Origin of the sequence: Alkalimonas cellulosilytica, from assembly GCF_036325985.1 — a bacterium.
Classification (GTDB): domain Bacteria; phylum Pseudomonadota; class Gammaproteobacteria; order Enterobacterales; family Alteromonadaceae; genus Alkalimonas; species Alkalimonas cellulosilytica.
The window spans coordinates 173,015-230,685 of record NZ_JAUHLI010000003.1 but is presented as its reverse complement, the minus strand read 5'-3'; the positions used below and the strand labels follow the sequence as shown (position 1 = coordinate 230,685).

Here is a 57,671-nt window from a genome sequence, read left to right as displayed (position 1 = left end):
CATCGTAACCCTCCAGCGGCAGTGGCCAAACCCGCTCCTGCACTAAGTCACCAGCTTCGCGCATCGTTTGCTCAATGTCACTGTGCTGGGTAAAGATAGCGGAATACGCATTGCCGAGTGCACCGACTTTAGCGCCGGTCAGGGTAGCGATATCAGCAATGGCTCGGGCATTTAAGTGCTCGCGGGCATACCAGATCCCATCGGCCAGGATCAGGCGACCTTCCGCATCGGTGTTACCTACTTCAATGGTGCTACCATCACCGGCAGTGACTACATCCCCCGGCAAGGTGGCATCGCCAGAGATCATATTGATTGAGAGCGGTACCACGCCAACTACATGCACCGGCGCTTTTTGTCCGGCCAATGCCTTGATGGCACCCACCACAGCGGCGCCACCGGCTTTGTCGGTATGCATCCGTAAAATAGAAGCGGCCTGAGTTTTTAAGTTGTAACCACCGGTATCAAAGCTGTTGCCTTTTCCCACCAAAGCAATCGGTTGCTCATCCTGATTGCCGCGCCAGCGCGCTACCAGCAGGTGGGCTTTCATATGGCTGCCTTGGCTTACACTGTACAAAGAACCCATACCCAGTGCTTTTACTTGCTCCGGGCCCAAAATAGTTACTTCCACCCCCAGCGGCTCCAGCACCTGCTGCGCGTATCGGGCAAAGGCCTCCGGGTAACCATCGCTGCCAGGTAAGTTGGTCAGCTCACGGGCGGTAAAGACTCCCTGGGCCAGAGCCTGCTTTTGCTCAAATTGAACACGCGCATCGGTAGCCAGTGCGACCTGCCAGCTGTAGCGCTGGGCCGGGCGCGCATCGGGCTGGCTTTTGTAGCGATCGAAGCGGTAGTTACGCAGCTCAACGCCATGGGCAAGGGCGGCGCTGATGCGGTGATTGTCGGTGGCATTGGCAATCAGCTGGCTGTGCACATGCACGGTCTCTGCTTTGGTGCCATTGACCCAGCCGCTCAAGCTGGCGCCCATTTCTTCGGCTTTGGCCCGGGTCAGCTCTGCCGGGTTACCGACACCTAACAGCAGCACGCGGCCATAATTCAGACCGACAGGTGCAACAATCTCCAGCTGTGAGCCGGCTTTGCCGGTAAAAGCAGCCACACTGATGGCGCGATTGATGTGATTACGACTGGCACGATCCCAACCAGATAACCGCAGTTCGCCGCTGTCTTCCGGTACCAATACCACCAGCAAGTCAGCTTGCTGCATCGACTCGGTGACATTAAATTGGGTATGGATGTAAGGGGTTGGCGTAGCTGCCGATACGGCAGGGCTAAGCAAGGTGCTGCCAGCTAAAATAGCGCCAATACTAAGCGCAAGCAGAGTTTTCATAAGGATCCTCGTTGTTGTTGTGAAGCTATGTTCTTGTTTTCTGAAACCTATTATCGGGACTTTTCAGGGCATTGCAAGCGCAGTGGCTGATCACTGAAAATCCAGTCTACGCCACGGTTGACCTCACGGTTCAGAATGTCGGGGTGATTCACCTGGCCGGTGCCGGTTTGTTTTCCAGCCGCTTTTAACTGTTGCAGAATAGCGGGCGAGAGTAAGGCAAAAGAACCGGCCACAGCGCCGTGCCCGAGTGTCAGATTTTGCTGCACGATGTGCTGGGTGTTGGTCAGAGCGACATCAACCAGCGCACTGGGTGGTAAAAACCGAAAGCCTTCCAGATGATCCGGCTCCAGGCTCATTAAATGGAAATCTTTATCCGGTTCAAGCTCTCGCAGCAAAGGTTTCAGTTGGCCAGGCAGTTGCGGTCGTTGTCGCCAAGAATCTTTAATCTCGATCATCAGATGCAACTGCTTACCATAGCGCTCAATCACCTCGTGCAGATGGGGAATGGCGGGCAGGGCGCGGCGCAAATCGGCAAAACGGGTCTCGGCAATCACCAGATCCGGTCGGTTGAATAAACGACCACAGGCCGGATCATGATGCACCACCGGCTCACCGTCCCGGGTCAACCGGATATCCAGCTCGATGCCCCAGACACCATGCAACAGACACCGCTCAAAGGCTGGCAGGGTGTTTTCGAGAATAGTATCCGGCTGATGCGGGTCAACACTGTGGTAGGCCCCCCGATGAGCAACCAGCTTGACCCCGCTGGGATCCACTCCGGGCCGACAATGCGGGCTTAGACGCCACAATTGGTTGGCCAGGCTGTTCAGGTAATCTGTCCAATCGACCACTCGATTCTTCCTATCTTGAACCAGCTTCTTGCTTTTACTGTAAAATCATAGCAGTTAGATGATCACTGCACTACTATTAAGGCTTTCAGATGAAAAGGATGGGGAGGAATTCGATGTTGGCTGTCTCTGCTTGGCATAAGCCGCTGTTGCACGTTATCTGGACTTGTTTTCTGGCCGTGCTGTTGAGCACGCTGGTGCAAACCCAATTCAATTTGCTGGCTTTGCAGCAATTGGGAGTAACGATCCCGTTTAGTGAGCGACTGGCGACCAGCCTGCACGATGTGCGCCACTTTGCCCCTGTTTATGCCGCCATCTTTAGTTGCAGTTATCTGGTATCGCAAGGTATCGCACTCTGGCTAAGTCGCTGGGTTGCTGGCCGCTGGCAGCCAGCTTTGTTTGCCTTGGCAGCGGCCAGCGGCCTGTGGTGTACCTTGATGCTGGTGAATGCGCTGGCACCGATGCCAACCTTGATTGCTGCCAGCCGCAGCCTGATGGGATTGCTGAGCTTGTTGTTGATTGCGGCTCTGGCCGGTGCTATTTTTGCCAGAGCGTTACAACCTTTGCCGTCAGCCAGGCCCCAAAGGGCCCTTGATGCCAGTGCGCTTGTTGTGTTGCTGCCGCTGCTCTTGTCTGCTGGTCTGGTCAGCCCGCCAGCGATGGCTACAAAAAGTGAGTATCGGGTGGAAACTCTGGTCAAGGGGCTGGAGCATCCCTGGTCAGTGGCCTTTTTATCCGGTGGTGCCATGCTGGTGACTGAGCGCCCCGGACGGCTGCGTTTAATTCATATTGATGGAAGGCTGGAGCCAGAACCCATTGCCGGGCTTCCTGCGGTGTTTGCCTCCGGCCAGGCGGGTTTGTTTGATGTGCTACCAGCTCCTGATTTTGCGCAAAGTCAGCGGATATTTCTCAGCTATGCCTGTGGTCGGATGCGGGCGAACCATACCTGTCTGGCAAGTGCCCGCCTGGATTTAAGCCAGCTTGAGTTAACTGACGTGACCGAAATCTTTCGTACTTATCCGGCTAAAACCGGCAATGCCCATTACGGTGGCCGGCTGGCATTTCTTGATGATGGCAGCCTGGCTCTAAGTCTCGGCGATGGTTTTGATTACCGCGAAGAAGCACAGCGGCTGAGCAGTCATCTTGGCAGCATTGTGCGGCTGTGGCCGGATGGCTCAGTGCCCGAGGATAACCCTTTTGTCGGTCAGCCTGGTGCTTTAGCAGAAATCTACAGTTATGGTCATCGCAATGTGCAGGGGCTGGTGTATGATAGCGCCACTAAGCAGCTGCTTAGCCATGAACACGGTCCTAAAGGCGGCGATGAACTCAATCGCATTGAGCCGGGCGTAAATTTTGGCTGGCCAGTGGTGACTCAGGGCATTGATTACACCGGTGCCCGTATCACACCTTTTACGGCTTATCAGGGGATGCAGCCTCCGCTGCTCGACTGGACTCCTTCCATCGCGCCTTCCGGCCTTACTCTGTATCAGGGCGATTTATTTCCCGGCTGGCAAGGCGATCTGCTGGTGGGCGCTCTGGCAGGGCGTCAGCTGCAGCGCGTGCGTTTGACCGGACAGGGTGCAGAAATTGTTGAGGTGCTGTTGGCTGAGCTGGCCGAACGGATCCGGGATGTTCGCACCGGTCCGGACGGTGCCTTGTATGTGTTAACCGATGATGGGCGCGGGCGTTTGCTCAGAGTAACGCCGGCGCTTGATGGAGCAGGAGCAAAAGTGCATTGAAGCCGATAAGCAATGAGGTCAGTCCGATTGGCTGGCGGGAGTGGGTAGGGCTGCCAGAGCTGCAGATCCCCCGTATTAAGTGCAAAGTAGACACCGGTGCACGCAGCTCTGCTTTGCATGCCTTTTCGGTTGAGCCATTTCAAAAAGAAGGCGAGGAATGGGTGCGTTTTGGCATGCACCCATTGCAGCACGATACCGAGCAGGTGATTTGGTGTGAAGCCAGAGTGCATGATAAACGTGCCGTGACAGACTCGGGCGGGCATACCACCGAGCGCTATTTTATCAAAACCGATGTGCTGGTGGGGCAAGAGCGTTTCGCCATTGAAGTGTCGCTAACCAGTCGCGATACTATGTTATTCCGGATGCTGCTGGGCCGTGAAGCCTTGCGGCATCGTTTTGTGGTGGTGCCGGAAGCTTCTTATTTGCAGCCGCCGTGTGCTGACCAAGCCAGCCAATGAGCCGTTATCTGATTAAGGTTAAGTCTGTATGAAAATCGCTATTTTATCGCGCAATCCCAAACTGTATTCCACCAAACGGCTGGTTGAAGCTGCGCAGCAACGAGGCCATGAGGTGCGGGTGATTGATGCGCTGCGCTGCTACATGAATATCACCTCGCACAATCCGGAAATCCATTACAAAGGCGAAGTGCTGACCGGTTTTGATGCGGTGATCCCGCGCATTGGTGCTTCCATTACCTTCTATGGCACGGCAGTGTTGCGACAGTTTGAGATGATGAATGTGTATCCGCTGAATGAGTCGGTTGCCATCAGCCGGTCGCGCGATAAACTGCGCAGTCTGCAGCTGTTGTCGCGTCGCGGTATCGGCTTGCCGGTCACCAGTTTTGCCCACTCACCGGATGATATCGAAGATCTGCTCAGCATTGTCGGTGGGGCGCCGGCGGTGATCAAGTTGCTGGAGGGCACCCAGGGCATTGGTGTGGTGCTGGCGGAAACCAACCAGGCGGCAGAAAGCGTGATCCAGGCGTTTATGGGCTTGAAACAGCACATTTTAGTGCAGGAATTCATCAAAGAAGCCAAAGGCTCTGACATCCGGGCCTTTGTCATTGGTGGCAAGGTGGTTGCGGCCATGAAGCGCCAGGCCAAAGAAGGCGAATTCCGTTCCAATTTGCATCGCGGTGGCACCGCTCAGTTGTGCCGCATCACACCGGAAGAGCGTGCAACCGCCATTCGGGCAGCCAAGGTGATGGGGCTGAATGTATGTGGGGTGGATTTGCTGCGTTCCAATCATGGCCCTGTCGTGATGGAGGTCAATTCATCGCCTGGATTGGAAGGCATTGAAGGTGCTTCAGGCAAAGACATCGCTGGTGCTATTGTTGAGTTTATTGAAAAGAACGCCAAACCGAACCGGACCAAAACCAAGGGGCGTGGCTGAATGAGTGAGCACGTGCGCAGCAAAAATCGCAGTATCTGCATTGGTGGGGTGGAGGTGAAGCCCGGAGAGCGCAAAACCATCGATGTGCGTGGCAGTAAGCTGTACACCCATACGCCGGTGACCATGCCGGTGCAGGTGTTGTGCGGCCGGCAGCACGGGCCGGTGCTTTTTATCAGCGCGGCTATTCACGGTGATGAAATCAATGGTGTTGAGATCATCCGCCGTCTGCTGAAAGTACCGGCGTTAAAACGGTTAAAAGGCACCTTGCTGGCGGTGCCGGTGGTCAACTTGCATGGTTTTATTAACCAAAGCCGTTACTTACCAGACCGGCGCGATTTAAACCGCAGTTTTCCCGGCTCCAACAAAGGCTCAATGGCTGGCCGGTTAGCCAGGCTTTTTATGACCGAAGTGGTTAGTCAGGCTACCCATGGCATTGATCTGCATACGGGGGCTCTGCATCGCTTTAATTTGCCGCAAATCAGAGCCGACTTGGACGATCCGGAAGCGTTGCGACTGGCCAAAGCTTTTGGCACGCCGGTGATCCTGAACTCCGAGCTGCGGGAAGGCTCGTTGCGTGAAGCGGCTGGACAAAACAAGATCCCTACCTTGCTGTATGAAGCCGGTGAAGCGCTGCGTTTTGATGAGGTGTCGATTCGCGGTGGCGTCGAAGGCATATTGCGGGTGATGCGGGCACTGAATATGTTGCCGCCATCCAGGCGCTTGCAGCCCAAAGAGCCGGTGATGGCTCGTTCCAGTGCCTGGGTGCGGGCACCGCAAAGTGGCATTTTCCGCGCTTTTGTCCGCGAAGGCGAGCGGGTGCTCAAAGATCAGACCGTGCTTGGGGTGGTGTCGGATCCCTTTGGTGAGTCGGAGCAGGAAATACGTTCGCCATACAGCGGCATTATTATTGGCTTGTTGAAGCTGCCTTTGGTGAATGAAGGGGATGCGGTGTATCACATCGCCCAGTTTTACCGCACCGATATCGCAGCCGACAGGGTAGAGAGCTACCAGGAAAGCCTGGAAGCGCATGATTACCCTTACAGTGATCACGCGCTGACTATTTGATCCGGGCCGGATGGCACCATGTAACCTTTCGTTAGTGCAGTCAGTAAGGGGGCTATGATGAAAAAAACCGACCAGCAATGGCAGCGACAGCTCAGTCCGGAGCAATACCGGGTAACCCGGCTCAAAGGCACCGAGCGACCATTTAGCGGCGAGCTGCTGTACCATGAAGCCAATGGCAGTTACCACTGTATTTGCTGTGGTGCTGCTTTATTTGACTCCAGGACCAAGTTTGATGCCGGCTGCGGTTGGCCATCCTTTTACCAATCATTGGACGGCAAGGTACGCTATCAGGCCGATCACAGCCATGGCATGGTGCGTACGGAGATCCTCTGCGCCAACTGCGATGCACACCTGGGCCATGTGTTTGATGATGGGCCAGCACCGACCGGTCAACGTTATTGCGTCAACTCAGTTGCGCTGCAGTTTACGGAAAAAAAGCTGTAACTGTTGTGGTAACCTTTCAGTTTCTATTACAATAGGCCGCCGCCCGCGAGGGTGGCCTCTGTATCTGAACCTATTCCATTCAGCAGACTGACGTTAAAAGGCCGAATTATGACCCTATCACACGAAGAACAGTACCAGAAGAGCTGGCAGGAGCGCCAGGAATTTGCCGAGAACATGCTGCCACTGATTGGCCGCCTGTACCGCAACAAAGGCGTCGAAGTTGTGGTCTATGGCAAACCTCTGGTGAACGCAACCACCATTGAGCTGATTAAAGCCCATAAAATGGTGGAGCGGTACGAAGGACAAAAACTCCGTTTGCGGGAAAGCTTTCCAATTTTAGAAGCCATCAGTCAGCTGGATCTGGCACCAGGCCGGATTGATGTCGGGAAGCTGGCCTACGGCTATCAACACAAAAACTCGTCCAACGGTGCCAGCCTGCAGGATTACCTGAAGCGTGAATTGGCTGAATTGCTCGATAACCCGGACAGCGTAAAGCCGACCGATGTGGTGCTGTACGGTTTTGGCCGTATTGGTCGTTTGCTGGCCCGCCTGATGCTTGAGCGTAGTGGCCCTAGCAGCAAGTTGCGTCTGCGTGCCATTGTGGTACGGGGTGGTAAAGAAGGCGATTTGGAGAAACGTGCCAGCCTGCTGCGCCGCGACTCCATCCATGGTCTTTTCAATGGCAGCATTACGGTGGATCATGAAAACCAGGGCATCAAAGCCAATGGTACTTTCATCAAAGTTATTTACGCCAACTCGCCAAGCGATGTCGATTACACCCAGTATGGCATCAACAATGCGCTGGTAGTGGACAACACCGGTGTCTGGAAAGACGACAAAGCGCTGGCCATTCACTTTGAGTCCAAGGGAACGGCCCGGGTGCTGTTAACGGCTCCGGCCAAAGGCGAAGTGCCGAACGTGGTTTATGGCGTGAATCAGGACATGATCCTGCCGGAGCACAACATTGTCTCTGCCGCCAGCTGTACCACCAATGCCATTACGCCGGTGTTAAAAGCCCTGAATGATGAGTTCGGTATCCGCAATGGTCATGTCGAAACCGTGCATTCGTACACCAACGATCAGAACCTGATTGATAACTTCCACAAGGCAGAACGCCGTGGCCGGGCTGCGCCACTGAACATGGTGATTACCTCTACCGGTGCGGCCAGTGCAGTCGCCAAAGCCTTGCCGGAGCTAAAAGGCAAACTGACCGGTAATGCGATCCGGGTACCAACGCCGAATGTGTCGATGGCAATTTTGTCGCTGAACCTGGACAAAGCTACCAGCAAAGATGAACTGAACGAGTTTTTACAGCACACCGCCTTGTTCTCGGAACTGCAGGATCAAATTGATTACACCAGCTCCACCGAAATCGTGTCGTCCGATCTGGTGGGTTCGCGCTACGCCGGTGTGGTCGACTCCCAGGCTACCATCGTCGATGGCGATCGCTGTGTATTGTACGTTTGGTACGACAATGAGTTCGGTTATAGCGTTCAGGTCATTCGAGTGATGTACGAAATGGCGGGTATCAAATACCCAACACTGCCGCAAAGCCGTTAATCCTGCCCTAGGCAATGAAAACCGGTAAAGCATTGCTTCACCGGTTTTTTTTCGTTCTGATGTCAGAGCTCAGCTTAGCTGCTAGCAACTTATATTCCGATTTCAAGCTTCATCGCTTGCAAAAAATGAGCAGATTCTTTTTTTTGTAATTTGACTGTCATATCAGCTGGTTAGTCTGGACGGTTGCAATTGTATCTAAAACAGGGTTGAACCTTTGCCAACTTTGCCTTATCTATTAAGTGCGGACTGAATGAAAGCATTCAGTGTTGTCATCAAAAACGATTGAGGAAGACTGCCGTATGAAAAGACAAAAACGTGATCGTCTTGAACGTGCACACGCACAAGGTTACCGGGCCGGAGTTACTGGCCGTTCGAAAGAAATCTGTCCTTATCAAAATCTCGATGTACGCTCCCAGTGGTTAGGAGGCTGGCGCGAAGCCATGGAAGACCGTGGCACGGGTCTCTTTAACAAGAATATGTAAATTAGACCGAATAACGATGAACAAGCCCCGCAATGCGGGGCTTGTGGCATTTTGGCAAGCGGTTTTTTTAGAAACTGGTGGTATCGGTGAATAAACCCACTTTCAAATCTTTTGCGGTGTAGATTTCGCGGCCATCGACACTGACAGAACCGTCACCGATGCCCATATACAGCTTACGTTTGATCACCCGCTTCATGTTAATACGGTAGGTGACCTTTTTGGCGGTTGGCATGATCTGGCCGGTAAATTTCACTTCACCTACCCCCAGTGCGCGCCCTTTACCCGGACCACCGGAAGCCCCCAGGAAGAAACCCACCAGTTGCCACATGGCATCCAGACCCAGACAGCCAGGCATCACCGGATCGCCCTGGAAGTGGCAGGCAAAGAACCACAGATCGGGTGTGATATCCAGCTCAGCGATGATTTCGCCCTTGCCAAACTCGCCGCCCTCATCAGAAATATGTACAATACGATCCATCATCAGCATCTGATCGACAGGGAGCTGGCTGTTGCCCGGACCAAATAATTCACCGCGGCCACAGGCCACCAATTCTTCTTTTGTAAAGCTATTCTTCATCATGTATGTTGATTCCACTAAACGAGGTCTGAATTTTCCTGCTGGGGAGCTTAGCGAACACTTGTACGCTAAGCAAGTCCGATTAGTGCAAAATTGCCAGCAGACCGTCTCTATCATAAGCAGACAGCCAGCATTCTGTCGGCATTGGGGGCCGCATGAGCGAACAGGATAAACAAGCACTAAGCAACGCCGAAAAACAGCGGCGTTACCGCGAACGGCAAAAGCAAGCCGGTAAAAAAGAACTGCGGGGCTATCTGACCCCTGAGGCGATGCAATGTTATCAGGATATCCAGCAAAAGACCGACTGGAACGACAGCACCATTATCAGCAATGCGCTGCGTTTGATGTATGCGGCACATAAGTGTGGTCAGGTCGGTTTGCTGAATGCCTGGTTGAAGGAACATGAGCGTTAAGCCTGCCATTGTGACGGTGGCTGCCGTATAATGTGGTTATCTTGTTAGCCTGTGAGTTGTTATGATTTTATTTGTACGTGATCTGACGGTCATTGATTTCTCTTACCTCTGTGCCGAGCGCGGTTTACTGGGTGAAAGCCTGATTGTCGACGTTGAGCTGCATGGTGATCTGGATCAGACTTCCATGGTGTTTGATTTTGGCTTGGTAAAAAAAGTGATCAAAAAAGCCATTGATAGCAGCATTGATCATGCGCTGGCAGTCCCTGCTGCTTATCAGGGGTGCACACTGAGTGAGCTGGGTGAGCAACAGCGGGTGCATTTTACCAGTGCCAGAGGCACTATTCAGGTGGCCGGCCCGGCTCAGGCCTTTGCACTGCTGCAGGCAGAGCAGGTCAACCTGCAGTCAGTAGAGCAATTTATTTTGCAGCAACTGGCCGGCAAATTACCTGATAATGTGCAGGAGGTGCGCCTCACTTTGCGACCGGAAGCCAGTCAGGGCTTCTATTACCAGTACAGTCACGGCCTGAAGAAACACGATGGCAACTGTCAGCGCATTGCCCATGGCCATCGTTCGACCATTCAAATTTATCAGGATGGCATGTTATCGCCGCGACTGAATAAGTTTTGGGCTGATCGCTGGCAGGATATTTATCTGATCACCGAGCAGGACTTGTGCCAGCCAGCGGATTTGCAGCAGCTGCAACCGCTGCCAGGTGATCTGTGTTCACGCTACCAGGCCGGGCAGGGTGCCTTTGAAATCTGTTTGCCTGCCAGTCATTGCGAAGTGGTGCCATGCGATACCACGGTAGAGTGTTTGGCCGATTACATTGCCGGTGTGTTAAAAGCACTGGATACAGCGCATCAATACAAGGTGGTGGCTTATGAAGGGGTGGGTAAAGGCGCTATTGCTGTCCGCTAGCCTGGCCGGGTACACAACCACTGTGGCTGCTGGGCTGAGCATGGATAGCATTGCGGTGCAGGGGGAGCTTACCCAGGGCAGTTTAATCCGGGTGACTGTGCCAGCAGGGACAAAAGCCTGGTTTAACGAGCGAGAGTTGGCGGTGAGCCCGGATGGTCAACTGGTATTCGGTATTGGCCGGGATGCCCCCCTGCAGCATCAGCTGCGGTTGGAGCTTGAGGGGCAGCAATTGACCGTGCCGCTTACCTTTCAGGCCCGTGAGTACGATATCCAGCGTATCGAAGGCGTTGAGCAGCGCTTTGTCAGCCCGCCAGCTGAGGTGCAGGCGCGGATCCGCCGTGACAGCCAGCTGGTGCGGGCTGCCCGTGCTACCGAAACCGATTTGCCCTATGCCTTTCAGCAACCGGTATGGCCTGCTTATGGCCGTATTACCGGCGTTTATGGCTCACAGCGTATTTTCAATGGTCAGCCGCGTAATCCGCATCTGGGGCTTGATATTGCAGGTCCGGTCGGCAGCCCGGTGTATGCGCCAATGACCGGCGTAGTGACCTTGGCAGAAGATCTGTACTACTCGGGCCTGACCTTGATCATCGATCATGGCTATGGCGTCAGCACCACCTTGATGCATCTGGATGCGTTTCATGTGGCTGTTGGTGATAAAGTTAACCAGGGGCAATTGGTGGCCGCTATGGGCGCAACCGGTCGGGTAACCGGTCCGCACCTGGACTGGCGCATTAACTGGTATCAGGAGCGGCTGGATCCGGCGCTGCTTATGCCTGAAGCAGCCCCTCCTTTGAAAAAGTAGTAAATCTTAACTGTCCGTCCGAGCCTGGCTGGCCCACCAGGCGCTCCAGGCGCTTTCATCCACAATGCTGAGCTGAGCCACCGTCGCTGGCGGTGCTGTCAGCTCCAAAGTTCGTTCCAGCAAGCGATCTCTGCGGAACAGATGCAAGGACAGAGCCTTTTGTTTGGGTAGGCGGAGCAGCAGCTCAGTGACACTGTTGCTGCTTAACCGAAACCCTGCAATGGCCAATAGTTCATCGCCCACCATTAAACCCGCCTGATGAGCCGGCCCCTGATGGTACACCGCAGTCAGTTTAATGCCTTGTTCGGAACTCTGATACTGAGCGCCCAGCCAGGCGTTGCCATTATTTTCTGCAGGGCCGTTCAGGTCGTCCGGTTTTAGCGGAGCACGCCAGTTGAGCGCTAAGCCAAGGGCTGTCAGATAGTCTTCCAATGGGATCGGCTTTGGCTGTTGCACCCAGTGGGTCAGTTGGCTGGCGAGCTCAGGCAGCTGCCAGCTTTTAAGAACGCGGGCAATGGCGCCATCCGGTGTGCCTGTGTTCAGATAGTCTTGCCACAGCTGTTGCATCAGTTGCGGTAAACTCCGGCCATGGGCGGTTAACGCTGCATCGAGGCAAAGCGCGACCAGAGCGCCTTTGGCGTAATAACTGGCGATGGCATTGACCGCATTTTCATCCTGTTTGTAAAACTTGGTCCAGGCATCAAAGCTGCTGTCTTCGAGGGATTGCACGCCATTGCTTGGGTTACGTGTGACCCTGGTGATGGTTTTCTCCAGTGCCAGCAGGTAATCGGCAGCGTTTTGCAGGCCACTGCTGTACAAGGCCAAATCATCCAGGTAAGAGGTGAATCCTTCGTAGATCCATAGCTGCCGGCTGTATTGCTCCTGCGCCAGCTGGTACGGGTGAAACTCGGCTGGTTTTAAGCGCTTGACCCACCAGGTATGCAGGTATTCGTGACTGCACAGACTAAGCAGGGTCTGGTAACCCTCGTTGATTTGCTGTTGCCCGGCGGCTGGTAAATCAAAACGACTGCACAGCAGCAAGGTGGAGTCGTTGTGCTCTAAACCGCCAAAACCAGAGTCGGTGACCCAGGTTAAAAACCAGTAGCTGCTGAGATCGGCAGGCAAACTGCCAAAGATGGCTTTTTGCTGTTGGCAGATGGTCGCCAGATCCTCGGTAAAGCGCTGCTGATCACAAAGATTACGGCCGCTGACTACCAGGTAGTGCGGCACCGCATCAATCTGAAACTCGGTCAACTCAAAACGACCAGCCAGTAAGGGGCTGTCAATTAAATGCTGGTAGTCGCTGGCAAGGTAAGTGCCAAAGCCAAGAAAGGGCGTGTCAGCAGCAGCTGGCAGGGCAGTGGCCAACCGCCAGTCGGCGGCATCCTGGTCGGATGGAGCCAGGATCTCCAATTGATGCGGCATCGCCTCCATACCAGCAACCGCCAGACACAGGCAGGCCGGATTGAGGATGGCGATTTCATCATCCAGATAAGCCGCCCGTACCGAGCGATCAAAAGCATAGAGCTGATAACAGATGCGAACGGGCTGACCTCGATGCTTTACCTGCCAGCTTTGTTTATCGGTTTTCAGCACGGCTAAAGCCCCGTCTCGGTCGCTGGCGGTCAGCCAAATCAGGTTACGGGCAAAATCACGGATCATGTAGCTGCCTGGGATCCAGGCTGGTAAGCTGAGTTGCAGTGGCGCCTGATCGAGAGGGCGAACCGACAGTTCAACTTCAATCAGGTGCGCAGCGATATCGGCGCAACGAAGCTGGTATTGAATTGAAGCCTTCATATATACTGAATTCTCCTGCAGAGCAATTCTGCTGATTGTAACATGACAAGGAATCCTCATGGCGGAAGAAACTATTTTTAGCAAAATTGTGCGTGGTGAAATCCCGGCCGATATCCTGTATCAGGATGAGTTGGTGACTGCTTTTCGTGACATTCACCCCAGAGCACCCAGCCATATACTGATCATTCCAAATCACCTGATCCCAACAGTTAATGATGTCGAGCCAGAAGACGAGCAGGCATTGGGGCGGCTCTTTACCGTAGCGCGTAAACTCGCCGCTGCCGAGGGCATTGCCGAAGACGGTTACCGGCTGATTATGAACTGCAACCGGCACGGTGGGCAGGAGGTGTATCATATTCATCTGCATCTGGTAGGTGGCCAGCCCCTTGGCCCAATGCTAAGCTCAATGCGTTAACAAGTGACTGAGACGGGCAGCCCATTGCATTTGATGCATCTTCACGTACAATGCGCGCCCGCAGTCCCCAACCGAGCAGCCTTTCATGAGCACAGAGAACCAAGACGCACTGATTGCCAAACGCATGCAACATGCCATTACCCGGGTCACCAAAACCGTGTTTCCGGGCCGGACCAACCACCACAATACCTTGTTTGGTGGCGAGGCGCTGGCCTGGATGGATGAAGCGGCTTTTATTGCAGCCACCCGCTTTTGCCGCAAGCCATTGGTAACGGTGTCATCGGATCGGGTCGACTTTAAAGAGGCTATTCCGGCTGGCACCCTGATTGAGCTGGTGGCCAAGGTTGATCACGTTGGCCGTACCAGTATCCGGGTGCATGTGGATATTTTTTTGGAACACATGTATCAGGACGATCAGCACAAAGCGATTTCAGGCAGTTTTACCTTTGTTGCCCTTGGGCCGGATCGCAAGCCGGTGCCGGTATTGTCTGGCCTTACTGAGTAAGGCCTTTGCTTGACATTGTTAACCAGTGGATTACTCTGGTAAGAGCAGTTAACGAACGTCAGGTCCCATCATGAAAACAGCCCAACAATGGTTTGCCGAGTACGCCGAGAGTCATCAGAACACAACCAACAAAGCCATTCATTGGCTGGCTGTACCGGTCATTTACGCCACTGTATTTGGTTTGCTCTGGTCTGTTCCAATGCCATTTGCTGGCTTAGCTGCCAGCGAAATCAACTGGGCGATGCTGATTGCGGTGCCGGTGTTGGTGTTTTACTTCAGCTTGTCTTTTGCCCTGGGGGCAGGCATGACGCTGTTTACTGCCTTGGTGTTTAGCCTATTGCGCTGGCATGAACTGGCGCTTGCCTGGCCGCTCTGGCTTAGTAGTCTGGTGCTCTTTGTGCTGATGTGGCTGCTGCAGTTTATCGGCCATCGTATTGAAGGCAAAAAACCTTCTTTTTTTCAGGACATCTTCTTCCTGCTGATAGGCCCAGCCTGGCTGCTTAGCTTTATTCTGCAACGTCTTGGCATCCGTTATCAGCGCCGTTGCGACTAATGCAAGGCGAATCAGGTTTAACTGAGCTACAACAAGGCGCCAGTGGGGTATAATTTCAGCTCTGACAAGCAGTTTTGGTGGCGTTTTGTTACACAATCTAGACGATAAAAAACATCTGCAGTTCTGGCTACTTCACACCCTGGGCTGGATCGGTTTTGCCGTAGTGCATTACCTTGGCTCGCTCGTGATAGAAGTGCGAAATGCCTACCTCTGGGTGGTGATGCTCGATACCTTTGTCGGCTGGCTGCTGACCATACCATTGCGTTATGTCTACCAACGAGCCTGGTACTGGCATCCATTGAAGATGATCCTGACGGTGTTGCTGTTAGCCACTTTGGTTGCGCTGGTCTGGACTATTTTAAAGAACCACTCCTATTGGGAAATTTATCGTCATGGCTTTCAGCCTAAAAGCTGGAACTGGGTGCAGTTGTACCTGCGTCATGCAACGGCATCGTTTTATGTGATGTTAAGCTGGAGCGGCCTCTATTTTGGCATTAAGTATTACCAGACCTTGCAACGGGAAAAACAAAAGCTGTTAACGGCCACCAACAGAGCGCATGAAGCTCAGCTAAAAATGCTGCGCTATCAGTTAAATCCCCATTTTTTGTTTAATACCTTGAATGCCATCTCTACCCTGGTACTCACGCGTGAAAACGATACGGCAGAAAAGATGGTGACCCGATTGAGTGACTTTTTGCGTTACTCTTTGTACAAAGATCCGATTAAAAAGGTGCCATTACAACAAGAGATCAGTGCCGCCCGTTTGTATCTGGAGATCGAAAAAGTGCGTTTTTCAGAGCGGTTGAAAGTCACTTTTGAGGTAAGTGAAGATGCTTGCCAGGCACTGGTACCGAGTTTGATCTTGCAACCCCTGATTGAAAATGCCATAAAGTACGCAGTAGCTACTCAGGTGGATGGCGGCCACATTGCAATAACGGCGAAAAAATTCGGCCATGATTTATTGCTTGAGGTGGCTGATAATGGGCCAGGTGTCCCTTTAGACGGCGGCTTGCCAAAATCGGAGCACAGTGGGGTTGGTTTGGTCAATACCCGCGAGCGGCTGGCTGCTTTGTACGATCACAATTTTTCGTTGGTACTGACCCACAACGAACCGCAGGGGTTGAAAGTAAATATTCGCATTCCCTATGAACTGGATACAACGGAATAAAACGCATGCTAAACGTCGTAGTTGTCGATGATGAACCGCTGGCCCGCAAAGGGATGCTGTATCGGCTGGGCGAATATAAAAATCTGAATGTGGTTGCTGAGTGCGGCAATGGCAAGGAAGCGCTGGAAGCCATTGCCCGGCATCAGCCAGAGCTGGTATTTTTAGATGTTGAAATGCCGGGCATGGATGGTTTTGCTGTGCTTGAACAGTTGCAAAGCCAGCATTTGCCCATGCCTTACATTATTTTTGTCACGGCTTATGATCATTATGCGCTGGCCGCTTTTGATGTGAACGCGATTGACTATGTGCTCAAACCGGTCGAGGCAGGGCGCTTAAAAGCAGCGATTGATAAGGCAGTTAAAGCGTTCGAAAGCCGGGATGATCAAAAGCACAAATCGCAATTGGCCGAGGTGGTGTCGCGCTTAACCGGCGATGCAGCCGAAACCATTTTAGAACGGCTTAGCAATGAAGAGCCGGTGGTGGACTCGCGCTACCCGGATGCCATCAGCATCAAAGACAGCGGCGAAATTACCCGGGTAATGGTGATTGATATCGATTGGGTGGATGCAGCTGGCGATTACATGTGCATCCATACCCGTGACGGACAAACGCATATATTGCGTAAAACCATGAAAGAGCTGGAACAAGAGTTGGACCCTCGCTTGTTTGTCCGGGTCCATCGTTCTGCCATTGTCAATGTAAACACCATCGTAAAATTGCAGATGCTGCCCAATGGCGAACACCAGTTGATGCTGAGCAACGACCAAACGGTCAAAGTCAGTCGCAGTTACAAAGATCGGGTAAAGCAGGTGTTTAAAGGCGCTTAATCGTTGGCCACCTGCTGCTGCCAGCGCAGCAGGTAAGGGTCGATACGCTTTTTATGCTCGCCACTGGCTTGCAGTGGGTACAGGCAAGCCTGATGGTTTACTTCACCTGCCATCATCAGATGGGCACCCCCCAGCAATTGTTCGACGGCGTAAGCTCCGAGCTTGGTAGCCAAGATCCGATCAGCGCCAACCGGTGATCCTCCACGCTGAATATGCCCAAGCACGCAAGCGCGGCATTCGATGCCAATGGCTTTGGTGATGTCCGCTGCCAGAGCCGTGCTTCCCCCCGGATAGCAATGCTCCGCCATCACAATGATGTAGCTGCTCTTGCCTTTAACAACCTGGGCATTTTGTATTGGGCGGATCACACTATCCAGTTCGCCAGCCTTGAGCACGCCAAGTTCCGGACAAATAATTTGCTCAGCGCCACTGGCAATGCCGGCCGACAACGCAATAAAGCCGCTGTGCCGTCCCATCAGTTCCACCAGGAAAATGCGCTCGAATGCATCGGCGGTATCGCGAATTTTATCGATTGCATCGAGCGCAGTATCAATGGCGGTGGCGTAGCCAATGGTCGCATCTGTGCCATCAACATCGTTATCGATGGTGCCTGGTAAGCCCAGGATCTGGCCTGTGTAATGCTGCGCGATGGCCAAAGCCCCTTTAAAGCTGCCATCACCACCAATCACCAGCAAGGCATCGAGCTGCATTTGTTGTAAGGTCTGTGCTGCTGCTTTGGGGCCAGCTTCGGTATGCATGGCCGGGCAACGGGCGCTTTTAAGCACGGTGCCCCCCAGGTGAATAATATGCTGTACGTGATAGGGCAGCAGTTTTTTATAGTCTCCTTCAATCAGGCCATTAAAGCCATGTGAAAAGCCAACCACCTCAATCTGATGGGCCGCAGCGGTCAGCACAATGGAGCGAATACAGGCATTCATGCCTGGGGCATCGCCACCGGACGTTAGTACCCCAATGCGTCGAATTGTTGTCATATCCTTGTTCCCGTAGCTGCTTAATGCGAATCAGTATAGCAAAGTTGCCTCGGTTGGCATTGATCTGCAACAAGTCGCAGAGCCGGCTCATTTCACTGAAATAAGGCGACTTTTTTTCCCGAATAAGCGACAATAACCACTGTTCATTACCTTTGCAGGATCTGCTGTTATGCATCAGGTTTCCGGTCGCGCACTTCTTGGTTTCAGCCTGGCTTTTACCACGGCTGTGCTTTGGGGCATTTTACCCATTGTCCTTAAAGTGTTACTGGATTTTCTGACCGCCAGCACCCTGACGGGTATTCGTTTCCTGGTGGCTGCACTGATGGTCGGAGCCTGGCTGGTCTGGCAAGGGCAGTGGCCACGCCTGAGCTTATTAAGCCGCCAGGGGATCCTGCTGCTGCTGATTGCTATAGCTGGCTTATTGGCCAATTATCTGATGTATATGTCGGGCCTGAATTACCTGACGGCAGAAACCGGGCAGTTATTAATTCAGTTAGCGCCTTTTTTGATGATGCTGGGTGGCGTCTGGATCTTTAAAGAGCGACTGCAGTTTTGGCAAAAAATAGGCGCAGCCATTTTGCTGGCCGGTTTATTGTTGTTTTTTAACGAACGATTGCTGGATTTGCTGACCTCGGTCAGTGAAGAAAGCATCGGTTTGTTGCTGATTATAGGGGCTGCTGTGACCTGGGCGGCTTATGCGCTGGCGCAAAAGCAATTGCTGGTGCATTACAGTTCCAAGCAAATCATGGTGCTCATCTACTGCGCCGGAGCATTGGTTTTTATGCCACTGTCGGACTTGCAGCCTTTGTTGCAACTAAGCGGCTGGCATTGGGCGTTTTTGTTGTTCTGCTGTTTGAATACCGTGGTGGCGTATGGTGCCTTTGCCGAAGCGATGCATCACTGGGAAGCATCTAAAGTCAGTGCCGTACTGGCAATTACGCCGCTGGTGACCATTGTGGTAGCTAAAGGCTTGCATGCACTGCAACCTGACTGGTTGTCGCCGGAACCACTCAATGCCTGGGCCATTCTTGGTGCTTGCCTGGTAGTGGTTGGCTCAATGACCACGGCCCTTTCACCCTTGTGGGGCCAGTACCATGCCCGTTACAGCGCGCGGCAGCAACAAAAAGGCCGCAGTTTGTAGCTGCGGCCTTTGGTGTAGCTGGTCGTCATGTTAGTAGCATATTTGTGCTTACTTAACCTGTACGATTTTGCAGGTATTGGATGCGCCAATGGTTTCCATTTGATCGCCATGGGTCAGCATCACCAAATCGCCACTTTTTAAGCCTGCGGTACTGGCAATGCACTGAATAGCACTGTGTGCCAGTTCATTGGCAGGAATTGCGCGGGTATCAAAGAAAGCAGGGTAGACACCGCGATACAAAGCCAGTTTATTCAGGGTTTTTTGATGACGCGATAACGCATAAATCGGTTGGGTGGAGGTAATGCGTGACATCAGTTTGGCGGTGTAGCCAGACTCGGTTAAGGCAATAATGGCTTTAATACCAGGCAAGTGATTGGCGGCATACATTGCGGACATGGCAATGGTTTCACTGACATCACCAAAGGTTTCCTCCATCCGGTGTTTGGAAACCTTAATGCTGGGGTGCTTTTCTGCCCCAATACAAACGCGTGCCATTGCATCGACGGTTTCCGTCGGGTAAGAGCCGGCAGCCGTCTCGGCAGAGAGCATCACCGCATCGGTGCCATCCAAAACCGCATTAGCAACGTCCATCACTTCGGCCCGGGTAGGCATCGGACTCTCAATCATCGACTCCATCATCTGGGTAGCGGTGATCACAATGCGATTAAGCTGACGACTGCGGGCAATAATGCGCTTTTGCTGACCAACCAGCTCCGCATCGCCAATTTCAACCCCCAAATCACCGCGAGCAACCATCACGGCATCCGATGCCAAAATGATGTCATCCAGCGTTTCGTTATCTGCTACAGCTTCGGCGCGCTCAATTTTTGCCATGATACGTGCTTCAGAGCCGGCAGCCAAAGCCAGTTCGCGGGCCAGTCGCAAGTCATCACCACAGCGTGGAAATGAGACTGCCAGATAGTCAACGTCAATTTCTGCAGCCAGCTTGATGTCTGCTCTGTCTTTGTCGGTCAGGGCAGGGGCCGTTAAACCGCCCCCCTGACGGTTGATGCCTTTGTTGTTACTCAGCTTACCGGCAACGGTGACTTTGGTATGAACTTTGCTCCCATCGACGCTTGTGACCTGCAATTGAATACGGCCATCATCCAGCAACAAAATATCGCCTGGCTGTACATCCTTTGGCAGTTCTTTGTAATCAATCCCAACCTGTTCCGCATTACCCGCTCCTTTGGGCAGGCTGGCATCCAACAAAAAGGGCTGGTCTGCTTTTAACACTACCGAGCTTTCTGCAAAGGTAGAGACGCGAATTTTAGGGCCTTGCAAGTCACCTAAAATAGCCACGTGCGAGCCAGTTTTGTTGGCCGCAGCGCGCACCATGGCGGCGCGTTGGCGATGATCATCGGCAGAGCCATGAGAAAAATTGAAACGAAAAACTGTGGCGCCTTTGCGGATCAGTTGTTCAATTGCTGCTTCGGTATTGGTAGCCGGGCCTAGGGTCGCGACAATTTTAGTTCTTCTTGGCATCAATTGCTCCTGGATGTGGGAATGAACGATTCCTGATAGTGTAATGTAATTTTATTACAGAATACAGCGCGACTACCAAAATAGTAAGAAAATAAATAACAACAACTGACAAGCTCTGCTGCCAGTTGCTACCGTTATTTAAGCTGGGAAGTCTTTCTTCTCAAAGCGGGAACCACGTAAGCTATCTTTTACTTTTTTCAGGTTTTCCCTGAATTTTGAGCCCCGGCGTAGGGTAAATCCAGTTGCCAGGATATCAATCAGCACCAATTGGGCGACCCTGGAGGCCATTGGCATGTACATATCAGTATCCTCCGGCACATCCAGTGACAGCACCAGGGTGCATTCACGCGCCAGCGGACTGTCATAAGCAGTAATGCCTATCACCGTTGCATCATTCTCGCGGGCAATGGCTGCAATATCACACAGGTTTTTGGTGCGGCCAGTGTGGCTGATGCAAACCACGACATCACCTTCGGCACTATTAATAGCAGACATCCGCTGCATCACGATGTCGTCAAAACAGACCACCGGCACATTAAAACGAAAGAACTTGTTTTGCGCATCATGCGCGACCGAGGCTGATGCCCCTAAGCCAAAGAAAGAAATTTTCTTGGCTTGAGTTAAGACATCAACGGCACGGTTGATGGTGTTGATATCAACATTGTGGCGGGCTGAGTCCAGCGCTGCCATGGTGGACTCAAAGATTTTTGCTGTGTAGGCCTCCGGGCCATCTTCCTCTTCAACATGCCGGTTCACATAAGGGGTACCGTTGGCGAGACTTTGCGCCAGATGCAGCTTAAAATCCGGGAAGCCTTTGGTATCAAGACGACGGCAAAAACGGTTGACGGTCGGTTCGCTGACATCCGCCATTTTAGCCAAAGCAGCTATACTGCTATGAATGGTGGTTTGCGGGTTGGCCAGGATAACTTCAGCGACTTTACGCTCAGACTTGCTGAAGTTAGCGACACTGTTGACTATTTTTTCAAGTACATTCATTTCATGCTTCCTGGTTGTGCGACCTTAACTGTCGCCGAGCCGGTGTAATAGTGGTTGTTATACATCCAAACCCGGTTACAGAAAAGTATTTATTTTACCACAGTTGAACGCTGCAGCCGTTATAAAAGCCGCTTACTGGGCGTATAATAGGTTACTTAAGCATATTTGTAATTAAATTACAATAAGTCGGGTTTACAACGCCGAAATGCTGCGTTAGTATGCGGAGGTTGTTGTAAAATTACATCTTTAGAACGGGACTAAATTATGTCATCAGCAGCAAAAGCCTGTGATCTTCTGTTATTCGGTACCAAAGGCGATCTGGCTCGTCGTAAACTATTGCCAGCGCTGTATCAGCTGGAAAAAGCTGGTTTAATGCATGATGACAGCCGGGTGATTGGTATTGCCAGAGATGAACTGGAGCAAACGGCTTATCAACAGCTGGTACGTAAGAATCTGGAAACCTTTATTAAGAAAGAGCCGATCGATGAAACGGTATGGCAACGTTTCGAGCAGCGTCTGATTTATGTGCAATTGGATTTAACGGCTGCGGCCGACTATCAGAAGCTCAGTGCTGTAGTGGATTGCGACCAACGGATCCCCGTCAGTTATTTTGCCACTCCACCAGCCTTATTTGCATCGATTTGTGCCGGTTTGCACTCTGCCGGTTTGGCAGCAGAGCCTGCCCGTGTGGTGCTCGAAAAGCCCATTGGCCATGATCTGGAGTCGTCCCGTCAAATCAATGAGCAAGTCGCACAATACTTCCAAGAATGTCAGGTGTATCGCATTGATCACTACTTGGGCAAAGAAACGGTATTAAATCTGCTGGCTCTTCGATTTGCCAATGCCATTTTTGCTTCCAACTGGGATCACAATGCCATTGATCATGTTCAGATCACGGTGGCTGAAGAGGTTGGCGTAGAAGGGCGCTGGAGTTATTACGACGATGCCGGCCAGATGCGTGATATGGTGCAGAACCATTTGTTGCAGGTGCTGACGCTGATTGCGATGGAGCCACCAGCACGCCTTGATGCTGACAGCATCCGGGATGAGAAGTTGAAGGTACTCAAAGCATTGCGGCCGATTGATATCAGCAATGTGCATGAAAAAACGGTGCGCGGCCAGTACGCCGGTGGTTATGTGGCCGGCGGCGCTGTACCGGGCTACCTGGATGAGGAAGGCTCGCGCAATAACAGTAGCACCGAAACCTTTGTCGCGATTAAAGTCGATATCGATAACTGGCGCTGGGCTGGCGTACCATTTTACTTGCGCACCGGCAAGCGGATGCCGGAAAAGCGCAGTGAAGTGGTGATTAGCTTCAAACCCCAGCCACACAACATTTTTCATGAAACCTACAAACAATTGCCAGCCAACAAGCTGATTATCCGTCTGCAGCCGGACGAGGGCGTTGAGGTGCAGGTGATGAATAAGATCCCTGGTCTTGGCGAAAGCATGCAGCTGCGTCAAACCAAGCTGGATCTAAGTTTTGATGAAACCTTCAGTTCAAAACGGATTGCTGATGCCTATGAGCGCTTGTTGCTCGAAGCCATGCTCGGTAATCAGTATCTGTTTGTGCGTCGTGATGAGGTAGAGCACGCCTGGCGTTGGGTTGATGGTATTTTAGAGGCCTGGAAATCGACCGGTGAGCCACCCAAAAGCTATCAGGCGGGAAGCTGGGGCCCGGTTTCCGCCATTTCGCTGTTGGCGCGTGATGACCGCAACTGGGATGAATAGGAGAGATGATGCAATTTCATCGGTTTGAAAACAGTACAGCCCTCAATCGTGATTTTGCCGAGCGCTTAATTGCTTTGCTAAAAGCCGGCATTGCCGAACGCGGCCATGCTTATCTTGCTGTATCTGGCGGCAGAACGCCACAAGCATTGTTCAGCTATCTGGCTGGCACCGAGTTGCCCTGGTCTAAAGTCACCATAACGCTGGCGGATGACCGCTGGCTGGCGCCGGATGCCAAAGACAGCAATGAGCGGCTGGTGAAGTCGGTGTTGCTGCAGGATAAGGCCAGTGCGGCCAACTTTATCAGCCTGGTCACGGATGATGCGCAAGCCGAAGCTGGTGCAGATGCCATTAACCAGCGGCTGACAGTCATCCCGACTTTTGATGCGGTGATCCTGGGTATGGGCGAGGATGGTCATACCGCCTCTTTATTTCCATGCAGTCAGGAACTGGCTGAAGGCCTGGCGACCAGTAAGGATGCTCTGGCGGTAAATCCAACCACTGCGCCTTATCAGCGGATGTCACTATCCAAACAGCGCTTGCTGAACACGCGGCACTTATTTTTGCATTTGGTAGGCGATGGCAAATTGCCGGTACTGAATCAGGCCGTAGCCGGCGATGATGTGATGCAGATGCCTGTCCGCGCTTTTTTACACCATCCCTGTGTTGATATCCAGGTGATGTTTGCTACCGAATAGAGGTTTCCTATGCACCCTGTCATTCAAAAAGTTACCGATCGGATTGCCGCCCGTAGTGAGCGCAGCCGTGCGGTCTATTTGGCCCGGATTGAAAAGGCCCGTTTAAAAGGCCCACACCGCGGCACCTTATCGTGCGGTAACCTTGCGCATGGCTTTGCTGCCTGTGGCAAGCAGGACAAATCCGATTTGCGCAGCCTGACCAAAGCCAATATTGGTATTATTTCCTCGTACAACGATATGTTATCCGCGCATCAACCCTATGAACATTACCCGGCGTTGATCAAAGCGGCGGCGAATGAAGTCGGGAGTGTTGCCCAGTTTGCCGGTGGCGTGCCAGCGATGTGTGACGGCGTGACTCAGGGCCAACCTGGTATGGAGCTGAGTTTGATGAGCCGCGATATCATTGCTATGGCAGCAGCGGTCGGTTTATCGCACAATATGTTTGATGGCGGTTTGATGCTGGGTATTTGCGATAAGATCGTGCCTGGCTTACTGATAGCCGCTTTTAGCTTTGGTCATTTACCTTTTGTGTTTGTGCCGGCAGGGCCTATGCCTTCCGGTATCCCTAACAAGGAAAAAGCCAGGGTTCGCCAGTTATTTGCTGAGGGTAAAGCAAGCAAAGAAGAGTTGCTGGAGGCGGAGGCTGCATCCTATCATTCGGCGGGTACCTGTACCTTCTATGGCACGGCCAACTCCAATCAGCTGGTGGTTGAAATGATGGGGCTGCACTTGCCTGGCTCTTCTTTCGTCAATCCTGGTACAGAACTCAGAGATGAGCTGACCAAAGCTGCGACCCGTCAGGTTACCCGTTTAACCGATCTGGGGACGGACTACCTGCCTATCGGTAAATTGGTCGATGCCAAATCCATTGTCAATGGATTGGTCGGTCTGCTTGCGACCGGCGGCTCTACCAATCACACCATGCACCTGATTGCGGTTGCCCGCTCTGCTGGCTTTTTAATTAATTGGGATGACTTTGCCGAGCTTTCCAGTGTCACTCCACTGATTACCCGGATTTATCCGAATGGCCAGGCCGATATCAACCACTTTCAACAGGCTGGCGGCATGGCGTATCTTATCCGCACCTTGCTGGATGAAGGCTTGCTGCACGAAGATGTGCAGACGGTCGCTGGCTTTGGTTTGCGTCGTTATACCCAGGTGCCTGTGATGCAGGATGGTCAATTAGTCTGGGTAGATGGGCCGACTGAGTCGTTGGATCCGCAAGTATTAACCTCCGCTGCGACTCCCTTCAAGCATCATGGTGGCCTGGAAGTGCTTTCCGGCAACTTAGGCCGGGCTGTGATGAAAACCTCCGCTTTGCGGGAAGGAACTGCGGTGATTACCGCACCAGCCGTGGTGTTCTCAAGTCAGCATGAGCTGGACGCCGCTTTTAAGGCTGGTGAGCTCAATAAAGACTGTGTGGTGGTGGTTCGTTTTCAGGGACCAAAAGCCATTGGGATGCCTGAGCTGCATAAATTAACGCCGCCGCTCGGTGTGCTGCAGGATCGTGGTTTCAAAGTGGCTCTGGTAACGGATGGGCGCATGTCGGGAGCATCCGGCAAAGTACCTGCCGCTATCCATGTGACTCCAGAAGCCATTGAAGGTGGCTTATTGGCCAAAGTGCACAATGGTGATCTGGTACGGGTGGATGCTGATAAAGGAGTCTTGGAGCTGTTGGTTGATAGCAAAGTGCTGGCTGAGCGTCAGGCAGAAAGTATCGACTTATCCGAAAGCTATGCCGGCATGGGCCGGGAAATCTTTGGCGGGTTACGGGCTCAGCTGACCGGAGCGGAAGAGGGGGCCTGCGCCTTGTTCTCTACCGAAGACCATCTGGCATCCGATGGAGGCGAGCATGGGTAAAGCGCATTACGCCATTGTCGCCGACATTGGTGGCACCAATGCTCGCTTTAGTCGGGTGAACTTGCAGGATCTAAGCCTGGATCAGGTGCAAGTGTATCGCTGCGCCGACTTTGCCACCTTGGCAGATGCACTTCAGCATTATCGGCTCGAGCAGCAGTTACAGGCATTAACGGATGTCGCCATTGCCATTGCTTGTCCGGTGCAGGGCGATCAGGTGCAAATGACCAACTTTCATTGGCAGTTCTCCATCCGCGCCATGCAGCAACAGCTTGAGCTCTCCAGCTTGTTGGTGATGAATGATTTTACCGCAGTTGCGATGAGCTTGCCCGTGGTGCAAGCCGAGTGTGTACAGATCGGTGGTGGTTCTGCCCAGCCTAATCAACCCATGGCGGTGCTGGGTGCTGGTACCGGCCTTGGCGTTGGTCACTTGCTGCCCTTAGCAGAGCAAGGCTATTTGCCGTTACCAGGTGAGGGCGGTCATGTTGATTGGGCTCCAACCAATCCGCAGGAGTGGGCGATTTATCAGTTTTTAAGCGCCAAATATGGTCATGTTTCTCCAGAGCGCTTGTTATCTGGCCCGGGACTGGAAGATCTCTACCTGGCTTTGGCTGATTACCAGCAAAAATCCGTTCAGCCTTTGAGCGCCGCAGCGATTTCGGAGCAGGCGATGGCTAACAGCAATCCATTGGCTAGTGACACCATAGCGCAGTTTTTTGCCAGCCTTGGCAGCATTGCCGGCAATCTGGCGCTGACGTTAAGCACCGCTGGCGGCGTTTTCATTGGTGGTGGTATTGTTCCAAAGTTGCTACCACTGCTTGAGCAAAGTGAGTTTCGCAGTCGCTTTGAACAAAAAGGTCGTTTTACCGCTTTTAACCAGTCTATCCCGACCTATGTGATTACTGCAGAGCAGCCTGGTCTTACCGGCGCAGCTTTGTATTTAAAACAAACCATTTCACAACCAACTCAGGGCGAGTAAGCATTATGGCATTTGAAAATTGGCAATTAGATCCTGCAACCTTGTTTGCGCAGGGCCCTGTAGTTCCGGTGATAGTCATCAATGATTTGGCAGAAGCAGTCCCTATGGCTAAGGCACTGGTCGCAGGTGGTTTACGGGTGTTGGAAGTGACCTTACGCACACCGGTTGCCATGGAAGCGATTCGGCTTTTGAGCAAAGAGGTTCCCGAAGCCATTGTTGGTGCCGGTACGGTGACCTCGTCACAACAATTGCAGCAGGTCATTGATGCTGGCGCCCGTTTTGCGATTAGTCCCGGCATGACCCGCGAGCTTCTGCAGGCAGGTAAAGACTCTGTGATTCCATTAATCCCGGGTATAGCCAGTATTTCGGAATTGATGGAAGGGTTGGCTCTTGGCTACACCCATTTTAAATTCTTCCCGGCTGAAGCTGCCGGCGGTGTTAAGACTCTGAAATCCATTCATGGCCCTTTTTCTGAAGTGCGCTTTTGCCCGACCGGTGGTATCAACGAAAAGAATTTTTTGGAGTACCTGGCACTACCCAATGTGGCCTGTGTTGGCGGCTCCTGGGTGTTGCCTACCGAGGCAATTGCAGCCGGTGATTGGCAAAAAGTGACTCGATTGTGTCAGGATGCGCTGGCACAAGTAGCCAGTCGCTAAGATCTGAGTATCCTTCCTGCTGGCGCAGGCCATGTGTAGTGGCCTGCGCTGCATTTTTCAGCAACCGGTAGAAAATTTTTCTGCATACTTACCCAATAGAAATAGCTCTGATTGGATACAGATGTTTAATTATTGCTACTTTAGTCGCAATACGGCAATTTATCGCTATTTTCTGGTATTTTATCCTGATTTTTCGCCAAGTGCTGTGCTACAATGCCGCCGCCTGCAACAGGTAAATGCGTCCCTTTAATCCGAATGTAAATAAATAGGTCTGGCCATGCAAAGTCTCCGTTGCGTGTCGTGGTTGGCTGGTTTGCTGTGTCTGCTTTTCAGCACACCGGTTTTTGCTGCATCCGCTGCTCCACTCGATTTAACAAGTTCCCTAGTTGGTTTTGTCTGTATTGCTATCTTTGTCGTCGCCTACGTGTTGGTGATGGGTGAAGAAAAGCTACACATGCGTAAATCCAAACCGGTGTTGGTTGCTGCTGGTTTAATTTGGATCCTGATTGGTTGGGTATATATCAGCCGGGATATACCGGAGGTGACGGAAGCAGCATTCCGCCATAACTTACTGGAATTCGCCGAGCTGATGTTATTCTTGCTGGTAGCAATGACCTACATCAATGCGCTGGAAGAGCGGCGACTGTTTGATGCACTGCGTGCCTGGATGATACGCAAGGGCTTCAGCTATCAGAACCTGTTTTGGATCACCGGTTTCTTATCCTTCTTTATTTCACCGATTGCCGATAACCTGACCACTGCCTTGCTGATGTGTGCTGTGGTGATGAAGGTGGCTGAGGGTGATAAACGCTTTATCAATCTGTGTTGCGTCAATATTGTGATTGCAGCCAATGCTGGCGGAGCTTTTAGTCCTTTTGGGGATATCACCACCTTGATGGTGTGGCAGGCCGGCCTGGTTCGCATCGACGAGTTTTTGGTACTGTTTTTACCGGCCATGGTGAATTATCTGATCCCGGCTGCTGTAATGAGCTTTTTTGTTGAAAAGCGGCAACCATCGGCGGTTTACGAAGAGGTTGAGTTAAAGCGCGGCGCCCTGCGTATCCTGACCTTATTCTTGCTAACCGTTGCTACGGCAGTACTTTGCCATAGCTTGCTTCATTTGCCGCCGGTACTGGGCATGATGATGGGATTAGGATACCTGCAGTTCTTTGGTTATTTCCTGCGCATGACCTTGCCTGGCTCTCTAGCTCGTAAACGAGCGATGGCCGAGCGGGAAGGCGATCAGGAAAAACTGAAACGGCTTGGTGGTGTGGTGCCTTTTGATGTATTCAGCCGGGTTTCCCGTGCTGAGTGGGACACCCTGCTATTTTTCTATGGCATTGTGATGTGTGTTGGTGGTCTTGGTTTCCTCGGCTATTTAGGCTTGATGTCTGATCTGTTGTACGAGGGCTGGAATCCAACCTCGGCCAATATCCTGTTAGGCATGATCTCAGCGGTGATCGATAACATCCCGGTAATGTTTGCTGTGCTTGCAATGCAGCCTGAGATGTCGCATGGCCATTGGCTGCTGATCACCTTAACGGCTGGGGTGGGTGGCAGCTTGCTGTCGATTGGCTCGGCCGCTGGTGTGGCTTTGATGGGGCAGGCGCGAGGGTATTACACCTTCTTTGGCCACCTAAAATGGGCGCCAGTGATTTTCCTTGGGTACATTGCCAGTATTGCAGTGCATTTGTGGCTAAATGCTGACTTGTTCCATATCTACGATTAAAGCCAACAGGCAGCAGCTTCGCTGCTGCCTGATTTTCTGTTTACCCGCTATCGCGGGGGCATGACTAATCTGTTATTCTCATTCAAATTTCATCATTTGCCAGCCAAAAGACTATACTTACACAACAGCTGGCCAACCATTGCCGGAACTTGTCTGATGAACGCTCTACAGTACGCCGAAAATGTCACCGAAGTGTTTGTGTTCCCTGATGCTTACCTAAGGGTAAAGCAGTTGCTCGAGTCAGAGCGTGCCGATATGGACGAGGTAGCTGAAGTGATTCAGCTTGATCCATCCTTGGCCAGTAAAATTCTTAAGTTGGCCAATAGTGCTATTTACAATCTGCCCAAGAAAATTGACACCATCAGCAAAGCTCTGGTGGTGTTAGGTGCTGAAACCATCTACAACCTGGTGATTAGCTCCGCCGTGATCAGTGTGTGTGAGCAAGTGAGCCAAAATGCGATTGATATGGACAGATTCTGGGAGCAAAGCGTTCATACAGCCTTGATTGCCCGTGCTTTAGGCAATAAAGTTGCCCCGAGGCAGAGTGAGCAACTGTATGTGTCAGGCTTGCTGCATAATATTGGTGAATTGGCTTTGTGTCAGTTGGATCCTGAGCTGGCCAAAAGCTGCGAGCAATACACTACGGATGAAAAGCCATGGCAGTGTCAGCGCCGCCATCTCGGTTTTACCTATGCTGAGTTAAGTGCTGCTTTGCTACGGTTATGGCAATTACCCAACTCGATTATTGAACCGATAGCCTTGCAGCACCAACCGGATAAACATTTACGGCAGCCGGCTGTGCTGTTGTTAAATATCTCTTCCCGACTGGCACTCGCCAATGTTCACCCTGAAATGTATAAGCAAACTAATTTGCTGGATCCTTTTGTACTGGAAGTGTTGGGTATTATTCAGCCAGATCTGCGGGCAGCGCTGGATTTTTGCAACAGTGAAGCGCTTTACCTGCTTTCAGTATTAAACCCTAAAGCTGGTATTTTGTATTAACTGGTTTTTTGAAAAACATCACTCCTATAAACACAAGGATAGACCATGATGCGTTATTCAGCTGTTGCTGTTTCACTGGCGTTACTTTTGACCGCTTGCCAACCAGCACAACAAACCGAACAATCTGTTGTCACCGGGCTGGCCGAGCAACAGCAGCAACACAGTGAGCGTTTGACCCGTTGGTTTGATGACAAGTATGAAGAGCAACTGCAGCAAAGCCCTTTGATGCTGACGTTCCTGGGCCGAAAAGATCGTCAGTTTGATGTCGATGATATGAGCCTGGCGGCACAAGATGCACAACTGGCTTGGAAGGCAGCTACCGTAGCTGAGCTCACCAGCAGTTTTGACCGTGATTTACTGACCGATGAAGCCAAAACTTCCTTTGATTTGTGGCTACACCAATACCAGCAAATGAAAGCATCGGCCGACTTTCGCCACCATCATTATCTGTTCAATCAGATGCAGGGCATGCACAGCTTATTGCCACAAATCATGATGAATTTTCATCAGGTAGAAAACAAAGAGGACATGCAAGCATACATTGCTCGTGTGGAAGGGATCAGTGTGGCCTTGCTGCAATTGCTGGAGCAAGCTCAGCACTTTACTGAGCAAGGGATCAGACCGCCTCGTTTTGCCTATGAAGGGGTGATCGAGCAGGTAGAAAACCTGTTGCGCGGCCAACCATTTGAGCTGGAGTCTGAACAGGTAGCGCCATTATGGCAAAATGCCCAGCAAAAGATCAGTCAGTTGCAACAGCAAGCACTGCTAAACGATGACGATGCCGGCGTTTTGCAGCAGCAAGCCAGAGCTGCTTTGACCGGTTATTTTCAGCCTGCTTACCAAAAGCTGCTCGACTGGTTGCAGCAGGAAGTGGCACTGGCTGCGGTCAATGCAACCGGTGTCTCTAGCCACCCGAATGGCCGCGCCTACTACAACCATATGTTGCAGGTTTCGACTACTACCGCTATGACGGCAGATGAGATCCATCAGTTGGGATTGCAAGAAGTAGAACGTTTAACGGCGGAGATGGAAGCCATACGCCGGCAGGTTGGTTTTGATGGTGATTTGCAGCAGTTTTTTCAGTTTATTCGCACCGATGATCGCTTTTTCTATCCGGACACCGATGAAGGTCGACAGGCCTACATTGACGACTCGGTAGCGTTTCTGGCTTTTATCAATGAGCGACTGCCGGATTATTTTGGGGTATTGCCTAAAGCCGATTTGGTGGTCAAACGGGTGGAGCCATTCCGGGAGCAGCCTGGTGCTGCGCAACACTATTTCCCCGGTACACCGGATGGCAGCCGGCCAGGAGTGTACTACGCTCATTTATCCGATATGCGCGCTATGCCGAAAAATGAAATGGAAGCCATTGCTTATCATGAGGGCAACCCCGGTCATCATATGCAAATATCCATTGCGCAAGAGCTAACGGATATTCCCCGCTTTCGTACTCAGGCCAACTTTACGGTGTACTCTGAGGGCTGGGCGCTGTATTCCGAATTGCTGGCCAAAGAAATGGGCGCTTATCAGGACCCGTACTCGGATTTTGGCCGTTTGGTAACCGAAATGTGGCGGGCTGTGCGTCTGGTGGTTGATACCGGACTGCATGCCAAAGGCTGGACAGAAGAAGATGCGATTGCCTATTTTCAACAGCATACCCCAATCCCTTTAGAAGCGGTTCGCTCCGAAGTGCGTCGCTATTTCGTGATGCCAGGGCAGGCTACTGCCTATAAAATTGGCATGATCCGAATTCAGCAGCTTCGGGCTCAGGCGGAGGAGGCTTTGGGGGAGCGCTTTGATATTCGCCAGTTCCATGACACCGTATTGGGCGGTGGCGCCTTGCCGCTGGATCTGCTGCAGCGTCGTGTTGAAAGCTGGATTGCAAGTCAGCAATCCTGATCATTGTTTTTAGCCTGCCTCTATAGCCTGGGGCAGGCGATACCACATTGAGTAGTGCATGGAAGGAACACCAAAACAACCATCCAACCTTTCTTTATTGCTGCAAAGTCTGTTGCAGGAAGCCCGGCAATTACCGGAACAAGGCAAGGTGGCTGATTATATTCCGGCCCTGGCTGCGGTGGCGCCGGAGCAAACGGCGATAGCGGTCGCTACCCTGGATGGCGAGCTGCACACTGCCGGTGATGCCAGTCAGTGTTTCTCCATCCAAAGTGTTTCGAAAATCTATGGCCTGGTACTGGCGATGAACCGGTTGGGCGATGATGTCTGGCAACGGGTGCATATGGAACCTTCCGGCCAGCCGTTTAACTCCATTGTGCAGTTGGAGTGGGAGCATGGCATTCCGCGCAATCCCTTTATCAACGCCGGTGCCATCGTGGTGGCGGATATGCTGGTATCGCACTATTCAGCCAGTAAAGCCGCCTTACTAAACTTTATTCGCAAATTGGCCGGTACTGAGCAAATCTGGGCCGATAACATCGTCTATCAGTCGGAAAAAGAGCATGGCAACCGCAATGCTGCTCTGGCTTATTTGATGAAAAGCTTTGGCAATATAGAAGCGGAAGTGCCGCAGGTGCTCGATCACTATTTTTATCAGTGCTCGGTGGAGATGAGTTGTGAGCAACTGGCTCGAAGTTTGGTATTTTTGGCCAATCGTGGCCAGGATCCCTGGACTGAGCAGATGATTTGCAGTCGTCGTGATGCCCACAGAGTGAACGCCATTTTATCCACCAGTGGCATGTACGATCAGTCGGGAGAGTTTGCCTTTACGGTGGGGTTACCAGCCAAAAGCGGCGTCGGTGGGGGGATTGCTGCCATCGTGCCCAATTATGGAGTCATCGCCGCCTGGAGCCCCCGTTTAAACAGCTTTGGCAACTCCTGTCGTGCTATGTTCATGGTAACCCGGCTGGCTGAACAACTCGGCTTGTCGGTATATTGAAAAACGGGCCCTTTGGCCCGTTTTGCTTACTCAGTGTCTTCATAGCCCCAGGGCGTGGGTGGCAAGTCCACTGGCTTGGTCAAATCAAAATCTACCCGAAGCTCCCGGCCTTCACGCGTTAAGCGATAGGCAAAAAACTCCCCGGGATAGATGTACATATGCCAGGTATTCCACAAGGATTGCGGTTGACGGCGGCGAATAAAATCGTGTTTGGAAAAATCATCAGCTGGAAAAGACTGAGCATGCGGCCAACCTGCATCCACCGTGTGACCACCATACATGGTGGCATTGTCAGGCACACCTTCTTCAGTACGGTGATCATGCTTCAGTTGAATACCAGAGCCGGTTTTGGTCAGGATCCAGGTGCGGGAGTGGTTGTCACCGATATGAAAAGGAATTTCCAGCCGATCGTCGCTGCAACGGCGGACATGCATTACCAGGCGGTTCTCAGTAAAGGTTTCAACACCGGTAAAGTTAGCTTCGGTGACCCTGCCTTCAAAGGCCTGGCCACAATAGCGGGCGATATTTTCGAAAAACTGATCCTGTGCCGGGACTGAGACCGTTTGGGCAACTAGCTGACAGCTACCGGCTGCCAGCGCAAAACTAACCGCAAGTTGTTTTACCATGAGCAACTATTTCCTTTATAGTTATTGTGACTTAACCGCATGGTACCCAGTCTGAGGCTGAGGTGCAAACTCCACGTCCCTGATGCAGGTACTTTTAACCAACAGGATCCTTTGTTACGTGATGTCGTCTCCTTTCCGTTTTCGTATTGCCAGTGTCAATTTGCTCAATTACATCGAGCCGCCGCTTGCCAGCTACGAGTACGATGCTATCTATACCCAGGCGCAGTGGCAGCAAAAGCAGCAATGGCTTCAGCAGTTTATTGAGCAACAGCAGCCCGATATTATTGGCTTTCAGGAGGTTTTTAGCTGTGAGGCCCTGCAGCAACAATTGCTTGCGCTGGGTTATCCGTTTTTTGTGGTGGTGCAACAGCCAGAACTTGTATCCGATTACATTTATCACAAGCCGGTGGTGGCATTGGCATCCCGCTATGAAGTAACCTCCTGCGCGGCTTTAACCGCAGATCCTGCCTTGCTCAGTGCCGCAGGCTTAGCAGGCTTGCACTTTAGCCGACTGCCTCTGCGGGCAACCATTCAGCTGCCGGCTTTCGGGGCGCTGGATTGCTGTGTGGTGCATTTAAAGTCCAAGCGACCTCAGCTTGATCTGACTTTATTGCCTGAGGTCGATAATAGCTCATTGCATGCAGCCTTTGGCAGTTGGGCATCCACGGTGCAACGAGGAACCGAAGCCCATCTTTTGATCCACGCACTCTGCCAAAGACGACAGCAGCAGCGCCTGCCACTGGTGCTGATGGGAGATTTAAATGATACCTTAAGCGAAGCCTCCCCTTTAGCAATTCTTACTGAGGCTGGCGAACTCTGGCAACAACAAGCTAATGCGAATGGACTTGAAGCCTCTGGCTGGAATCCTGTCCGGCTGCACGATGCGTTAGCGTTGGCAAACCAGCAGCAAGCCAGCCCGGGTGTCGTGCGGCCAGCTACCCACTACTATGGCTCCAGCGGCTCAGTGCTGGACTATATCTTGTTATCGGATGAGTTTGCAGGTCAGCATCCGGCTTGTCGGGCCGATGTGCTCAGTTACCATACGGTCGATAAACACCTGGTTCGGCCGGATTACAGTTTGGATGCCTACAGCAGTGATCACGCACCGGTACTGATTGAATGTCAGTTTGTACGCCCATAGTCTAAGTTGCAAGCCCAACATTCTGCAGTAAAGTAGCCTTATAAGCTCTAAGGTTAATGAGCTGATTTTGAATGGAGCAGGGCAATGACGAGCTATCAGGCACACTATCACACAGCGATGACCGATCCCGAAACCTTTTGGCTGGAACAAGCGCAGCAGTTGCCGTGGTTTCAGCTTCCAGGCAAAGCTTTAGAGCAGCTATCAGCCAACCGCTACCGCTGGTTTGGTGATGGCAGGTTAAATTGCAGTTATCTGGCTCTGGATCAGCATGTGGCAGCCGGCAGGGGGGAGCAAAATGCGCTGATTTACGACTCCCCGGTCACCAATACTCAGCAATGCTACACCTATAGCCAGCTGTTGCAGCAAGTTGAGCAATGCGCCGGAGCCATGCAGCAGCTTGGCGTTACCACCGGCGATCGGGTGGTGATCTATATGCCGATGATCCCGGAAGCGGTGATTGCCATGCTGGCCGTGGCACGGCTTGGCGCCATTCACTCGGTGGTGTTTGGTGGTTTTGCTGCTCATGAGCTGGCCATACGGATTGATGATGCTAGCCCCAAGCTGATTATCAGTGCCAGTTGTGGCATTGAGGTCACCAAAGTTATTCCCTACAAACCACTGCTGGATAAAGCACTGACCCTGGCATCCCATCAGCCGGTGGCCAGCTTGATTGTGCAGCGTGCGCAGTTAGCCGCCGAACTGCAACCCGGGCGTGATCACGATTGGCATCAAGCCTTAGCCAGTGCTCAACCGGCTAAGGCTGTTCCGGTTGCGAGCGATCATCCACTCTATATTTTGTATACCTCGGGCACCACCGGCAAACCAAAAGGGGTGGTACGTGACCATGGTGGTTATGCGGTGGCACTGAACTACAGCATGGCCGCAATTTACAATGTACAGGCGGGCGATGTATTTTTTGCAGCATCCGATGTTGGCTGGGTGGTGGGGCACTCGTACATTGTGTATGGCCCCTTAATTGCGGGTTGTACCACAGTGTTATACGAAGGCAAGCCGGTGATGACCCCGGATGCCGGTGCTTTCTGGCGTTTGTGTCAGCAGTATCGGGCCAAGGTGTTGTTTGCTGCACCCACGGCGTTTCGGGCCATTCGAAAAGACGATCCGGACGCGCAGTTATTGCAAGATTATGATTTAAGTGTGCTTGAGTGCATCTTTATGGCCGGGGAGCGGCTGGATCCGGCCACCTACGACTGGACCACTGAAAAAACCGGTAAGCCTGTGGTCGATCACTGGTGGCAAACCGAAACCGGCTGGCCCATTTGTGCCAATCTGATGGGCATTGAGCCCTTGCCGGTAAAACCGGGTTCATCCTCAGTGCCGGTGCCAGGATTTTGCATCGAGGTGCTGGATGATGCCGGCAGAGTATTGCCGGCCAATCAGCAAGGCAATATTGCTATCAAACTGCCGTTGCCACCAGGCTGCCTGCAAACCATCTGGGGCAATGATGAGCGCTTTGAGGCAGGGTACTTGAGCAACTTCCCCGGCTACTACAGCAGTGGCGATGGTGGTTACATCGATGAAGATGGTTATGTCTTTATTATGGGACGGACCGATGATGTGATCAATGTGGCTGGTCACCGTTTATCGACCGGGGAAATGGAGGAGATCATTGCCCGTCATCCGGCGGTGGCTGAGTGCTGTGTGATAGGCATTGCCGATGCATTAAAAGGCCAATTGCCCTTTGGTCTGGTGATGGTGAAAAATGGCAGCGCCATTTCGCCAGAGCAACTGGAGCAGGAGCTGGTCGCCATGGTGCGCGAAGACATCGGCGCTGTGGCTTGCTTTAAGCAGGCTAAAATCGTGCAAAAACTGCCGAAAACCCGCTCCGGTAAAATTTTGCGAAAAGTACTGCGCGAGATAGCAGATGGTAAAACACCACAAGTGCCATCCACCATTGAAGATCCTAGCTGTCTGGAAGAGATCCGAATGCATTTGCCTTGATCCCCGCCATAGGTCTCTGCAATTGGCAGTACATGCTTAACTGGCTATACTGCCGCAAAAAGAACAGAGGACTGTGGTGTGGATTTATTTATGGTGATGCTCGGAGGCTCGCATCCACGAGCCAATACCGAGTTGCATGATGTGGTTTTTGTGGCAGGCGAAACCTTGGAGCAGACTTATCCGCAGCTTCGTCAGCTATGGTTTGCCGAGCCTAAAGGACTGCACATGGATGCCTGGATGCGGGCACGGACGGTGGATGGATTTCAGCTGCAGCTGGTGCAAGAACCGGTGCAGCAAGAATACAAGTTGTTCTTTTTAAATCTGGGTGGCTATCACGAGGCTGTCTTTGGCGAAGATCACCGTTATCTGCTGGTGGTTGCCAAAGACCGGGCCGACGCCAAGCAAAAAGCCAAAGCCCGGCAATTGGCGAGCTGGGACAAGCCGCATACCGACCATGTTTTTGCTGTCGATCAATGCCTGCCAGTCAATCAGGTGGGAGACTACTTTGTGCAGCTCATTCCGACCAGCCAGCCTGATGATCTGATGTTCGAAAATGTTTACATTGTACTACCAACCACCGATGTGGTGACTGGATCTGCCTGAGAGGGCTTAGCTTCCTGCTGTGTTGGCTCAATCACCAGTGCCAGGCCGCGTCCCCTGGGATCGGCGACCGCAGTAGTGCCCTGTGCTGTGCGCTGAATGGCCTGGATATCCCCCAGGCTCCAGCGCTGCAGATGGATACGGTAGCCCATAGCAGTAAGCTGCTGTTGAACCTGCTCGCTCAGAGGCTGATACGGCTCGATGGCAATCTGATCTTTGGGCAGTAACTGATGGTGAAAACGCGGTGCTGCCACGGCATCTTCGAGTGACATACCGAAATCATACAGGTTATTGATCACCTGAAAGACCGAGGTAAAGATGGTGGAGCCGCCGGGGGTACCCAGCACCAGCCGTACCTCGTTTTCCTGCACCAACAAGCTGGGTGTCATCGAGGACAGCATCCGCTTACCCGGTTCGATGGCGTTGGCATTGCCACCTACCACCCCAAAGGCATTGGGAACCCCTGGCTTGATGGCAAAGTCATCCATTTCGTTATTCATTAAAAATCCAGCACCTGTCACCACCACACCACTGCCAAAATCCAGATTCAAAGTATAGGTATTGGCCACCGCATTGCCGGCATGATCGACAATGGAAAAATGCGTGGTTTGTGGGGATTCCAAGCCGGGTTTGACGTGCTCTGTGGCTGAGATGGCGTCCGGGTTAATTTCCCGGGCCCGACGCGCCAGGTAATCGTCAGTCAGCAACTGTTGCTGCGGTACCTTGGTAAACGCCGGATCACCCAGGTAATCGGCCCTGTCGGCAAAGACCCGCTTGGAAATCTCGGCCAGTAAATGCACATACTGCGCCGAGTTATGGCTGACACCTGCAAAATCGTGCTGGCGATGCTGCTTTAAACTTAGCAACTGACTGAGCGCAATACCGCCTGAGCTTGGTGGTGTCACCGTAATTAGCTGGTAATCGCGCCAGGGGAAAATGAGTGGCTCGCGCCAGAGGGCCTGATAACTGGCCAGATCCTCTAAACTTATCAAACCGCCACCGCGCTGCATTTCTGCCACGACTAGCTCAGCCGTTTTCCCCTGGTAAAAATCGGCAGCACCCTGTGCCGCGATACGACGTAAAGTCGCCGCCAGCTCTGGTTGCTGAAATAACTCACCTGGGGCCATGTTGGCAAAGTAATCGGCAAAATTGGTTTTGCCCCGGTAGCGCTCAAGCGCACTGCCACCGTATTGCTGCAAAGTCTCTGGCACCTTAAAACCCTGCTCAGCCAACTCAATGGCCGGTTGCACCAACACAGACCATGGCAGGGAGCCAAAGCGCTGATGCGCCTGCCACATGCCCATCACGGTGCCTGGCACACCGGATGCTAAATGCCCAATCAAACTCAGATTATCAATCACCTGGCGGTCATCATCGAGGTACATATCCCGGTACGATGCTAATGGCGCTGTTTCCCGGTAATCAAGATAATACGGCTCGCCTTCAAACCAAATCACCATAAAGCCGCCGCCACCGAGATTACCGGCTTCCGGGTAAGTCACGGCCAAACTAAAGGCGGTGGCAACGGCGGCATCTACCGCATTGCCGCCTTGCTGCAAAATCTGCTGTGCAGTTATGGCGCCATAGGCATCCGGGCTGGCAACGGCGGCATAGCCAGCAGGCTGCTCAGCAGCGACAACGGACATCCATGTCAAGGCTGCGGCGAAACTGCTCAAAAATAGACCAGATCGAAGGGTTTGCATAAGTAGATTCTCTCTAATGAAGCCACCACCTGCCATGAAGTTGTCGGCTCATGTCTGAACAGTCGGCGCATTCAAGGTCTTGCAAGGAATTATCTTGTGGTAATCCTGATGCTATTGCAAGCCAGCGTGCGATAACAGCGCAGACAAAGATTGAAATCAGGCACAATAATGTATATATTCCGCAAAATATTTGAACCTAAATTTACAGGAGTGTTTTTATGATTACATTTGGACGTGTTGCGCTTTCGGTTGCTTGTGCTGTGGCTCTTAGTGGTTGTGCAGCCAATATGCAAAGCAGTACCAATACCTCGGAGCAAAATACCAGCTCTGTCTATGCACAAAGCCCGGGTTTGGTGCTGAATGAACATCTGAATGGCTTCCAGCATATTTCATTGCAGGAGCTTAGCTCAGAGCAATTCAAGATCACTTTCCCAGGTGTGACCAGCTTTGAGTTTGCTGCCAGAGACATCACAGCAGAGCAAAAGCAAGCTCTGGAAACATTGAGCAATGCGCTGCATCAAATTGATTACCAGGCACTAGAGGTATTGGGGCATACCGATAATCGCGGTAATTATGACTACAATCTGCAACTTTCCCGTGAAAGAGCAAAAGTGGTCACTGAATACCTGCTTGGTTTGGGCCTTCAGTCCGATAAGCTGGGGTACCATGGTAAAGGACCGGATGAGCCAATCGCTGATAATAACTCTGCCGCTGGTCAGGCACAGAATCGTCGCATTGAAATTCTGGTTTATCTTTAATAGCTACAACGCGGCAACAACTCAAGTTGAGTTGTTGCCGTCTGCTTGATCTAGCCACTGACACTGACCATCAATTCATTCGCCCGCCGCATCAGGCGCTCTGCATTACGTACCTGGTGTGTTTTAAGTAGTTCGCCCGAGAGTGTCAGGTATTTATCGGCTAATTGCCGCCGTAAGCGAATGTTTAGTTCAAAATCATTCGGCCAAATGGCCGCATACTGCTGCCATTGATCGTAGATTGCATCCACTTCCGCTGTTTCTTCGCTTTGTTCCAGTGCGCTGCTTAATGCACGAAAGCGATACTGATAAAATACTTCTGCGGCAGCATATGGAAATTCAGGCTCACTGCCTTGCTCATGCTGCTTTTGGTAATAAGCCATGGCATCGATCGCTGATTGCATATGCAGACCTTGCTCAATCAGTGGTTGAGCCTGCTCTACAGCGAAAAATGCTGCTTGCCCAATGCTGAGCAATTGCTGCAGTTTTGCCGCATTATGTTCATACATCGCCAACTCGAAATCCTGAACAAAAAGTTGCACGGCTTCTTCATTTGGCTGCGGCTGGTAGCTTGGGTCAATCCGCTTTAAGTCTGCCAGTACCTGGTATGGGTTCGTTGCCTCAGGATCCCGGCTGTAATTTTGTGCCACTAACATGGTTGTGAGTTGGTTTTGCAGTACCTCAATGGCGCTTTGTTTACTACGGGCAACCCGATTGCGAACCGCTGCTAATTGGTGAGAGTCCGGATAAAGTTGGCCTGCTTGTTCGGTTAAATGTTCAATTTCAATGTAATTTGGATAGCGCTCTGACCGGTCACTTAATAAGGTGTCTATTTGTTGCTCAAAATAGCTCAGCATGGTTGAGGCGTGAAAGTTGAGCAGACCGGACGAAATAATTGGGTTGTGATCAGTGAGCTTTTCCAGCTCTTCAAGGACTTCTGTCGGTTGAAGTTGTACCAGGTTGGCTTGATACGACAAAGTCGCTTGATGTGCGGCTAAAGCTTGTTGTAACTCTTGCAATGAACCTTGCTGTCCCTGAACATAAGAAATGCCTGCGGTCAGCATCATAATGCCTGCGGCAGTTGTCAAAAATACCGGCCATACCGGACGATTTAACTGACGCATTAATTGGCCCACTGAAGCGGTCCGTTTATTGCCATCAAACATCAATGCACGGCGAAAGGCTGCCCATTGTAAGAAATTTAAATGGGCCGGCTTACTGGCTTTTTTCTGCTCACGCTGGGCTTTATCGGCAGGCAAACGGTGAAATGGGTGTTTGCTGGTTAACAGCTCGTAAGCCAGACACGCAAAAGAATACACATCATCCGATGGTGTCGGTGCATGGCCAGCCAATAGCTCTGCACTGGCATAGGCTGGTGTAAAGCCACTGACCGGTGTCGCCTGTGATTGCTCTTGAGCCGCATAGATATCTACATTTTGTTGTAACTTCTGGGCGACCCCAAAATCCAGCAGTTTCACATGGCCGTTTCGATCCAGCATAATATTGGCTGGCTTTAAATCTGCATGCACTATCCCTTGCTGGTGAGCGTATGCGAGGCCATCGGCAATTTGCTCTAGTAGCTTCTGTGCAAATTTATAGGGCAATCCATTAGGTTTATAGCGGTTGATCACTTGCTCTAGGGTTTCACCATCCAGATATTCCATCACCAGAAAGAAATGCCCTTCGTCTGAACTGACATCAAATAAGCGAATAATATTGGGGTGAGCGAGCTGTTGTGTTTTCCGGGCTTCTTGCAACAACAGCTGCAGCGCTTCTGGCTGATCGACAAACTGTTTTTGCAATACCTTGATTGCGACAAATGGCTCAGCAATGCCTGCTTGTTCCAGGAATGTATCCCGTGCCCGGTAAATATGACTGATACCGCCAGAGCCAATCAACTTCTCGATTTGATAGCGTTGCTGCAGCATACTGCCGACTTTAAGGTGGGAGCTGGCAGCTGTGGTGATTTCTTTTGTCGCTGTTGTGAGCAATTGGGTTCTATCTGCACTGCTTCCTTGCGAACCATGGGTAGAGCTATCAGTCAGGTTGGATGTAAGATCAGGGCTAACAGATTGATCTACATCGTTTAAATCTTGCTCATGAGTTGTACTCGTCATGGTTGTATTCATTCCTTGTGGTAAAGCTACGTCGTTTCAAAACAGAACTAACCATAAATTTTACTTAATTATCTACATTCAATCAATTGTTCACGATAAAGTAAATTTGTTATTATTAAGCAAAGTGCGATCGAGAGATCCTAAACTATTGTTTTAGTCGGGCTGACAGCCATTGACTGTTTCTGTTTTCATGAGGCTCTTATGACTGCTATTCAAGCACCTACACATTACACTGGTATTTACGTGAGTGATGTATGGCAAAACTGCTACTTGATTAGCAGAGATCTTCTTACATCTTATGATCTTGCAGACTCTGAGTGTGTAATGCATTGCCCGCTGCAAGCTGAGTATTTTTTGCGGCAAATAGAGCCTGTTATTGCACGTCAGCAAATACTGCTTGATCTTTACCGTTATGCGCACATGGGTGCAGCCCCCCAAAAAATAGCAGCTCCAGAGCAACTGTTAAAATCTGTAGCTGAAATTGTCTCTTCAGGTGAACTTCGCGTGTTTAAAGTCAGAGATGGGCATGAAGTTTCAGATTGATAGCATTTTTTGCTAATGTAAGAGTTTATTAATTAAATTTAAGTTAACTTTATTGTTGATCTTCATGCGACTCATGGCTATCATTACTCGGTTTTTTTAACAGTGCACAAGTCTGCAACCTTCCGAATGGGAGGCTGATCATTTAAGGAAGAGGTAATCAGAATGTGGCTTGAACTTTCTGTTGTCAGCTATCACCGTTTATCACCCCGTTTGAAGACCGTGATGCGTTTTGAAGCTAGCGGGGGCTCCATCGGTCGTTCAGAGCAAGCCAGTTGGCAGCTGGCAGATCCGGAGCGAATTGTTTCAGGTCTGCACGCCACTGTCGGATCGGATGGTCAAGGTTTTTACATTGAAGATCTTTCTACCAATGGGCTTTTCATTAACAATTCATCCGATCTGATTGGCAAAGGGAATCGACGCTATTTAAAACAGGGCGACACCTTGCTGCTGGGTGACTATGAACTGCAGGTGAGTGGCATTGAGCTGCGTCAGACCATAGGCAGTACGGCTGCTCCGGGGCATGTCTGGCATGACGAGGTTGCCGCTGTTGGTGAGCCTCTCTCTGTTGTTTCTTCCCGAACAGATTTCCATGGTGTGATGATGTCGGAAGCTGATCCACTTGTTTCACCTGGTTCCCACGATGCTGTTGACTCGCAACTGGACGATTTTTTTCATGTACAACCACTCATACCAGATGATTGGTCCAATGACATCGGCCAGCAGCCGAGCTCGAGTGAACAGAGCGCTGATGATGCCTTTTCGGCCGTAACTATCCCAATGGATGTGGCAGCGGCTGGTATGCCAAAGGCGGATGATGCCTTCAGTATTTCGGAGCAGAAAAAAATCCAGGCATTTTTGCAGGGGTTGCAATTAACACCAGAACAAATGAAGTTGTTGAACCAATCGGAACAAAGCTGGCAACTATTAGGTGAAGCATTGCGTGCTTCGCTTGATGGGTTAATGGCTATGATGCGAGCCCGCTCAAAAGTCAAAAACACCTTACGGGTCAATCAAACAACCTTTCAAGCCCGGGAAAACAACCCACTTAAGTTTTCTGCCAGCTTTGAGGATGTATTTCACACTTTATTTGCCAGCAGCAACACGGGTTTCTTAACCCCCAAACAGGCCGTTCACTCAGCCTTTCAGGACATGAGTAAACATGAAGTGGCTTTGCTGGATGCCAGTCGAGCAGCGATGCAAGCCATGTTGTCCAGAATATCCCCTGAGTCGATTCGCCGCAAAGATGTAGGGAGTGGCGTGCTGGATAAACTAAGCAGCGTGCATGCAAAAGCTCGGCACTGGGCAATTTATGAGCTGTATCATCAAGAATTAACTGAACAATTGGCCAAAAACACGCAAAGAGGTTTCAGTGATGACTTTATTGATGCCTACGAACAATCAATCAAATCCGTTGAATAACCCATAAAGGATCTGTCTATGAAAGTTTTAAGTCATGGCATTGCAGTAGTGATATCACTGTTTTTCTTGTCTTCATGCCAAGTGATGTATTCTACCTTTCCTCCATCCACCACACTGCACTTCAGAGTGGCAGCTGATTTGAATCCGGATCAGAATGACCGGCCTTCTCCCGTGATAGTAAAAGTCTTTGAACTTGCCTCCAAAACAATTTTTGAGAACCAGGATTTTTTTGCTTTGTACGATGACCCTTCGGCGGTGCTAAGAACGGACTTACTCAAAAAAGATGAGTTTGTGTTTGAACCGGGTCAGCAAAGTCAATCCAGGATGGAGTTGCACCCGGCAACTAAAGCTGTCGGTGTCATTGTTGCGTATCGGGATATTGAAAATGCCCGGTGGCGCGCTGTGGTTGATGTAAAACCTACCGGCTACGACAACCAATATGTCTATATCGAGTCACTTGCGGTGTATATCCGAGAGCATGACACAGCCAGACGGCAACGCTGAAAGCAAGGAGTAGGAAATCTTTATGAGTCAGTTAAATCGTGTTGCCTGGTTGGAAGGGATTTTTTTACGCCCACAACACTTTCAACAACAAGAGCGTTATTTAAACCACCGGCTGCAGCGCAGCTGTGAATTGCTCTCTGCTCACGGTTGGGGACTTGCAGCACTTGACATTGATCAGAATAAGCTACGTTTTGGTCAGTTTGCAGTGAATTCCCTGGATGCCATCTTACCTGATGGTTACTTATTGGAACTTCCTTTAGTGGATCCTGTCCCTGAGCCTATTGAGATCCCAAAAGTGTGCCGTGATGAGCTGATTTATCTGTGTGTTGCCATGGATAAAAGTTCTGCACGAAATATTGCTGAGCATGGCAGTGCAGATATTACCCGTTTTGCCTACCATGATGCCGATGTAATGGACTCTACCCAGGACGACCTTGCGGTCGAAACCATCCAGCTCGCCCAGGTTCGTAGCTTTTTAAAGCGGGAGAGTGAGGAAAGAGGTGGCTTCATCAGTATTCCTTTAGCCAAGGTGAAAGAGGTATTGGAGGAAGGGGAAATAAAACTGGATACCAAGTACATCCCTCCGGTGCTCAGGACCCAAAGCAATCATGTGCTTTGCAGCTTTATCGAGGAAGTGCTTGGTATGCTTAAACAGCGGGCAGATGCCTTAGCGGTAAGGATTGGTAAAGGGCAGGGTACCGCCAATTCTATCGCTGACTTTTTGATGCTACAGATGCTGAATCGTTATGAGCCTGAGCTCAGACATTTGCAGCAGAACACGGCTACGCACCCTGAGACCTTGTATCGAACCATTGTCGCATTAGCCGGTGAGCTAGCAACCTTTACCACCAAAGAAAAGCGGGCTCAGTCTTTTCCTCCTTATCAGCATCAGGACTTAACCACGGTATTTGGTAATTTGCTGGTGTTACTGAACCAGACGCTGAGTGTGGTTTTGGAACAGACAGCGCAAGCTTTGCCTCTTCAGATGGGTAAGTTCGGCATCATGGTCTCAGCATTAACCGACAAAGGCATTTTGGATAATGCTCAGTTTATTGTGGCCATTGCGGCAGATGTCCCTACCGAAGATATCCGTAAGCACCTGCCCTCAAGGATAAAGATTGGTCCGGTAGAGCACATCCGTGAGTTGGTCAATAACCAGCTTCCAGGGATCGCAGTCACAGGTTTACCTGTCGCCCCCAGGCAGGTTCCTTATCATGCCGGCTATCACTACTTCCAGTTAGAAAAAAATAGCATTTACTGGGAGAAGTTAGCAAGCAGTGGTGGGCTTGCCCTTCATATCTCAGGAAATTATCCGGGATTAAAAGTTGAACTTTGGGCTATTAAGTCGTAGTCAGTGCAGATGTAACAGGAAAATTAGTTATGACGGATCGTACAGTACTTAAACCAAGGCCTGGTGGGCGCAAACCAGCAAAAGACAGCACGGAACACCAGAATCAGGCAGCTGCGGTTCATGCTGACCGAACCGTATTGGCCGCTGCTGTCACACCCTCTCAACAAACAAGCAAGCCAAGGCAGCAGTCCTTACTTATTAGTGATAACCCTCTGATTGAAGAGGCCGGTGATTTGTTCTCCTTAATCGGGCCGATACGAAGTACCGCCTCTCATCCCGATGTGATGGGATTAAAAGGGCATTGCATTGAACTTATCGAGCATTACGAACAACGTTTGCGGGTTCGTGGTGTTGAAGGTGATGCCATTCGCAATGCGCGCTATTGTTTGTGTTCCTTTATTGACGAAGCCGTTTTAAATACCAGTTGGGGCAGCGAAAGCGACTGGGCGGCTTTTAGTCTGTTGTCGAACTTTTACCAGGAAACTTTCGGTGGCGAGTATTTTTTCACCTTATTGGATAGTGCTTTGACCGATCCTAAAGCGCACATTCAGTTACTCGAGCTGATGTATCTGTGCTTATCATTTGGCTTTGTCGGTAAAATGCGGGTTGCTGAGCAGGGTTATCAACAACTGAATGCCATTCGGGACCGCGTTTATAAAGCGATCAAAGCAGAGCGAGGCGAGCCACCTCGTGAGTTGACACCTGATTGGCATGCATCCGTACTTGCTGTTGAGTCCGGGCAGAAAAGCTTTCCTCTGTGGGTAATATGCTCAGTAGCTGCCGCTTTGCTCCTGTGTGGTTACATGTACCTCAGTTACTTGATCAATGAGCGCTCAGATGAGGTCAACCGAGCCCTGGTCACCCTTGTTCAACTGCCCGAACAAGCTGAGAGCATTACCAGCATTAATAGCAAGGTATCCCAGGAAAGCAGACGGTTATCGCTGCTATTACAAACAGAAATTAATCGCAATTTGTTAGAAGTGATTGAGCTCTCAGACAGAGTGCGCATCCGGGTTGGCAATGATCAATTGTTTTCATCCGGCAGCACCAATATCACGGAAGGGTTCTTACCGGTAGTGCATAAAATTGCCCGCTCCCTGGAAGGTTCGGATGGCCGGATCCTGGTGAATGGTTATACCGATGACTTACCGATTTTTTCAACGCGCTATCCCTCAAACTGGCATTTATCGTTGGCGCGGGCAAACTCGATGGCGGATGCCTTAGCCGCAGGTGCAGATTTGCATGGTCGGTTATGGCCAGAAGGCCGGGGAGAAGTTGATCCCTTGGTGCCTAACGATACAGTCGAAAACCGTGCGCGTAACCGCAGGGTTGAAATTGATTTATTACCGAACTAAGCAGGAAGGGATGCCTTATTATGCGTTTAAATAGGTTTTGGCAGACATTGGTACGTTACGGCCGCAAAGGCTGGTTGATCACTCTGCTGGGTTTAGCTGCGGTAGCTTTATTGATTTGGTTTGGCGGCCCAATGGTGGCCATTGCTGGCTATGAGCCCTTAGCGTCAGTGAGCGCCCGGATTATTACGCTGTTATTGCTGGTCATTTGTTGGGGAGCCTGGTATTACATTCGAGGCATCCGTGAGCGCCAGTCGCACCATCAAGCGGTCGAGGAGTTGTTGAGTAACGAACTTGGTGAGCAACAAAGCTCGGTGGCTCAGCACGACATCACGGTACTGCGTGAACGTATTCAAAAAGCGCTGGATATCTTAAAACATGCCAGTTTTGGTCAAAGTAAAGACACTTACCACTTACCCTGGTACATGCTAATCGGTCCTCCTGGTTCGGGTAAGACCACAACTTTGCACAACTCGGGTCTTGAGTTTCCTCTGCGAGAGCAAATGGGGGTTGACTCGATAGAAGGAATAGGTGGCACCCGCCAGTGCGATTGGTGGTTCACGAACAAAGCGGTTTTTATTGACACTGCCGGGCGCTACACCACTCAGGATAGCCATAATCAGCAAGATGCTGGTGCCTGGAAAGGTTTTCTTGGTTTACTTCGAAAATACCGCCCCAAGCGTCCTATCAATGGGGTTATTGTCTTTGCCAGCCTGGCAGAGCTTCTGAAGCAAACCAGAACCGAACGTAACCTGCATGCCAGAGCGATTAAGCAGCGAATTCAAGAGTTGCAAAATCAACTCGGGATGACATTTCCGGTGTACATGCTGTTGACCAAAGCGGATTTGATTGCTGGGTTTTCTGAGTTTTTTGACGATCTTTCTGCCGAGGAGACGGAGCAAGTATGGGGCATGACCTTTCGCCCTGAACAAGCTTCCAGTGAGCAAGGGGAAATAGCACTTTTTAATAAAGAATTTCACGCCATGCTGAAGCGCCTGCAAATGCGATTGTTTCATCGATTGCAATACGAGCATGGTGTTGAGAATCGTAATGCGATTTTTGAATTTCCACGACAACTCAGAAGTGCGCAAAGTGCTGCCGATGATTTCTTAAAAGAAATTTTTTCACCCAACCCATTTGAAAAGCCCATCATGTTACGTGGTATCTATGTTGTCAGTGCCACGCAGCAAGGTATCCCCATTGACCAGATCAGCCCTCAGCTCAGTCATGAACTGCAACTGGCAGAGCTGCCTAAACGTCAGCTCACAGGGGAAGGCAAGGGTTTCTTTATTAAGAAGGTGTTTGATAGCATTATCGTGCCTGAGCGGGAACTGGCATCGGTTAATTTGCGGCACCATACCAAAGTCAAATGGTTACGCCATGGTGCCATGGCATTTACAGCTCTTGGTACAGTGGTTTTATCCACCTTGTGGTTGAAAAGCTACCAATGGAATCTTGGGCTGGTCGCAAAGGTGACGGATGCGGTGAATCAGTATCAGGACAGCAGCACCTCACAACTTAGCGTATCGGATGATCTCTACGCATTGAACGAGCGTTTGCATGTCCTTCGGGCTTTACCTGCTGGTTATGATGGCCACTTACCTGATGGAGGCCCCAGAGATATGGGTTTGTATCAAGGTGCTAAGCTAGGCCAGTCAGCTCGCAGAGCCTATCAAAATGCGCTTGTTGCAGATTTTGGCCCCTTCCTCGCGAAAGCTATGGCGGATGAAATGCAATCAAATGCCCGGCATCGGGATTATTTGTACGAAACGCTAAGAAGCTATTTAATGCTTTTTAAGCCGGCTAATTTTGATGCAGAGCATATTCAGGAGTGGTTCCGTCTGTACCTGAACCGTCAGTTAGCTTCAGAGTTGCATGCTGATTTACGCCAACAGCTTGAACTTCATCTGCACGCTTACTTGCAAGGTGGGGTCAGTGGCTTGGCTTACGACAGCACTCTGGTAAGCCAGGTACGCGAAGATCTGATGAATGTACCCTTAGCAGAAAGAGCTTACCAACGTATCAAAACTGAATTGTTGCAAAGTCATATTCCTGACTTCGCGCTCGCTGATGTACTGGGTTCAGACAGTTTACGGGTAGTTACCCGAAAAAGTGGGCAGTCGTTGCAACAAGGGATCCCTGGTTTGTTTACTTATCAAGGGTTTCACGGTTTGTTCAATGTGCAAAAGAACCGGATTATTCGCCAGCTTATGGAGGATAGTTGGGTGTATGGTGAAGATGAAACCATCAATGCCAGACAAGTGGATAGCGCCTTGACGACCATGGTTAATCAGAAGTATTACCAGGATTATATTCAGTATTGGCAGGCCTTGCTCCAGGACATCAGCATTGTTTCGTTTGATACGCTGGAACACGGTTTGTTTGTTACCCGAACCTTGAGTGGTCATGAGCAACCGATACAACGAATTATCCAGGCGGTGCAAAGCCAGGTGCAACTCACTGAACAACCCGAGTCTGAAGAAATGCAACTGGCTGCTGATGTTGCTGTTCGCGTTGCGCGGACGCAATTTTCATCGCAATACAACCGAATGAGCCGGTTATTGCCGGATGAGCTACCAAACCTGAACCGCAGTAAGCTACCAGGGCAGGAGGTTGAAGCAACATTTTCTTCTTTACTTTCGATACAAGCTGAGCATTTTGATCACATGGCCAATGTGTTGCGCTCCAACCATGAATTTCTAGAGCAGTTGTACCAGCCTGGCAATATGGCACGTCAGGCTTACATGAATCGCCTGCAAAATCGTGATAGCAATCAAATGAATCTGACTTTGCGTAGATTACGTGAAGATATACCTGCACCATTTAGTGACTGGGTCAGTCAAATCTATGCTGGTAGTTCGGTGTTGATTGCAGAAGGCAGTAAACAGCACATCAATGAAGCGTGGCGAGGCACCGTCCTTACCGAGTTCAACCGGTCTATTGCGAATCGTTATCCCATCAACCGGGCCAGTTCCGATGAAATTAAAATCAGAGATTTCGAACGCTTCTTTGGTTATGGCGGCACGCTTGATGAGTTCTTTAATGAGTACTTACGGCCGTTCGTCAATATGCAGCGTGCAGAGTGGAGCTTCAAGCAAGATATTGGTATTAACCCTTCCGTGCTAAGGACTTTTCAGCGCGCTCATCGTATTCGTCAGGCATTTTTTGATGAAGGCAGTCAGAGCATGAACGTTGGGTTTAATCTGCGACCAATTTTTCTTGATCAGCACATTACTCATTTGTTGCTTGAGATCGATGGCCAGTCGTTATCGTACCGTCACGGGCCTCCACGAAATCAGCATTTCGAGTGGCCAGGCGACAGAAATAGGCAGCAAACCCGTTTGGTTTTTACGCCAGCAAACTCTGGATTGCCTACCAGCCGGAGAATTGAAGGTGAATGGTCCTGGTTTCGCTTCTTAGATGAACAAACCCGTCTACGGCCTGAAACAAGGCAAGATGGCTTGCTGTATGTTTCAGAGCAAAGTAACAAAGCCCAGATTCAGATTTTACCTGACTCTGTAAATAACCCATTCTGGAACAGTGACCTGGAGGGATTCCGTTGTCCAGTGAATTTGTAAAGCCGGGTGCAGGTTTTTGTGGCAAGGTCCCGGTATTAGGGGACTTCTTGCAAGAAGGTCTGAGCATCGAATTTAATGATTGTTGGAATGAGTGGTTACGAGCTGCTTTAGCTGTTAGTAAAGAGCAGCTGGGAGCCAGTTGGTTGGATTACTATCTGACCAGTCCGGTATGGCATTTTGCTTTATCCGGTGGCAGCTGTGGTCCAGAGCCTGTGATTGGCACCATGATACCCAGTGTGGATAAAGTTGGTCGTCACTACCCGTTGATTTTGGCAAAACCTGTGCAACAAAGCCCTATTGTTTGCCGGACACAGTCCGATTGGTGTCAACAGTTTGAAGACTTCATTCTGCAAACTTTGGAGGATGACTTTAATTTTCAAAGTTGGCGTGCATCACTGCTTAAATTTTCCTTTTTTTCGCCAGATAGCCCTGTGCCATCACATCATCTCGGCCATGCCGAGCAAAAAGGAAATTGGCTTTTGCATGGTGCATTAACGATGGACAGCATGGCATTACTGCACAGTTTGTTACGGCAAGAGTTTGGTAACTATTGTCTTTGGTGGACCGATGGCTCTGAGTACGTGGATGCGGTGTGTTTAATTTCGAAAGGCATGCCTCTGATTAGTCAATATGCCTCCATGCTGAACGGACAATGGGCTGAGCGTGGTTGGCAAATCAAACCACTCCACGCAACACGGGAACAGAAACAATGATGTCAGTGACTTCTCATGGGCAAAGTCATAAAGGGCTTGTTCGGCAACTGAATGAGGATGCCTGTTTGTTGTTGCCTGAATATGGTGTTTGGGTAGTCGCAGATGGAATGGGGGGCCATGCAGCCGGTGATGTTGCCAGTCAGTTGGTCATTAACACGATCCGTGACGAGGTCATCGATGCTGACCAAGTTAAGCCTCAAACCATCTGTACCGCACTGGAACAAGCAAATCAAAAGGTAGTCGAGTATTGCCAGCAGCACAACCAGGGAGAGCTGGGTGGGTCAACGGTCGTTGTCCTGCTGTTTTATCACCAGCAGTACCATGTGTTCTGGTTGGGCGATAGTCGTCTGTATTTACTACGTCACAATGAGTTGCGGCAAGTCACCAGAGATCATAGTCAGGTGAATGACATGATTGACCAAGGGTTAATCGCGGCAGAAGAAGCGGAAACCCATGAACTGGCCAATGTGATTACTCGTGCGGTCGGTGTGCAAGGGCAGGTGAGTGTAGCATCTCTGAACGGAGCTATTGAAGCTGGAGATCTTTTTCTGCTCTGTACTGATGGCCTGAATAAAGAGCTCTCTGATGACGAGATACAGAGTTACCTACATCATCATGACATTGAAGCTGCCAACAGAGCTTTGATTCATATGTCTTTGGTCGCTGGAGCCAGAGATAACGTCACCTGTGTTCTGGTCAAAGTAAACAGCCTTAACTCTTCCTTAACAACCAATCACTACATTAGTCCAGAGTGTAATAAAACGGTCCCAATATCACTTAAAAAGTAAATTCAGGTTAATTAGATATTTTAAATTGATTTGCTATGGGGTATATTTGTATCCGAAGCCGTTAACTTGTGAATTTTGATGCTAGATTGTGATTTTATAAAGCCTGATTCAATTGCCTGCGAGATCCGCCCGGATGCTCGTTGCGGCATGGATCCACGCTCAGATGTATCGCCCGGTTCACGTTATTATCAATTGAAAGATAAGCGACGTGCACTGCGGGATGCAGAGCGTTCAGCATTAATGAGTGATGATGAGTCCGCTCCTATGCTGAGTGAGTGGATGCAGTTGGCTGAAGATATTTATGCTGCGCTTAGCTCCGAGGCGAAAGACCTGGAGTATGCCGCATGGTTGATTGAAGCGCTGTGCAGGACATCTGGCTTTGCCGGCTTGGCACGCTCTTTTGATTGCGCTCGCGTGTTGATTGAGCAGTTCTGGGATGATTTGTATCCGCAACCGGATGAAGATGGCCTGGAAACACGGATTGCACCTTTGGTCGGTTTGAATGGTTACGAAGGGGATGGCGCTTTAATTTCACCTATTTTAAGTATTCCACTCGTTATCAGTGCTTCCGACAGCAGTTTTGCAACCTGGCAGTATATTCGCGCCAATGAGCAATCCCGTAAAGAAGAGAGTAAAAAGCAGCGGCCAGAGCTTAGTGTGAACCTGGAGTCCATTGTTCAGATTGTGGCTGAGACACCTGCTGAACACTTCGTTGCTTTGTTAACGAGCATGGATGAAGCAACCAAGGCTTTTTCAGCGCTTTCAGCAGCGATGGATGCTGCCATGCATGGTGTGCCACAACCGACCAGCTCAATCTTAAAAGCGATTCAGCAGTGCCGTGATACTGTGCAGTACCTGACTAAAAATAAGTTGGCTGCCTACCATGCCGAGCAAGAAGAGCTGCTCGATGATGCGACGACAGAGGTTGAAACAGCAGAAGGGCACAGCAGCCCAGTTAACAAACAAGTCCAAACCCGGCAGCAAGTGATTCAGTCGTTGCAAGACGCGGCGGCTTTTTTTCGTAAGACGGAGCCGCATTCCCCCATGTCTTATGCGTTAGAGCAAATTATTCATTGGAGTGGCTTAGCATTACCCGAGCTCTTACAAGAGCTTATTGACGATAACAACAGTCGGAACCAGTTCTTCCGGCTAACAGGTATCAATAAAGGCTCAGGTAGTTAACAGCAGATCACTGCGTTACCTGGCACGTTTATACAGCAAAGGAGAGATGTGATGGAAAGCATTCATAGTAAATTATCCCGGGTTCGTAAACCCAGGGTGCACATTACTTATGATGTCGAAACTGAGGGAGCTGTGGTTCAAAAAGAACTTCCTTTTGTGGTAGGCGTGATGGGTGATTTTGCAGGCCAAAATACAGATGCATTAAAGCCACTGAAAGATCGTCGATTTGTTCAGGTGGATCGCGATAATTTTGATGATGTGCTGAAGCGAATGAACCCAAAGTTGTCGTTTAAAGTTGAGAATAAACTGACAGACGATGGTTCCGAGTTCCAGGTTGATCTGCAGTTCAAGTCTATCCGTGACTTTGAGCCTGCAGCTATTGTTAATCAGGTTGAACCCCTTGAGCGACTGATGGCTACCCGGAATAAGTTGCGTGATCTGATGACCAAAATAGATCGCTCTGAAGAGCTCGAGAATATCCTGGAGAAAGTTCTGAACAACGAGAGCGATCTGCAGCAGCTAGCCAATGAGCTGGCACCTGAAGAGGAGAAATGATATGAGTACGGAAACTCTGGCACAAGCTCATGAAACAACGGAGCAACCTGCAGTATCTCTGCTTGAGCAAGCGATTGGCGCCACAAAGCAAACCGACTCTTCACGGGCAGAGGAGCTGTTACGCACCTTAACCGAAGAAGCATTGAAAGGCACCGTCAGCTGGAACAAAAACCTCACAGTAACATTTAATGAAGCGATCAAGCGTATTGATCAGCTTATTTCCTCACAGCTGGCGGCCATTATGCACAGTGATGGCTTTCAGAAGCTTGAAGGCAGCTGGCGTGGTTTACACCACTTGGTGATGAACTCTGAAACCAGTGCATCGTTAAAAATTCGCATGATCAGCATCAATAAGCGTGAGCTTTACAAAGATTTGAGTAAAGCGGTTGAATTCGATCAAAGCCAAACATTCAAGAAAGTGTATGAGTCTGAATTTGGTACACCAGGTGGAGAGCCTTACGGTGCTTTGATTGGTGACTATGAATTTACCAATCATCCGGAAGATGTTGAAACATTAACCTATATGTCCAACGTCGCTGCAGCAGGTTTTTGCCCCTTCCTCAGTAGCGCATCACCTGCGTTGTTTGGATTTGACTCCTGGACTGAATTGTCCAAGCCACGCGATCTGGAAAAAATCTTTGAGTCGCTGGAATACACCAAATGGCGTTCATTCCGTGAGAGTGAAGACTCCCGTTTTGTCACCCTGACCATGCCGCGTGCATTAGCTCGTTTGCCATATGGAGCTGCCACCAGCCCGATTGACGAGTTTGGATACGAAGAGTTTGAAGTCGATCCGGAAAAAGGCGTGGCTGTCACCACCGATCATGATAAGTATTGCTGGATGAATGCGTCTTATGTGCTTGGCACCCGTTTAACGCAAGCTTTCGCAAAATACGGCTTCTGTACTGCCATTCGTGGTGCTGAAGGTGGTGGTAAAGTCGAAGGCTTACCGACCCATGTGTTTTTGAGTGATGATGGTGATCCGGATCTGAAGTGCCCGACTGAGATTGGGATCACAGACCGTCGTGAAGCCGAGCTTGGGAAAATGGGTTTTCTGCCATTATGTCACTATAAAAATACCGACTACGCGGTGTTTTTCGGTGCTCAAACAGCACAAAAACCTAAAAAATATGGCAGCCCGGAAGCCACCGCAAATGCGGCTATCTCTGCTCGTTTGCCTTACTTAATGGCAACTTCACGTTTTGCTCATTACCTGAAGGTGCTGGCACGCGACAAAATTGGCAGCTTTATGGAAGCAGAAGATGTTGAGGTCTGGTTAAATCGCTGGATCCTGAACTATGTCAATGCATCCGAAGGCAGTGGCCAGGATGTGCGGGCCCGTTACCCACTGGCTGATGCCAAGGTACAGGTACGAGAAATACCTGGACAACCAGGTGCATACAATGCGGTAGCCTGGCTGCGCCCCTGGCTGCAATTGGAAGAACTCACCACCTCTTTGCGGCTGGTAGCTAAAATTCCTGAAATGGGGAATTAAGTGGGTCTCGATGGAGCCTGCTGACAGGCTCCATCGGTTTGATGGATCGTTGCAGAAAAGGAATTTCAATGGGCATAGCAAGTCGTCCATGTATCTCAGCCATGAAGGTGCAGTATGCTTTTTTCCGCTGAACAACAAGTGGATTGTGGTGCTGAAGCAACTCTGAGTTTTATTGATGAACAAGTGTTTGCTCGTTCATCCGATAAAGCCGACCAAGATAAGCACCGCTTTGAGCAGTCAGCTATGCAAAGCAAGCTGCTGTACTTTCTGCATGAACAAGATCCTGTCGCTGCCGCTACTTATTGGGCAGATCATATTGAGTCGATAAGACCCAGCCGGGTAGAACAGCTTTTGCACTGCCTGAGCAAAGCTATTGCTGCCATCGATGTCCTATTAAATGCTCAAGTCAATGCTATTTTACACCACCCACATTTGCAACAACTGGAAGCCAGCTGGCGGGGCATTCTCTATCTGGTAGAGCAGACAGAACTGCATGACAGAGAGCAAAAAGTCAAAGTGAAACTGCTGCCACTGAGCTGGAGTGAACTGGGCAGAGATTTAAACAGAGCCATTGATTTTGATCAGAGTGAATTCTTTAAGCTGGTCTATGAAAAAGAATTCGATATGCCTGGCGGTGAGCCTTTTGGGGTCTTGTTGGGAGACTACCAGTTAAGCCATACGATTCGCCCAGGTCAGCTGTATCATGATATTGATATTCTAAAAGAAATTTCCAAGGCAAGTGCTGCGGCCTTTGCTCCCTTTATCACAGCGGTTGATAGCGCATTTTTCGGAGTGAATGATTTCTCTGAACTTGGTCAGGTGCAGGATATTTCCAGCCAATTCAAACAGCCTGAATACATGCGCTGGCAGCAACTAAGGGAGATGGAAGATACTCGCTTTCTCGGTTTAGTGATGCCACAGGTTTTGATGCGATCCTCATATCGTGACAATGGCAAGCGAAGCGATCAATTCCGTTTTCGTGAACAGCTCAGTGATCCTACCAAAGACTATTTATGGGGCAATGCTGGCTATGCATTTATTGCCGTATTGATCCGTGCATTTTCTGAGTCTGGCTGGTTTGCTCAGATCCGTGGCATGAAACCAGGACAGTATAATTATGGTGTGGTTAACGAATTACCACGAAGCTGCTACAGCACGGATCTTCGTCGACGCCACGTTATGCCAGCAGTCAACCTGCAAATTGGCCATCGTTTCGAGTCGGAGCTGGCGGATAATGGTTTTATCCCGTTGTGTGCTGTGCCTTACAGCGACATCTACGCTTTTTACAGCAATTCATCGGTACAGCGGCCAAAGCGCTACGATGTGGCCACGGCCGATGTCAACGCACGCTTATCGACCATGTTGCAACACATTTTATGTGTCTCCAGATTTGCTCATTACATTAAGGTCATTGGCCGTGACAAAGTGGGTGGTTATCAAACAGCGAAAGAGTGTGAGCAAGATCTGCAGCGTTGGCTGTATCAATACACCACAGCAACAGAAGATGCTTCGACTGAGGTACGGGCTCGTCATCCACTGAGAAATGCACAAATTCAGGTAAGGGAAAAGCCCGGAAAGCCGGGTAAATACTATTCCATTATCCAGTTACAACCTCATTTTCAATTGGAGCAAATGCTGACCACCGTCAAGTTGGTCGCTGAGTTGTCTCCATCTCAACCGAATAAATCCTAAGGTGCTAGCCATGAAAAAAGTAAAAGAGAGCATTGTTCAAGGTAATTTGCTGGAAGCTAAACAGCGTTTGGAAAGCTTGTTAAAAGATGATCCCTTATCCCTTGATTTACGCTCTATCTATGTTGAGCTGCTATGCGTTATTGGCGAACTCGATAAAGCAGATCAGCAGCTCGATATGATGGTGCGACAACATCCGGATTGCCTGATGGGAGCTGTCAATTTACGCCAATTAATCCGTGCACAAACGGCTCGGCAGGATTTCTATCAGGGCGGCATGACGGCTAACTTGTTTGGCGAGGTAGATGCAAGTTTTGAAGCCTTACTCTCATTGCATCTTGCCATGCGTGAAGGGGATCTAACGGCAGCAGATCGAGCGGCAGAACAATTGGAGTCTTTGCGGCAGCCCGCCCAATTTGAGTTAAATGGCGACACGGTGCAGGAAGTGCGTGACCTGGACGATAGCCTGGCTGGCTATCTCGAGTTATTAGGCACCGATGGGAAGTTCTATCTGGCCAAGTTCAGTGAGATTGAGTCTCTTGAGCTACAACCGGCAAAATCCATTATTGACATGGCATGGCGGCGGGTAAA

Annotated in this window: 52 protein-coding genes (2 of these 52 running past the window's edge); 42 read left to right on the top strand and 10 right to left on the bottom strand. The window is 50.7% G+C overall.

Annotated features, from left to right (window positions below):
• Positions 1 to 1,342, bottom strand: the 5' portion of a protein-coding gene (locus tag QWY20_RS04380) for a leucyl aminopeptidase family protein (RefSeq protein ID WP_330127817.1). 224 nt of this gene lie to the left of the window's left edge; the window shows 1,342 of its 1,566 coding nt (coding positions 1-1,342); its start codon is at positions 1,340 to 1,342; its stop codon lies beyond the left edge, outside the window.
• A gap of 50 nt (positions 1,343 to 1,392) precedes the next feature.
• The gene (locus QWY20_RS04375; RefSeq protein ID WP_330127816.1) at positions 1,393 to 2,193 is read right to left on the bottom strand and encodes a glycerophosphodiester phosphodiesterase; all 801 of its coding nucleotides are present in this window, start codon (positions 2,191 to 2,193) and stop codon (positions 1,393 to 1,395) included.
• Between the two features lie 113 nt (positions 2,194 to 2,306).
• Here QWY20_RS04375 and QWY20_RS04370 point away from each other — a divergent pair, with 113 nt between their 5' ends.
• The 7 genes from QWY20_RS04370 to rmf all read left to right on the top strand — a co-directional run bounded on the left by QWY20_RS04370 (position 2,307) and on the right by rmf (position 8,872).
• The gene (locus QWY20_RS04370) at positions 2,307 to 3,929 is read left to right on the top strand and encodes a PQQ-dependent sugar dehydrogenase (RefSeq protein WP_330127815.1); all 1,623 of its coding nucleotides are present in this window, start codon (positions 2,307 to 2,309) and stop codon (positions 3,927 to 3,929) included.
• A complete protein-coding gene (locus tag QWY20_RS04365) occupies positions 3,926 to 4,387 on the top strand; it encodes an ATP-dependent zinc protease family protein (RefSeq protein ID WP_330127814.1) in 462 nt (153 codons plus the stop codon). Before QWY20_RS04370 ends, QWY20_RS04365 begins: the two co-directional genes overlap by 4 nt.
• A 28-nt stretch (positions 4,388 to 4,415) precedes the next feature.
• Positions 4,416 to 5,321 carry a 30S ribosomal protein S6--L-glutamate ligase gene (rimK, locus tag QWY20_RS04360; RefSeq protein WP_330127813.1) on the top strand — a complete coding sequence of 302 codons (906 nt, stop codon included), beginning with the start codon at positions 4,416 to 4,418 and terminating at the stop codon, positions 5,319 to 5,321.
• Complete coding sequence (locus tag QWY20_RS04355) at positions 5,322 to 6,386, top strand: succinylglutamate desuccinylase/aspartoacylase family protein (RefSeq protein WP_330127812.1); 1,065 nt, start codon at positions 5,322 to 5,324, stop codon at positions 6,384 to 6,386.
• 57 nt (positions 6,387 to 6,443) lie between these two features.
• Complete coding sequence (gene msrB, locus QWY20_RS04350) at positions 6,444 to 6,830, top strand: peptide-methionine (R)-S-oxide reductase MsrB (protein WP_330127811.1); 387 nt, start codon at positions 6,444 to 6,446, stop codon at positions 6,828 to 6,830.
• Between the two features lie 108 nt (positions 6,831 to 6,938).
• The gene (locus QWY20_RS04345) at positions 6,939 to 8,390 is read left to right on the top strand and encodes a glyceraldehyde-3-phosphate dehydrogenase (protein WP_330127810.1); all 1,452 of its coding nucleotides are present in this window, start codon (positions 6,939 to 6,941) and stop codon (positions 8,388 to 8,390) included.
• A 299-nt stretch (positions 8,391 to 8,689) separates the two neighbouring features.
• On the top strand, positions 8,690 to 8,872 hold the full coding sequence (gene rmf, locus QWY20_RS04340; protein WP_330127809.1) for a ribosome modulation factor: 183 nt from the start codon (positions 8,690 to 8,692) through the stop codon (positions 8,870 to 8,872).
• Positions 8,873 to 8,939: 67 nt separating this feature from the next.
• Here rmf and fabA read toward each other — a convergent pair whose 3' ends face one another.
• The gene (fabA, locus tag QWY20_RS04335; protein ID WP_330127808.1) at positions 8,940 to 9,452 is read right to left on the bottom strand and encodes a 3-hydroxyacyl-[acyl-carrier-protein] dehydratase FabA; all 513 of its coding nucleotides are present in this window, start codon (positions 9,450 to 9,452) and stop codon (positions 8,940 to 8,942) included.
• A gap of 152 nt (positions 9,453 to 9,604) precedes the next feature.
• Between fabA and QWY20_RS04330 the strand changes: the two genes are divergently transcribed.
• From QWY20_RS04330 to QWY20_RS04320, 3 genes are all read left to right on the top strand, one after another.
• Positions 9,605 to 9,862, top strand: a complete 258-nt coding sequence (locus QWY20_RS04330; RefSeq protein ID WP_091339755.1) for a hypothetical protein — start codon at positions 9,605 to 9,607, stop codon at positions 9,860 to 9,862.
• Between the two features lie 61 nt (positions 9,863 to 9,923).
• Positions 9,924 to 10,781 (top strand): 6-carboxytetrahydropterin synthase, encoded by an 858-nt coding sequence (locus QWY20_RS04325; protein ID WP_330127807.1) that lies wholly within the window; start codon positions 9,924 to 9,926, stop codon positions 10,779 to 10,781.
• Positions 10,744 to 11,586 (top strand): M23 family metallopeptidase, encoded by an 843-nt coding sequence (locus QWY20_RS04320; RefSeq protein ID WP_330127806.1) that lies wholly within the window; start codon positions 10,744 to 10,746, stop codon positions 11,584 to 11,586. Before QWY20_RS04325 ends, QWY20_RS04320 begins: the two co-directional genes overlap by 38 nt.
• A 6-nt stretch (positions 11,587 to 11,592) precedes the next feature.
• On the opposite strand, the gene QWY20_RS04315 is transcribed toward QWY20_RS04320, so the two are convergent.
• Positions 11,593 to 13,383, bottom strand: coding sequence for a M61 family metallopeptidase (locus QWY20_RS04315; protein WP_330127805.1), 1,791 nt, complete (start codon positions 13,381 to 13,383; stop codon positions 11,593 to 11,595).
• Positions 13,384 to 13,441: 58 nt separating this feature from the next.
• Here QWY20_RS04315 and hinT point away from each other — a divergent pair, with 58 nt between their 5' ends.
• The 5 genes from hinT to QWY20_RS04290 all read left to right on the top strand — a co-directional run bounded on the left by hinT (position 13,442) and on the right by QWY20_RS04290 (position 16,851).
• Complete coding sequence (gene hinT, locus QWY20_RS04310) at positions 13,442 to 13,798, top strand: purine nucleoside phosphoramidase (protein WP_330127803.1); 357 nt, start codon at positions 13,442 to 13,444, stop codon at positions 13,796 to 13,798.
• 85 nt (positions 13,799 to 13,883) lie between these two features.
• Positions 13,884 to 14,303, top strand: coding sequence for an acyl-CoA thioesterase (locus QWY20_RS04305; protein ID WP_228611340.1), 420 nt, complete (start codon positions 13,884 to 13,886; stop codon positions 14,301 to 14,303).
• A 70-nt stretch (positions 14,304 to 14,373) separates the two neighbouring features.
• Positions 14,374 to 14,856: an Mpo1 family 2-hydroxy fatty acid dioxygenase gene (locus QWY20_RS04300; protein WP_330127802.1), complete on the top strand. Its 483-nt coding sequence runs from the start codon at positions 14,374 to 14,376 to the stop codon at positions 14,854 to 14,856.
• A gap of 85 nt (positions 14,857 to 14,941) precedes the next feature.
• On the top strand, positions 14,942 to 16,024 hold the full coding sequence (locus tag QWY20_RS04295) for a sensor histidine kinase (protein ID WP_330127801.1): 1,083 nt from the start codon (positions 14,942 to 14,944) through the stop codon (positions 16,022 to 16,024).
• A gap of 5 nt (positions 16,025 to 16,029) precedes the next feature.
• Complete coding sequence (locus QWY20_RS04290) at positions 16,030 to 16,851, top strand: LytR/AlgR family response regulator transcription factor (RefSeq protein ID WP_330127800.1); 822 nt, start codon at positions 16,030 to 16,032, stop codon at positions 16,849 to 16,851.
• Here the strand turns inward: QWY20_RS04290 and QWY20_RS04285 are convergent.
• Positions 16,848 to 17,843 (bottom strand): ATP-dependent 6-phosphofructokinase, encoded by a 996-nt coding sequence (locus QWY20_RS04285; protein WP_330127799.1) that lies wholly within the window; start codon positions 17,841 to 17,843, stop codon positions 16,848 to 16,850. The genes QWY20_RS04290 and QWY20_RS04285 overlap by 4 nt on opposite strands.
• Before the next feature lie 169 nt (positions 17,844 to 18,012).
• On the opposite strand from QWY20_RS04285, the gene QWY20_RS04280 reads away from it, so the two are divergent.
• Positions 18,013 to 18,984 carry a DMT family transporter gene (locus QWY20_RS04280; protein WP_330127798.1) on the top strand — a complete coding sequence of 324 codons (972 nt, stop codon included), beginning with the start codon at positions 18,013 to 18,015 and terminating at the stop codon, positions 18,982 to 18,984.
• Positions 18,985 to 19,032: 48 nt separating this feature from the next.
• Here QWY20_RS04280 and pyk read toward each other — a convergent pair whose 3' ends face one another.
• Positions 19,033 to 20,469 carry a pyruvate kinase gene (pyk, locus tag QWY20_RS04275; protein ID WP_330127797.1) on the bottom strand — a complete coding sequence of 479 codons (1,437 nt, stop codon included), beginning with the start codon at positions 20,467 to 20,469 and terminating at the stop codon, positions 19,033 to 19,035.
• A gap of 138 nt (positions 20,470 to 20,607) precedes the next feature.
• Positions 20,608 to 21,465, bottom strand: a complete 858-nt coding sequence (locus QWY20_RS04270; RefSeq protein ID WP_091339722.1) for a MurR/RpiR family transcriptional regulator — start codon at positions 21,463 to 21,465, stop codon at positions 20,608 to 20,610.
• A 264-nt stretch (positions 21,466 to 21,729) separates the two neighbouring features.
• Here QWY20_RS04270 and zwf point away from each other — a divergent pair, with 264 nt between their 5' ends.
• From zwf to glsB, 9 genes are all read left to right on the top strand, one after another.
• Positions 21,730 to 23,196, top strand: a complete 1,467-nt coding sequence (gene zwf, locus QWY20_RS04265) for a glucose-6-phosphate dehydrogenase (RefSeq protein ID WP_330127796.1) — start codon at positions 21,730 to 21,732, stop codon at positions 23,194 to 23,196.
• An 8-nt stretch (positions 23,197 to 23,204) separates the two neighbouring features.
• Entirely contained in the window at positions 23,205 to 23,891 is a 687-nt protein-coding gene (gene pgl, locus QWY20_RS04260) for a 6-phosphogluconolactonase (protein ID WP_330127795.1), read from the top strand.
• Positions 23,892 to 23,900: 9 nt separating this feature from the next.
• Positions 23,901 to 25,751, top strand: a complete 1,851-nt coding sequence (gene edd / locus QWY20_RS04255) for a phosphogluconate dehydratase (RefSeq protein ID WP_330127794.1) — start codon at positions 23,901 to 23,903, stop codon at positions 25,749 to 25,751.
• On the top strand, positions 25,744 to 26,727 hold the full coding sequence (locus tag QWY20_RS04250; RefSeq protein WP_330127793.1) for a glucokinase: 984 nt from the start codon (positions 25,744 to 25,746) through the stop codon (positions 26,725 to 26,727). The genes edd and QWY20_RS04250 overlap by 8 nt, the downstream gene beginning before the upstream one ends.
• Before the next feature lie 5 nt (positions 26,728 to 26,732).
• Positions 26,733 to 27,383 (top strand): bifunctional 4-hydroxy-2-oxoglutarate aldolase/2-dehydro-3-deoxy-phosphogluconate aldolase, encoded by a 651-nt coding sequence (locus QWY20_RS04245; protein ID WP_330127792.1) that lies wholly within the window; start codon positions 26,733 to 26,735, stop codon positions 27,381 to 27,383.
• A gap of 277 nt (positions 27,384 to 27,660) precedes the next feature.
• Positions 27,661 to 29,112 carry a sodium:proton antiporter NhaD gene (nhaD, locus tag QWY20_RS04240; RefSeq protein WP_330127791.1) on the top strand — a complete coding sequence of 484 codons (1,452 nt, stop codon included), beginning with the start codon at positions 27,661 to 27,663 and terminating at the stop codon, positions 29,110 to 29,112.
• A 156-nt stretch (positions 29,113 to 29,268) separates the two neighbouring features.
• Positions 29,269 to 30,114, top strand: a complete 846-nt coding sequence (locus QWY20_RS04235; protein WP_330127790.1) for an HDOD domain-containing protein — start codon at positions 29,269 to 29,271, stop codon at positions 30,112 to 30,114.
• Positions 30,115 to 30,162: 48 nt separating this feature from the next.
• Positions 30,163 to 32,013, top strand: a complete 1,851-nt coding sequence (locus QWY20_RS04230) for a DUF885 domain-containing protein (RefSeq protein WP_330127851.1) — start codon at positions 30,163 to 30,165, stop codon at positions 32,011 to 32,013.
• A 58-nt stretch (positions 32,014 to 32,071) separates the two neighbouring features.
• A complete protein-coding gene (glsB, locus tag QWY20_RS04225) occupies positions 32,072 to 33,010 on the top strand; it encodes a glutaminase B (protein WP_330127789.1) in 939 nt (312 codons plus the stop codon).
• Positions 33,011 to 33,036: 26 nt separating this feature from the next.
• Here glsB and QWY20_RS04220 read toward each other — a convergent pair whose 3' ends face one another.
• Positions 33,037 to 33,636 (bottom strand): hypothetical protein, encoded by a 600-nt coding sequence (locus QWY20_RS04220; RefSeq protein WP_330127788.1) that lies wholly within the window; start codon positions 33,634 to 33,636, stop codon positions 33,037 to 33,039.
• A gap of 121 nt (positions 33,637 to 33,757) precedes the next feature.
• Between QWY20_RS04220 and QWY20_RS04215 the strand changes: the two genes are divergently transcribed.
• From QWY20_RS04215 to QWY20_RS04205, 3 genes are all read left to right on the top strand, one after another.
• The gene (locus tag QWY20_RS04215; RefSeq protein WP_330127787.1) at positions 33,758 to 34,777 is read left to right on the top strand and encodes an endonuclease/exonuclease/phosphatase family protein; all 1,020 of its coding nucleotides are present in this window, start codon (positions 33,758 to 33,760) and stop codon (positions 34,775 to 34,777) included.
• An 84-nt stretch (positions 34,778 to 34,861) separates the two neighbouring features.
• A complete protein-coding gene (locus QWY20_RS04210; RefSeq protein ID WP_330127786.1) occupies positions 34,862 to 36,736 on the top strand; it encodes a propionyl-CoA synthetase in 1,875 nt (624 codons plus the stop codon).
• Positions 36,737 to 36,826: 90 nt separating this feature from the next.
• The gene (locus tag QWY20_RS04205; protein ID WP_330127850.1) at positions 36,827 to 37,339 is read left to right on the top strand and encodes a DUF1543 domain-containing protein; all 513 of its coding nucleotides are present in this window, start codon (positions 36,827 to 36,829) and stop codon (positions 37,337 to 37,339) included.
• Here the strand turns inward: QWY20_RS04205 and ggt are convergent.
• Complete coding sequence (ggt, locus tag QWY20_RS04200) at positions 37,294 to 38,982, bottom strand: gamma-glutamyltransferase (RefSeq protein ID WP_330127785.1); 1,689 nt, start codon at positions 38,980 to 38,982, stop codon at positions 37,294 to 37,296. The two genes, QWY20_RS04205 and ggt, sit on opposite strands and share 46 nt — an antisense overlap.
• Positions 38,983 to 39,257: 275 nt before the next feature.
• Between ggt and QWY20_RS04195 the strand changes: the two genes are divergently transcribed.
• Positions 39,258 to 39,797: an OmpA family protein gene (locus QWY20_RS04195; RefSeq protein ID WP_330127784.1), complete on the top strand. Its 540-nt coding sequence runs from the start codon at positions 39,258 to 39,260 to the stop codon at positions 39,795 to 39,797.
• A gap of 50 nt (positions 39,798 to 39,847) precedes the next feature.
• On the opposite strand, the gene QWY20_RS04190 is transcribed toward QWY20_RS04195, so the two are convergent.
• Positions 39,848 to 41,911, bottom strand: a complete 2,064-nt coding sequence (locus QWY20_RS04190) for a serine/threonine-protein kinase (protein ID WP_330127783.1) — start codon at positions 41,909 to 41,911, stop codon at positions 39,848 to 39,850.
• 201 nt (positions 41,912 to 42,112) lie between these two features.
• On the opposite strand from QWY20_RS04190, the gene QWY20_RS04185 reads away from it, so the two are divergent.
• The 13 genes from QWY20_RS04185 to QWY20_RS04125 all read left to right on the top strand — a co-directional run.
• The gene (locus QWY20_RS04185) at positions 42,113 to 42,454 is read left to right on the top strand and encodes a hypothetical protein (RefSeq protein ID WP_330127782.1); all 342 of its coding nucleotides are present in this window, start codon (positions 42,113 to 42,115) and stop codon (positions 42,452 to 42,454) included.
• Positions 42,455 to 42,616: 162 nt separating this feature from the next.
• On the top strand, positions 42,617 to 43,873 hold the full coding sequence (tagH, locus tag QWY20_RS04180) for a type VI secretion system-associated FHA domain protein TagH (RefSeq protein ID WP_330127781.1): 1,257 nt from the start codon (positions 42,617 to 42,619) through the stop codon (positions 43,871 to 43,873).
• Positions 43,874 to 43,891: 18 nt separating this feature from the next.
• Positions 43,892 to 44,377, top strand: a complete 486-nt coding sequence (tssJ, locus tag QWY20_RS04175) for a type VI secretion system lipoprotein TssJ (RefSeq protein WP_330127780.1) — start codon at positions 43,892 to 43,894, stop codon at positions 44,375 to 44,377.
• Positions 44,378 to 44,399: 22 nt separating this feature from the next.
• Entirely contained in the window at positions 44,400 to 45,728 is a 1,329-nt protein-coding gene (gene tssK / locus QWY20_RS04170; RefSeq protein ID WP_330127779.1) for a type VI secretion system baseplate subunit TssK, read from the top strand.
• Positions 45,729 to 45,757: 29 nt separating this feature from the next.
• Entirely contained in the window at positions 45,758 to 47,083 is a 1,326-nt protein-coding gene (icmH, locus tag QWY20_RS04165) for a type IVB secretion system protein IcmH/DotU (RefSeq protein ID WP_330127778.1), read from the top strand.
• A 20-nt stretch (positions 47,084 to 47,103) separates the two neighbouring features.
• On the top strand, positions 47,104 to 50,658 hold the full coding sequence (tssM, locus tag QWY20_RS04160) for a type VI secretion system membrane subunit TssM (protein ID WP_330127777.1): 3,555 nt from the start codon (positions 47,104 to 47,106) through the stop codon (positions 50,656 to 50,658).
• Positions 50,640 to 51,371, top strand: coding sequence for a type VI secretion system-associated protein TagF (tagF, locus tag QWY20_RS04155; protein WP_330127776.1), 732 nt, complete (start codon positions 50,640 to 50,642; stop codon positions 51,369 to 51,371). The genes tssM and tagF overlap by 19 nt, the downstream gene beginning before the upstream one ends.
• Positions 51,368 to 52,159 carry a PP2C family protein-serine/threonine phosphatase gene (locus tag QWY20_RS04150; RefSeq protein WP_330127775.1) on the top strand — a complete coding sequence of 264 codons (792 nt, stop codon included), beginning with the start codon at positions 51,368 to 51,370 and terminating at the stop codon, positions 52,157 to 52,159. The genes tagF and QWY20_RS04150 overlap by 4 nt, the downstream gene beginning before the upstream one ends.
• A gap of 78 nt (positions 52,160 to 52,237) precedes the next feature.
• Positions 52,238 to 53,341: a type VI secretion system protein TssA gene (gene tssA, locus QWY20_RS04145; RefSeq protein WP_330127774.1), complete on the top strand. Its 1,104-nt coding sequence runs from the start codon at positions 52,238 to 52,240 to the stop codon at positions 53,339 to 53,341.
• A 51-nt stretch (positions 53,342 to 53,392) separates the two neighbouring features.
• Positions 53,393 to 53,896 (top strand): type VI secretion system contractile sheath small subunit, encoded by a 504-nt coding sequence (tssB, locus tag QWY20_RS04140; protein ID WP_330127773.1) that lies wholly within the window; start codon positions 53,393 to 53,395, stop codon positions 53,894 to 53,896.
• A gap of 1 nt (position 53,897) precedes the next feature.
• Positions 53,898 to 55,391, top strand: a complete 1,494-nt coding sequence (gene tssC / locus QWY20_RS04135; RefSeq protein WP_228594011.1) for a type VI secretion system contractile sheath large subunit — start codon at positions 53,898 to 53,900, stop codon at positions 55,389 to 55,391.
• Positions 55,392 to 55,505: 114 nt separating this feature from the next.
• Complete coding sequence (gene tssC / locus QWY20_RS04130; RefSeq protein ID WP_330127772.1) at positions 55,506 to 57,083, top strand: type VI secretion system contractile sheath large subunit; 1,578 nt, start codon at positions 55,506 to 55,508, stop codon at positions 57,081 to 57,083.
• Between the two features lie 10 nt (positions 57,084 to 57,093).
• Positions 57,094 to 57,671 carry the 5' portion of a type VI secretion system accessory protein TagJ gene (locus tag QWY20_RS04125; RefSeq protein WP_330127771.1) on the top strand. 220 nt of this gene lie beyond the right edge of the window, so 578 of the gene's 798 nt are visible here — the first part of the coding sequence; the start codon lies at positions 57,094 to 57,096; its stop codon lies beyond the right edge, outside the window.

What these genes read in the sequence shown, in the direction of transcription:
- tssK (WP_330127779.1), top strand. Translation starts at nt 44,400, where the DNA reads ATGAGTCAGTTAAATCGTGTTGCCTGGTTGGAAGGGATTTTTTTACGC.
- QWY20_RS04305 (WP_228611340.1), top strand. Translation starts at nt 13,884, where the DNA reads ATGAGCACAGAGAACCAAGACGCACTGATTGCCAAACGCATGCAACAT.
- QWY20_RS04355 (WP_330127812.1), top strand. Translation starts at nt 5,322, where the DNA reads ATGAGTGAGCACGTGCGCAGCAAAAATCGCAGTATCTGCATTGGTGGG.
- tagH (WP_330127781.1), top strand. Translation starts at nt 42,617, where the DNA reads ATGTGGCTTGAACTTTCTGTTGTCAGCTATCACCGTTTATCACCCCGT.
- pgl (WP_330127795.1), top strand. Translation starts at nt 23,205, where the DNA reads ATGCAATTTCATCGGTTTGAAAACAGTACAGCCCTCAATCGTGATTTT.
- pyk (WP_330127797.1), bottom strand. Translation starts at nt 20,469, where the DNA reads ATGCCAAGAAGAACTAAAATTGTCGCGACCCTAGGCCCGGCTACCAAT.
- QWY20_RS04195 (WP_330127784.1), top strand. Translation starts at nt 39,258, where the DNA reads ATGATTACATTTGGACGTGTTGCGCTTTCGGTTGCTTGTGCTGTGGCT.
- QWY20_RS04370 (WP_330127815.1), top strand. Translation starts at nt 2,307, where the DNA reads ATGTTGGCTGTCTCTGCTTGGCATAAGCCGCTGTTGCACGTTATCTGG.
- QWY20_RS04325 (WP_330127807.1), top strand. Translation starts at nt 9,924, where the DNA reads ATGATTTTATTTGTACGTGATCTGACGGTCATTGATTTCTCTTACCTC.
- QWY20_RS04330 (WP_091339755.1), top strand. Translation starts at nt 9,605, where the DNA reads ATGAGCGAACAGGATAAACAAGCACTAAGCAACGCCGAAAAACAGCGG.
- tssA (WP_330127774.1), top strand. Translation starts at nt 52,238, where the DNA reads ATGCTAGATTGTGATTTTATAAAGCCTGATTCAATTGCCTGCGAGATC.
- QWY20_RS04250 (WP_330127793.1), top strand. Translation starts at nt 25,744, where the DNA reads ATGGGTAAAGCGCATTACGCCATTGTCGCCGACATTGGTGGCACCAAT.
- QWY20_RS04280 (WP_330127798.1), top strand. Translation starts at nt 18,013, where the DNA reads ATGCATCAGGTTTCCGGTCGCGCACTTCTTGGTTTCAGCCTGGCTTTT.
- ggt (WP_330127785.1), bottom strand. Translation starts at nt 38,982, where the DNA reads ATGTCCGTTGTCGCTGCTGAGCAGCCTGCTGGCTATGCCGCCGTTGCC.
- QWY20_RS04290 (WP_330127800.1), top strand. Translation starts at nt 16,030, where the DNA reads ATGCTAAACGTCGTAGTTGTCGATGATGAACCGCTGGCCCGCAAAGGG.
- QWY20_RS04185 (WP_330127782.1), top strand. Translation starts at nt 42,113, where the DNA reads ATGACTGCTATTCAAGCACCTACACATTACACTGGTATTTACGTGAGT.
- nhaD (WP_330127791.1), top strand. Translation starts at nt 27,661, where the DNA reads ATGCAAAGTCTCCGTTGCGTGTCGTGGTTGGCTGGTTTGCTGTGTCTG.
- rmf (WP_330127809.1), top strand. Translation starts at nt 8,690, where the DNA reads ATGAAAAGACAAAAACGTGATCGTCTTGAACGTGCACACGCACAAGGT.
- zwf (WP_330127796.1), top strand. Translation starts at nt 21,730, where the DNA reads ATGTCATCAGCAGCAAAAGCCTGTGATCTTCTGTTATTCGGTACCAAA.
- msrB (WP_330127811.1), top strand. Translation starts at nt 6,444, where the DNA reads ATGAAAAAAACCGACCAGCAATGGCAGCGACAGCTCAGTCCGGAGCAA.
- tssC (WP_228594011.1), top strand. Translation starts at nt 53,898, where the DNA reads ATGAGTACGGAAACTCTGGCACAAGCTCATGAAACAACGGAGCAACCT.
- glsB (WP_330127789.1), top strand. Translation starts at nt 32,072, where the DNA reads ATGGAAGGAACACCAAAACAACCATCCAACCTTTCTTTATTGCTGCAA.
- QWY20_RS04150 (WP_330127775.1), top strand. Translation starts at nt 51,368, where the DNA reads ATGATGTCAGTGACTTCTCATGGGCAAAGTCATAAAGGGCTTGTTCGG.
- QWY20_RS04235 (WP_330127790.1), top strand. Translation starts at nt 29,269, where the DNA reads ATGAACGCTCTACAGTACGCCGAAAATGTCACCGAAGTGTTTGTGTTC.
- tssM (WP_330127777.1), top strand. Translation starts at nt 47,104, where the DNA reads ATGCGTTTAAATAGGTTTTGGCAGACATTGGTACGTTACGGCCGCAAA.
- tssC (WP_330127772.1), top strand. Translation starts at nt 55,506, where the DNA reads ATGCTTTTTTCCGCTGAACAACAAGTGGATTGTGGTGCTGAAGCAACT.
- QWY20_RS04320 (WP_330127806.1), top strand. Translation starts at nt 10,744, where the DNA reads ATGAAGGGGTGGGTAAAGGCGCTATTGCTGTCCGCTAGCCTGGCCGGG.
- QWY20_RS04210 (WP_330127786.1), top strand. Translation starts at nt 34,862, where the DNA reads ATGACGAGCTATCAGGCACACTATCACACAGCGATGACCGATCCCGAA.
- QWY20_RS04230 (WP_330127851.1), top strand. Translation starts at nt 30,163, where the DNA reads ATGCGTTATTCAGCTGTTGCTGTTTCACTGGCGTTACTTTTGACCGCT.
- rimK (WP_330127813.1), top strand. Translation starts at nt 4,416, where the DNA reads ATGAAAATCGCTATTTTATCGCGCAATCCCAAACTGTATTCCACCAAA.
- edd (WP_330127794.1), top strand. Translation starts at nt 23,901, where the DNA reads ATGCACCCTGTCATTCAAAAAGTTACCGATCGGATTGCCGCCCGTAGT.
- QWY20_RS04245 (WP_330127792.1), top strand. Translation starts at nt 26,733, where the DNA reads ATGGCATTTGAAAATTGGCAATTAGATCCTGCAACCTTGTTTGCGCAG.
- QWY20_RS04345 (WP_330127810.1), top strand. Translation starts at nt 6,939, where the DNA reads ATGACCCTATCACACGAAGAACAGTACCAGAAGAGCTGGCAGGAGCGC.
- QWY20_RS04190 (WP_330127783.1), bottom strand. Translation starts at nt 41,911, where the DNA reads ATGACGAGTACAACTCATGAGCAAGATTTAAACGATGTAGATCAATCT.
- QWY20_RS04285 (WP_330127799.1), bottom strand. Translation starts at nt 17,843, where the DNA reads ATGACAACAATTCGACGCATTGGGGTACTAACGTCCGGTGGCGATGCC.
- QWY20_RS04270 (WP_091339722.1), bottom strand. Translation starts at nt 21,465, where the DNA reads ATGAATGTACTTGAAAAAATAGTCAACAGTGTCGCTAACTTCAGCAAG.
- QWY20_RS04205 (WP_330127850.1), top strand. Translation starts at nt 36,827, where the DNA reads ATGGTGATGCTCGGAGGCTCGCATCCACGAGCCAATACCGAGTTGCAT.
- QWY20_RS04300 (WP_330127802.1), top strand. Translation starts at nt 14,374, where the DNA reads ATGAAAACAGCCCAACAATGGTTTGCCGAGTACGCCGAGAGTCATCAG.
- tssJ (WP_330127780.1), top strand. Translation starts at nt 43,892, where the DNA reads ATGAAAGTTTTAAGTCATGGCATTGCAGTAGTGATATCACTGTTTTTC.
- hinT (WP_330127803.1), top strand. Translation starts at nt 13,442, where the DNA reads ATGGCGGAAGAAACTATTTTTAGCAAAATTGTGCGTGGTGAAATCCCG.
- fabA (WP_330127808.1), bottom strand. Translation starts at nt 9,452, where the DNA reads ATGATGAAGAATAGCTTTACAAAAGAAGAATTGGTGGCCTGTGGCCGC.
- QWY20_RS04215 (WP_330127787.1), top strand. Translation starts at nt 33,758, where the DNA reads ATGTCGTCTCCTTTCCGTTTTCGTATTGCCAGTGTCAATTTGCTCAAT.
- icmH (WP_330127778.1), top strand. Translation starts at nt 45,758, where the DNA reads ATGACGGATCGTACAGTACTTAAACCAAGGCCTGGTGGGCGCAAACCA.
- QWY20_RS04315 (WP_330127805.1), bottom strand. Translation starts at nt 13,383, where the DNA reads ATGAAGGCTTCAATTCAATACCAGCTTCGTTGCGCCGATATCGCTGCG.
- QWY20_RS04220 (WP_330127788.1), bottom strand. Translation starts at nt 33,636, where the DNA reads ATGGTAAAACAACTTGCGGTTAGTTTTGCGCTGGCAGCCGGTAGCTGT.
- tssB (WP_330127773.1), top strand. Translation starts at nt 53,393, where the DNA reads ATGGAAAGCATTCATAGTAAATTATCCCGGGTTCGTAAACCCAGGGTG.